This window comes from Nostoc sp. DedQUE02, from assembly GCF_034531035.1.
Classification (GTDB): domain Bacteria; phylum Cyanobacteriota; class Cyanobacteriia; order Cyanobacteriales; family Nostocaceae; genus Nostoc.
Genome location: NZ_JAVRBY020000006.1, coordinates 1 through 57,671, shown reverse-complemented (window position 1 = coordinate 57,671; position 57,671 = coordinate 1). Strand labels below are relative to the sequence as shown.

48 protein-coding genes (1 of these 48 running past the window's edge) are annotated in these 57,671 nt (G+C 41.8%); 26 read left to right on the top strand and 22 right to left on the bottom strand.

Going from position 1 to position 57,671, the window contains the following annotated elements; genetic code table 11:
* On the bottom strand, nucleotides 1–229 hold the beginning of the coding sequence (locus RMX98_RS08165; RefSeq protein WP_322679878.1) for a sigma-70 family RNA polymerase sigma factor. It extends 428 nt beyond the left edge of the window; the window shows 229 of its 657 coding nt (coding positions 1–229); its start codon is at nucleotides 227–229; its stop codon lies off the left edge, out of view.
* 365 nt (nucleotides 230–594) lie between these two features.
* Complete coding sequence (locus RMX98_RS08160; RefSeq protein ID WP_322679877.1) at nucleotides 595–747, bottom strand: hypothetical protein; 153 nt, start codon at nucleotides 745–747, stop codon at nucleotides 595–597.
* A gap of 717 nt (nucleotides 748–1,464) precedes the next feature.
* On the opposite strand from RMX98_RS08160, the gene RMX98_RS08155 reads away from it, so the two are divergent.
* Nucleotides 1,465–2,067 (top strand): L,D-transpeptidase, encoded by a 603-nt coding sequence (locus RMX98_RS08155; RefSeq protein WP_409880888.1) that lies wholly within the window; start codon nucleotides 1,465–1,467, stop codon nucleotides 2,065–2,067.
* Between the two features lie 51 nt (nucleotides 2,068–2,118).
* Here the strand turns inward: RMX98_RS08155 and RMX98_RS08150 are convergent, their stop codons facing one another.
* From RMX98_RS08150 to RMX98_RS08130, 5 genes are all read right to left on the bottom strand, one after another.
* Complete coding sequence (locus RMX98_RS08150) at nucleotides 2,119–2,658, bottom strand: late competence development ComFB family protein (RefSeq protein ID WP_251958289.1); 540 nt, start codon at nucleotides 2,656–2,658, stop codon at nucleotides 2,119–2,121.
* Nucleotides 2,659–2,779: 121 nt separating this feature from the next.
* A complete protein-coding gene (locus RMX98_RS08145) occupies nucleotides 2,780–3,715 on the bottom strand; it encodes a M23 family metallopeptidase (RefSeq protein WP_322679876.1) in 936 nt (311 codons plus the stop codon).
* 597 nt (nucleotides 3,716–4,312) lie between these two features.
* Nucleotides 4,313–5,011 (bottom strand): DevA family ABC transporter ATP-binding protein, encoded by a 699-nt coding sequence (locus RMX98_RS08140; RefSeq protein WP_322679875.1) that lies wholly within the window; start codon nucleotides 5,009–5,011, stop codon nucleotides 4,313–4,315.
* A gap of 74 nt (nucleotides 5,012–5,085) precedes the next feature.
* On the bottom strand, nucleotides 5,086–6,258 hold the full coding sequence (devC, locus tag RMX98_RS08135) for an ABC transporter permease DevC (protein ID WP_322679874.1): 1,173 nt from the start codon (nucleotides 6,256–6,258) through the stop codon (nucleotides 5,086–5,088).
* A 101-nt stretch (nucleotides 6,259–6,359) separates the two neighbouring features.
* The gene (locus tag RMX98_RS08130; protein WP_322679918.1) at nucleotides 6,360–7,556 is read right to left on the bottom strand and encodes an ABC exporter membrane fusion protein; all 1,197 of its coding nucleotides are present in this window, start codon (nucleotides 7,554–7,556) and stop codon (nucleotides 6,360–6,362) included.
* Nucleotides 7,557–8,047: 491 nt separating this feature from the next.
* On the opposite strand from RMX98_RS08130, the gene RMX98_RS08125 reads away from it, so the two are divergent.
* From RMX98_RS08125 to RMX98_RS08115, 3 genes are all read left to right on the top strand, one after another.
* The gene (locus RMX98_RS08125) at nucleotides 8,048–12,160 is read left to right on the top strand and encodes a hypothetical protein (RefSeq protein ID WP_322679873.1); all 4,113 of its coding nucleotides are present in this window, start codon (nucleotides 8,048–8,050) and stop codon (nucleotides 12,158–12,160) included.
* Between the two features lie 93 nt (nucleotides 12,161–12,253).
* Complete coding sequence (locus tag RMX98_RS08120; protein ID WP_322679872.1) at nucleotides 12,254–13,183, top strand: nuclease A inhibitor family protein; 930 nt, start codon at nucleotides 12,254–12,256, stop codon at nucleotides 13,181–13,183.
* A gap of 17 nt (nucleotides 13,184–13,200) precedes the next feature.
* Nucleotides 13,201–14,121 carry a hypothetical protein gene (locus tag RMX98_RS08115; RefSeq protein ID WP_322679871.1) on the top strand — a complete coding sequence of 307 codons (921 nt, stop codon included), beginning with the start codon at nucleotides 13,201–13,203 and terminating at the stop codon, nucleotides 14,119–14,121.
* A 102-nt stretch (nucleotides 14,122–14,223) separates the two neighbouring features.
* Here RMX98_RS08115 and RMX98_RS08110 read toward each other — a convergent pair whose 3' ends face one another.
* The 3 genes from RMX98_RS08110 to RMX98_RS08100 form a co-directional block, all read right to left on the bottom strand.
* Entirely contained in the window at nucleotides 14,224–14,928 is a 705-nt protein-coding gene (locus RMX98_RS08110) for a DevA family ABC transporter ATP-binding protein (protein ID WP_322679870.1), read from the bottom strand.
* A gap of 74 nt (nucleotides 14,929–15,002) precedes the next feature.
* Entirely contained in the window at nucleotides 15,003–16,178 is a 1,176-nt protein-coding gene (gene devC, locus RMX98_RS08105; protein ID WP_322679869.1) for an ABC transporter permease DevC, read from the bottom strand.
* A complete protein-coding gene (locus RMX98_RS08100; protein WP_322679868.1) occupies nucleotides 16,175–17,485 on the bottom strand; it encodes an HlyD family efflux transporter periplasmic adaptor subunit in 1,311 nt (436 codons plus the stop codon). Before RMX98_RS08100 ends, devC (RMX98_RS08105) begins: the two co-directional genes overlap by 4 nt.
* Nucleotides 17,486–17,849: 364 nt before the next feature.
* Between RMX98_RS08100 and RMX98_RS08095 the strand changes: the two genes are divergently transcribed.
* Both RMX98_RS08095 and RMX98_RS08090 read left to right on the top strand, forming a co-directional pair.
* Nucleotides 17,850–18,464, top strand: coding sequence for a TetR/AcrR family transcriptional regulator (locus tag RMX98_RS08095; RefSeq protein ID WP_322679867.1), 615 nt, complete (start codon nucleotides 17,850–17,852; stop codon nucleotides 18,462–18,464).
* A gap of 430 nt (nucleotides 18,465–18,894) precedes the next feature.
* Nucleotides 18,895–19,602 (top strand): Crp/Fnr family transcriptional regulator, encoded by a 708-nt coding sequence (locus RMX98_RS08090; protein ID WP_322679866.1) that lies wholly within the window; start codon nucleotides 18,895–18,897, stop codon nucleotides 19,600–19,602.
* A gap of 65 nt (nucleotides 19,603–19,667) precedes the next feature.
* Here the strand turns inward: RMX98_RS08090 and RMX98_RS08085 are convergent, their stop codons facing one another.
* Entirely contained in the window at nucleotides 19,668–20,291 is a 624-nt protein-coding gene (locus tag RMX98_RS08085) for a PAS domain-containing protein (protein ID WP_322679865.1), read from the bottom strand.
* An 877-nt stretch (nucleotides 20,292–21,168) separates the two neighbouring features.
* Between RMX98_RS08085 and RMX98_RS08080 the strand changes: the two genes are divergently transcribed.
* Complete coding sequence (locus RMX98_RS08080; protein WP_409880868.1) at nucleotides 21,169–21,318, top strand: helix-turn-helix domain-containing protein; 150 nt, start codon at nucleotides 21,169–21,171, stop codon at nucleotides 21,316–21,318.
* A gap of 429 nt (nucleotides 21,319–21,747) precedes the next feature.
* On the opposite strand, the gene infC is transcribed toward RMX98_RS08080, so the two are convergent.
* Nucleotides 21,748–22,215, bottom strand: coding sequence for a translation initiation factor IF-3 (gene infC / locus RMX98_RS08075; protein ID WP_322679917.1), 468 nt, complete (start codon nucleotides 22,213–22,215; stop codon nucleotides 21,748–21,750).
* Between the two features lie 260 nt (nucleotides 22,216–22,475).
* On the opposite strand from infC, the gene RMX98_RS08070 reads away from it, so the two are divergent.
* On the top strand, nucleotides 22,476–23,816 hold the full coding sequence (locus RMX98_RS08070; protein ID WP_322679864.1) for a DEAD/DEAH box helicase: 1,341 nt from the start codon (nucleotides 22,476–22,478) through the stop codon (nucleotides 23,814–23,816).
* 151 nt (nucleotides 23,817–23,967) lie between these two features.
* Here the strand turns inward: RMX98_RS08070 and dnaG are convergent, their stop codons facing one another.
* A complete protein-coding gene (dnaG, locus tag RMX98_RS08065; protein WP_322679863.1) occupies nucleotides 23,968–25,923 on the bottom strand; it encodes a DNA primase in 1,956 nt (651 codons plus the stop codon).
* Nucleotides 25,924–26,253: 330 nt separating this feature from the next.
* Between dnaG and RMX98_RS08060 the strand changes: the two genes are divergently transcribed.
* Complete coding sequence (locus RMX98_RS08060) at nucleotides 26,254–27,606, top strand: N-acetylmuramoyl-L-alanine amidase (RefSeq protein WP_322679862.1); 1,353 nt, start codon at nucleotides 26,254–26,256, stop codon at nucleotides 27,604–27,606.
* A gap of 26 nt (nucleotides 27,607–27,632) precedes the next feature.
* Here RMX98_RS08060 and RMX98_RS08055 read toward each other — a convergent pair whose 3' ends face one another.
* Nucleotides 27,633–27,779, bottom strand: coding sequence for a hypothetical protein (locus RMX98_RS08055; RefSeq protein ID WP_322679861.1), 147 nt, complete (start codon nucleotides 27,777–27,779; stop codon nucleotides 27,633–27,635).
* A 445-nt stretch (nucleotides 27,780–28,224) separates the two neighbouring features.
* On the opposite strand from RMX98_RS08055, the gene iolM reads away from it, so the two are divergent.
* From iolM to RMX98_RS08040, 3 genes are all read left to right on the top strand, one after another.
* Nucleotides 28,225–29,373 carry a scyllo-inosose 3-dehydrogenase gene (iolM, locus tag RMX98_RS08050; RefSeq protein WP_322679860.1) on the top strand — a complete coding sequence of 383 codons (1,149 nt, stop codon included), beginning with the start codon at nucleotides 28,225–28,227 and terminating at the stop codon, nucleotides 29,371–29,373.
* Between the two features lie 166 nt (nucleotides 29,374–29,539).
* Nucleotides 29,540–29,968, top strand: a complete 429-nt coding sequence (locus RMX98_RS08045; RefSeq protein WP_322679859.1) for a VOC family protein — start codon at nucleotides 29,540–29,542, stop codon at nucleotides 29,966–29,968.
* Nucleotides 29,969–30,159: 191 nt separating this feature from the next.
* Complete coding sequence (locus tag RMX98_RS08040) at nucleotides 30,160–30,390, top strand: hypothetical protein (protein WP_322679858.1); 231 nt, start codon at nucleotides 30,160–30,162, stop codon at nucleotides 30,388–30,390.
* A gap of 156 nt (nucleotides 30,391–30,546) precedes the next feature.
* On the opposite strand, the gene RMX98_RS08035 is transcribed toward RMX98_RS08040, so the two are convergent.
* Nucleotides 30,547–32,391, bottom strand: coding sequence for a tetratricopeptide repeat protein (locus tag RMX98_RS08035; RefSeq protein WP_322679857.1), 1,845 nt, complete (start codon nucleotides 32,389–32,391; stop codon nucleotides 30,547–30,549).
* A 195-nt stretch (nucleotides 32,392–32,586) separates the two neighbouring features.
* Between RMX98_RS08035 and RMX98_RS08030 the strand changes: the two genes are divergently transcribed.
* The 5 genes from RMX98_RS08030 (at nucleotide 32,587) to RMX98_RS08010 (ending at nucleotide 38,511) form a co-directional block, all read left to right on the top strand.
* On the top strand, nucleotides 32,587–34,995 hold the full coding sequence (locus RMX98_RS08030) for a GH116 family glycosyl hydrolase (protein ID WP_322679856.1): 2,409 nt from the start codon (nucleotides 32,587–32,589) through the stop codon (nucleotides 34,993–34,995).
* Between the two features lie 602 nt (nucleotides 34,996–35,597).
* Nucleotides 35,598–35,753: a cysteine peptidase family C39 domain-containing protein gene (locus RMX98_RS08025; protein ID WP_409880870.1), complete on the top strand. Its 156-nt coding sequence runs from the start codon at nucleotides 35,598–35,600 to the stop codon at nucleotides 35,751–35,753.
* Between the two features lie 1,415 nt (nucleotides 35,754–37,168).
* Nucleotides 37,169–37,375, top strand: a complete 207-nt coding sequence (locus tag RMX98_RS08020; RefSeq protein ID WP_409880871.1) for a hypothetical protein — start codon at nucleotides 37,169–37,171, stop codon at nucleotides 37,373–37,375.
* A gap of 151 nt (nucleotides 37,376–37,526) precedes the next feature.
* Nucleotides 37,527–37,997, top strand: a complete 471-nt coding sequence (locus tag RMX98_RS08015; protein ID WP_322679915.1) for a HetP family heterocyst commitment protein — start codon at nucleotides 37,527–37,529, stop codon at nucleotides 37,995–37,997.
* A gap of 328 nt (nucleotides 37,998–38,325) precedes the next feature.
* Nucleotides 38,326–38,511, top strand: a complete 186-nt coding sequence (locus RMX98_RS08010; RefSeq protein WP_322679854.1) for a hypothetical protein — start codon at nucleotides 38,326–38,328, stop codon at nucleotides 38,509–38,511.
* Nucleotides 38,512–38,780: 269 nt separating this feature from the next.
* Here RMX98_RS08010 and rpe read toward each other — a convergent pair whose 3' ends face one another.
* A complete protein-coding gene (rpe, locus tag RMX98_RS08005) occupies nucleotides 38,781–39,488 on the bottom strand; it encodes a ribulose-phosphate 3-epimerase (RefSeq protein WP_322679853.1) in 708 nt (235 codons plus the stop codon).
* A gap of 159 nt (nucleotides 39,489–39,647) precedes the next feature.
* Between rpe and RMX98_RS08000 the strand changes: the two genes are divergently transcribed.
* On the top strand, nucleotides 39,648–41,243 hold the full coding sequence (locus tag RMX98_RS08000; protein WP_322679852.1) for a S8 family serine peptidase: 1,596 nt from the start codon (nucleotides 39,648–39,650) through the stop codon (nucleotides 41,241–41,243).
* A 473-nt stretch (nucleotides 41,244–41,716) separates the two neighbouring features.
* Nucleotides 41,717–43,048: a serpin family protein gene (locus RMX98_RS07995; protein ID WP_322679851.1), complete on the top strand. Its 1,332-nt coding sequence runs from the start codon at nucleotides 41,717–41,719 to the stop codon at nucleotides 43,046–43,048.
* A gap of 39 nt (nucleotides 43,049–43,087) precedes the next feature.
* On the opposite strand, the gene RMX98_RS07990 is transcribed toward RMX98_RS07995, so the two are convergent.
* Nucleotides 43,088–44,263, bottom strand: coding sequence for an AI-2E family transporter (locus tag RMX98_RS07990; protein ID WP_322679850.1), 1,176 nt, complete (start codon nucleotides 44,261–44,263; stop codon nucleotides 43,088–43,090).
* Nucleotides 44,264–44,537: 274 nt separating this feature from the next.
* Here RMX98_RS07990 and RMX98_RS07985 point away from each other — a divergent pair, with 274 nt between their 5' ends.
* Entirely contained in the window at nucleotides 44,538–44,879 is a 342-nt protein-coding gene (locus RMX98_RS07985) for a hypothetical protein (protein WP_322679914.1), read from the top strand.
* 285 nt (nucleotides 44,880–45,164) lie between these two features.
* Entirely contained in the window at nucleotides 45,165–46,589 is a 1,425-nt protein-coding gene (locus tag RMX98_RS07980) for an LCP family protein (protein WP_322679849.1), read from the top strand.
* On the opposite strand, the gene RMX98_RS07975 is transcribed toward RMX98_RS07980, so the two are convergent.
* The 5 genes from RMX98_RS07975 to RMX98_RS07955 all read right to left on the bottom strand — a co-directional run bounded on the left by RMX98_RS07975 (nucleotide 46,561) and on the right by RMX98_RS07955 (nucleotide 52,317).
* Nucleotides 46,561–47,655 carry an anthranilate phosphoribosyltransferase family protein gene (locus tag RMX98_RS07975; RefSeq protein WP_322679848.1) on the bottom strand — a complete coding sequence of 365 codons (1,095 nt, stop codon included), beginning with the start codon at nucleotides 47,653–47,655 and terminating at the stop codon, nucleotides 46,561–46,563. The genes RMX98_RS07980 and RMX98_RS07975 overlap by 29 nt on opposite strands.
* A gap of 279 nt (nucleotides 47,656–47,934) precedes the next feature.
* Nucleotides 47,935–48,576, bottom strand: coding sequence for an FHA domain-containing protein (locus RMX98_RS07970; RefSeq protein ID WP_322679847.1), 642 nt, complete (start codon nucleotides 48,574–48,576; stop codon nucleotides 47,935–47,937).
* Nucleotides 48,554–50,683 carry a substrate-binding domain-containing protein gene (locus RMX98_RS07965; protein WP_322679846.1) on the bottom strand — a complete coding sequence of 710 codons (2,130 nt, stop codon included), beginning with the start codon at nucleotides 50,681–50,683 and terminating at the stop codon, nucleotides 48,554–48,556. Before RMX98_RS07965 ends, RMX98_RS07970 begins: the two co-directional genes overlap by 23 nt.
* Nucleotides 50,684–50,726: 43 nt before the next feature.
* Nucleotides 50,727–51,407, bottom strand: a complete 681-nt coding sequence (locus RMX98_RS07960) for a response regulator transcription factor (protein ID WP_322679845.1) — start codon at nucleotides 51,405–51,407, stop codon at nucleotides 50,727–50,729.
* 55 nt (nucleotides 51,408–51,462) lie between these two features.
* Nucleotides 51,463–52,317, bottom strand: a complete 855-nt coding sequence (locus RMX98_RS07955; RefSeq protein WP_322679844.1) for a sensor histidine kinase — start codon at nucleotides 52,315–52,317, stop codon at nucleotides 51,463–51,465.
* Nucleotides 52,318–53,398: 1,081 nt separating this feature from the next.
* Here RMX98_RS07955 and RMX98_RS07950 point away from each other — a divergent pair.
* The 5 genes from RMX98_RS07950 (at nucleotide 53,399) to RMX98_RS07930 (ending at nucleotide 57,442) form a co-directional block, all read left to right on the top strand.
* Nucleotides 53,399–54,238: a Pvc16 family protein gene (locus tag RMX98_RS07950; protein WP_322679843.1), complete on the top strand. Its 840-nt coding sequence runs from the start codon at nucleotides 53,399–53,401 to the stop codon at nucleotides 54,236–54,238.
* A 30-nt stretch (nucleotides 54,239–54,268) separates the two neighbouring features.
* Complete coding sequence (locus RMX98_RS07945; protein ID WP_322679842.1) at nucleotides 54,269–55,930, top strand: phage tail sheath family protein; 1,662 nt, start codon at nucleotides 54,269–54,271, stop codon at nucleotides 55,928–55,930.
* Nucleotides 55,931–56,110: 180 nt separating this feature from the next.
* Entirely contained in the window at nucleotides 56,111–56,566 is a 456-nt protein-coding gene (locus tag RMX98_RS07940; protein WP_322679841.1) for a phage tail protein, read from the top strand.
* A 22-nt stretch (nucleotides 56,567–56,588) separates the two neighbouring features.
* Nucleotides 56,589–57,083 carry a phage tail protein gene (locus RMX98_RS07935; RefSeq protein WP_322679840.1) on the top strand — a complete coding sequence of 165 codons (495 nt, stop codon included), beginning with the start codon at nucleotides 56,589–56,591 and terminating at the stop codon, nucleotides 57,081–57,083.
* 11 nt (nucleotides 57,084–57,094) lie between these two features.
* Nucleotides 57,095–57,442, top strand: a complete 348-nt coding sequence (locus RMX98_RS07930; protein WP_322679839.1) for a hypothetical protein — start codon at nucleotides 57,095–57,097, stop codon at nucleotides 57,440–57,442.
* Nucleotides 57,443–57,671 lie beyond the last annotated feature (229 nt).

Below are 57,671 nucleotides of genomic sequence, written 5' to 3'. Positions count from 1 at the left end.
CTTGAGCCAAGTCGGCTCTGTCAGCCCAATCTGGAGCCAGGTGGTATAGAACTCGATCAACTTGACTTTGATAGCGACGTAATAGTTCTGCAAAGGCAGCACGATCTGGTCGCAGTCCCGATTGACAGCGCAAAATTAAATCGTGGTTAGGGAGTTTGTCAACTTGCACTGATGCTTCTGGATACTTTGCATCAACCGTTGACCAGGATACAGTAATCGATTGACTCATAGATCGTACTGGCTCTAAATCATCCCTATCTATTAGACCTGCTAATGGGATAGAAGTTCCATGCTCAGGTGACGGATTTATGACTGGAACACGGAGGCAGACAATTTTAGATACATTTATAGCAATAAGAAGAGTCACTTTTCCTTATACTGCTTTCATAGTTGCCTTTGCACCCCTCAACCAACAAAAGCGCACACTATGCACATTTTAGTGTTTTTAGCAACCGGGTATATACGCTTGATTAAAATAATTAAATTTGGCTATAAAAATGAAGATAAAATTTTGTAATTCTAACTTCTTGATATTTTTAAAATTCGGGTAATAATTTCTGGAACTTGGATTGCTGTAGTTGCTAAGATGGTGATTTAATTTTTTGATTTTGTTACCAGAATAGTTTCTGATTGTTCTGATTGTGGCGCATAGGCAGCACTAGACTTATGTAGCTCTGGTACGCGAACTTGCAAAAAGAAATTGAGGGAAAATGTAATTGTGACTGCTAGCAATAGTTTTTCAAACATGGTTTTTCTTCCACCTACACCATTAATGATTGATTGCTACATTTCAAGAGTTTCACCAGAAAGTCTAAGTATTGGCTTACGACCCTCAGAACTTTTAAGGAATGAGGTTGCTCACTTGAAGTTTTGCTGCTGGGATAATTTGCATAGTCTTAGTTTGCCCAGAGGTGTTGGCAGATTTATAGCAGAAATGATAAGTATTGATAAATTTTTGATAATCGGATGATGAAGTCATCCAAAAGGTCGGTTGGATATGTCAGGGATAAACAATAGGCGATGGCAATGGCAAGAAACGAATCTGTAGGGCGTATGGTAATGCTGCTTTGTTTTGGCACAGCATTTTTATCCTTAGCTGTCCATTGGCGTATTACTACGGCGGAACGGCAGTATGAGAAGTCTGCATCTACTGCGATGCGGCGAGATTCTACTCGAACCAATCTTAAGGGAAGCCGGACAGAGGGAGTCTACAAGAATCTTTCCCGTGTGAGTTTAGGGGAAATTGCGCTGGGTGGATCTGTGCCACCTGATGAAGTTACCCAAGGCTCAACTGCCCAGAAGGTGTTTACACCAAAATTATCTGCGATTAAGCCTAAAACTAAGTCAAAAATAATTAAGAAGAATATAGCGAAAGCAAATACTCAAAGAGCTTCTACCCTCAAGTCCTCTGCGATTAAGTCTCAAACTAAGTCAAAAATAATTAAGAAGAATGTAGCAAAACCAATTACTCGTACAGCTTCTACACTCAAGCCTTCTACTATTAAGCCTCAAACTCTGCCCCAAACTATTAAGAATAATGTAGCTACAAGTGACCTACCAACTCAGACGCGACTGGTCGCACCAGTAGAAAGACAAAATCCAGTTGCGGATAGTTGGCCAAAAGGTTTATGGTCTCAGGCTTCAGCTCAACAAATACCATCTAATCGGCTGGCGAATGCCAAGACGCAAGTAGTGGTTGATTTAAGCGATCGCCGCACTTATGTATACGCAGGAGATGAGGTGATAGCCAGCTACCCCATTGCTGTCGGTAAGAAAGGTTGGGAAACACCGACGGGTTCTTTCCAAGTAATCCACATGCGACACTATCCAGTCTGGCGTCACCCAATTACAGGAAAAGTATTTGAAGCTGGTACAGATAGCCCCTTGGGAGACAGATGGATTGGTTTTTGGTCAGATGGACGGAATGAAATTGGCTTTCATGGTACGCCAGATATTGACCTAGTAGGAACGGCTGTATCCCACGGTTGTTTAAGAATGCGTAATTCTGATGTCCGATTGTTATATGAGCAAGTAAGTATAGGGACAACAGTAGTAGTACGTAATTAATTAAAAGTCATTGGTCATTTGTTTTAGACAAATGACCAATGACTTTTAAAATTATAATTTTTGCTCAAAGTTAGGTGCGTATGCCTGGAGTAAAGCACTAACTTGGCGTACAACTTCATTGCCAGTGTTTTTGCCCAAAGCCTGCCGTTCTGGGAAGAAATTGGGTCGATCTAAGTAACGGTTAATCGCCTCACTTACTTGCTGAGAAATTAAGTCTTGCAGTTGTGCTTGAGCATTTTGGCGCTGGAAGCTAGCACCTTCTTCTGTAGTAGCATACAGAGGTGGCAACCGATTGAGAGCGTAAGCAGCAATATCTCCGACATCTAGAGAACTTTCGCTAGTGGCTTCAATTTCTGCGACTCGTGCGATCGCCTCCGTCAGTACTAATTCTTCCATAACGTTAATAAATTGTTTGCGAGGTACCGCCACTACCTCACCAGTCAATAGCGCACCCATCAGCCGATCCAGCGCCATATACTCTTCAATCGAGAGTTCCGAGGCGTTGTCACAGATTCTACCGACTTCTGCTTCCATTGCTGGTGTCAAATAACCATCCTGGAGAGCTTGTTCTACAATTTTTTCGATACTCATAATGCTTATCATTATTTATGTTAGCCAAGCAAGGTAGCGACGGTATCAATCCAATTCATTTTGCCTAATTCTCAGCAAAAAGTACACAAATTATGCAAAGACGCGATCAATTGCGCCTTTACTAGTTAACGATCTTAGTTCGCCAAGGTGTTGGATCAACAGATTGCCCGTTGACATACAGACCCCAGTGTAAATGTGGCCCTGTAGCAGCACCCGTTGAACCTACTGCACCAATTAGTTGACCAGCTTTCACAAAATCACCTTCTTTAACGTTAATACGACTTAGGTGCATGAAAATACTGATTACTCCTTGACCGTGGTCAATGCCAACTACGTTACCGTGTATCCGAAACCCTTGGGATACCCTACCTACTAAAGCAACTCGCCCAGCAGCCGGGGCAATCACTGGTGAGCCTGCAGCACCAGCGTAGTCTAGACCACGATGATAGTAGTCCTTTGCAAATGTACCATTATAGTAGCGACGTACACCATAGTTTGTACTCATCCGCCCTCCATTTGGCTTCAGGAATACTCCATTCCAATACTTTTCTGGTGTTTGTAGCGCCTTCAAAGCTGCCACACGCTTAAGTTCATACTCTGTGGCATCCACTCCGGCTTTGCCAGGTGGCAAAGTAATGCGTTGTACTGGGAATTTGCGATTAAGTACATTCACTGCCAAGTTTTGCACTTGACCATCCCCTGCAATCCGAAGTGTTCTAGTTCCAGCTTTTTCTAATGGAGTTGTGGGAACAAAAGCCCGATACTGATTGGGTGCAATTTCAAAGGCTGGGTATGTATTTTTACCACTAGCTACTGTTGGATTTGTACCATTCTCTCGATTTCCTAGATTAATCTCCACCGAGAGTGTGTCCCCTAATTTAGGATTAGTTGGAATCACCTTTACTTGCAAAGCATCTACAGGCAATGCCAAGGCGATCGGGAGAACAGCAAATATTGCCTTGAACACATTTATTGCAGGGCGATTGGCTGTCAAACTTTTGACATCAAAACCGAGCAACTTTTTGTTTGAACTACTAGTGCTATTCTCAATAATCATAAGAATTACAAAAAATCCCTTGCTTGTGTTGGAAAATAGACTAGCTTATTATCGCTACTGTTTCCTATTTGAAGCCGATGTTGTTAACAACCATAAATATGAGGAAATTCTCCGGGTACTTATGGATTGCAAGGGTGAATCATTTTATCTGTAATTTTAATGAATTGGTCTTAACTCTAATAACCAAGGTGTATAACATTGGCAATGAGCATAAAATTTAACTAGATTGATGGCAAAAACGCTCTCATGGCTTGTTAATATGTTTCGCTTGTTAAGCAGCAAAGGAAACTCTTTGTGGTTACAGTCATTACATAATAATACTTGAATAAAATCTTAGAATCAATTGGACACTTTTTCAACTGGACACCAATATCACATTCTTCGGTTGAAATGGGTATGGGGAAATTACTTAAACTAGATAAGTAAGTCGGCAAGGATAAATTAAACTATATTAGTCTAAATATTTTATAATTTGGTCGTAATAGCCCTTTAGCAGCCAAAGACCCATAGTTTTAATCCACAAATTAAGTCTGGTCACGCCACACTTAAGATTTACTTTATAAATCAACTCTGAATGATGGAATACGCTAATCAAGTTTAGGCTGATAGTATTACTCTTGACTTGAGTTTGCCATCTTCCATATCAACGATGCGATCGGCAATGTCTAGGATGCGGTTGTCATGAGTAACCATCAAGATTGTACAGGCTTGTTCTTTTGCTAGTTTTTGCATGAGATTGACTACATCTCGTCCTGACTGACTGTCAAGGGCGGCGGTGGGTTCATCCGCGAGAATTATTTGAGGATGACTGACTAAAGCACGAGCGATCGCTACTCGTTGTTTTTGTCCTCCAGACAGTTTATCAGGGTAATAATGCAAATGATTTCCTAATCCTACTTGCTCTAACATTTGGGCTGACCTAGCTCGCATTTTTTTTAACCCAAGATGTTTGTGCAATTCTAAAGCCATTTTGACGTTTTGGAGTGCCGTTAAACTACCATGCAAATTATGTGCTTGGAAAATATAACCGTTATGGCGTCGCGCCTGTACTAGTTCTTCAGCACTAGCACTACAAAGTTCTCGTCCCAACACCTGCAAACTACCAGACTGGGCAGAACGCAATCCACCCACTAAGGTCAACAAGGTAGTCTTTCCAGAACCAGAGGGCCCGGTCATGATAATAATTTCACCAGCATTAATCTCTAAGTTGATATCACATAAAACTTGCTTGCGGAGTGAACCGTGACCAAAGTGGTGGTCGAGATTTTTAATAGAGATGACGGGTTGACTAGTCATAAATAGATCGATTACTCGTGACGAGCGTCATTTGTCATTTGTCATTTGTCCTTTGCAAATGACGAATGACAAATTTAAAACATATCAGCAGGGTCGGTGGCTTGAAGTTTGCGGGTGGCGATCGCACCAGAAATGGTACACATAATGATGGTCAGTACTAATACCTGTAATGCCCGAATCGCGGTCATGTACATGGGCAAATTTGTAGCACTACGAGTCAGTTGATAAAGCACTAAGGACACTCCCAATCCAGGAAAGAAGCCCAATGCTGCTAAAATCAACGATTCTTCAAGCACCACACCTAGCAGGTAGTAATTGCGATATCCCATTGCTTTAAAGGTGGCGTATTCTCGAACGTGGGCATTAACATCGTTAGAGAGGACTTGATAGACGATGATCGTGCCTACCACAAATCCCATTGATACACCTAGACTGAAAATAAACCCAATTGGGGAATTTGTTCTCCAAAAGTTATTCTCAAATTCAATAAATTCCGCGTGGGTTAATACTCTGACATCATCTCTGAGGTAGGCTTTGAGCATTGCTGCTACTTTTTTCGGGTCATAGCCTGGTTTCAGAAGAATCAAACCTAGACTGACACTGCTGGACTGTCGCCCAGAAAATAGCCGCAAAAAATTTTGATCGCTGGTAATCAGATTGCCATCAAAGCCAAAGGAAGCCCCGACTTGGAATAAACCACTAATAGTAATTGTGCGCCGTTCTATTTCAGTAGTCAGGGTTTTACCTTGGTCAATTTGAGCGATCGCTTTTTGATAATCTCCTCTTGCACCACGGTCAAATAACACCGTATCCGGCATTTTGATCGCTTGTAGTTGCTGGTTAACATCGGGTAAATCAAAAGCTGGTTTATCTGGGTTAAAGCCGATAACTAACACCCCTGTTTCACGGTGTGTTTGGGGATTCTTCCAAATTGTGTTGTTAAAATACATTGCTTGGGCCGACTTTACCCCTGGTATATCCATTGCTTGGTAAAGTCGCCGCCGAGAAAATGTAGACAAGCTTGCTAAGTTACGGGCTTGGGGGCTGATTAAAACAATGTCTGCTTGCAAACTGCGATGTAGTCTGGTGTTACTGTCATACAGGGCAGTCTGAAAACCTAACTGCATAAACATCAGAAGATCCGCAAAGGCAATGCCTGATAATGCTACGAAAAGACGGCTTTTTTCATGATTCAGTTGCAGCCATCCTAGAGGGGTTCGCCGTCGTAGTTGTTTGAGCAATCCCATGATAAGAAGTGGGGAGTAGGGGCAGGGGAGGCAGGGGAGCAGAGGAGCAGAGGAGAATAACTACTGACAAATGACAAATGACTAATGACTAATGACAAATTTCACAATTCAATTACTGCCTTAACTTGCATATTGGTTAAGGTGGCGGCTTTTTGGCTGGAAGTTTCATCTAGTCGGATGTAGACTTCTACTACTCTGTTATCGATATTGCTGACGGGATCTGTGTTAATGACATTCTGCCGTCGCACTTGCAAGCCTTTGCGATCTACGATTCCCTGCAATTCAATTGGGAGGTTATCACCAAAGATTCGCACTTGCTGCCCTGAATGCACTTTGCCGATATCGCTTTCGTAGACTTCGGCGATGACATACATCTGGCTGGTTTGTCCAATATCTGCAATGCCATCATTTGATACTAATTCTCCAGGATGGGTATGGATCTCAAATACCTGTCCATTTTGGGGCGATCGCACTACAGCCTGTTCGAGATTGACTTTTGCTAGATTCATGGCTGCTACGGCACGATTGACTTCTGCTTGGGTGGCTTCTACATCCACTCCCCGCACTTCAGCGATTTCATCAAGTGTTGCTGTGGCTTGTTTAACTTGTTGCTGACTAGTTGATTGGGTACGATTTAACTGTGCTTGGGCTTCTTGCAAGCTTTTTTGGGCGGTTTCCAAGTTTAAACGCTTGCTATCTCGTTGGGAAGCGGAAATTGCGCCTTGTTGATATAGTTGCTGATAGCGTTCGTCTTCTGCTTGGGCGTTACGCACTTCGGCTTGGAATCGCTCAATTGTCGCGGCTTGGGCATTAATATCACCTTGGCGTTCGGCTTCTAGACGAGCGATCGCAGCTTTTTGAGCGGCAATTTCACCGCGTTTAGCACCTGCTTGGGTGCGGTTTAGGTTTGCTTGGGCTACTTTTACCTGTTCCTGCGCCTCTTTTAATGCTGCTTGGAGGCGATCGCGGCTGTTCAAAATTGCGATCGCTTGTCCTGCTTTTACCCTATCCCCTTCCTTTACCAACAACTTTTCTACCCGACTTCCTTCCGCAGACACCGCAGCAGAGAGTTTAATTACTTTTCCCTGTGGTTCGAGTCGCCCTAAAGCTGTTACCGTTTTTAACTGTGGCAATTGCGTTGCTGGTACTTGTGCCTCTTGATTGGCATAATTTTGCCCGCATTTTACTATATAAAAACTTATTCCGCCAACCAATAAAGATATAGTTATACCTATAGCAACGGATGGACGCAGAATAGACTTAGGGGACGTTCTGTACCCTAGCTTTGAGTTTCGCACCATAGATTACCTCTTAACTAGTGGCGCAGAAAAAAGAACAGATTAGGCTTTTCTCCGTACTTGTTTGCTAATTGCTACTTCTTTAGTCAGTTATTCTTGATTTATCACTTCCAAGTCAATAAAATAATTTGGAAATTGTTGAGCTTTTACTTAGATCAAGTGATTTAGCTGGTTAGGATAACAACGAATATCTCTACCGAATTAGAGGTTTATGTTTTTAGCAAACTACTTTTGTTTGATGAAAGTACTCAGGTATAGTAAACGGTTTTAAAATTCCGGGTTGTAACAGCGCCAACAATCACAATCAAATTAAGTAAATAACAAAAAATATTTGCTGTGATTGCGATCGGTGGAAATTTATATCAAATTTTGATGATTATATAATTCTGTTTGCTATTGGGAATTATAAAGATATGGACACAAAACTTTCACAATAGTTTTGACGTATACCTTTATAGTATAAATGTACTATTAACTCTAGTTGTACAGCTATGCAACCTCTTCAACCAGTTAGTGGATCGGATTTGCAAAGATTTTTGTCAGCACCAGAGGAGTTATTACAACAGTCAGTAGCATTGCAATTAGCCGTTGCTAGTTTCCATCAGACACCGCGTAGTCTCCTAGAGATTCTAGTTAATAGCCCTGATGCACAGGTAGCAGAAGCAGCAAGCTTACACGTAAATTTGGCAGGAGAAATAACAGACGGCTGGCAGCAAGCAGTTGATGAAATCCTGCAACAGCGTCAGCTAGGGCAAAACGACCGATTAGCGGTAGAACTTCTCAAAATTGGGCCTGTACCTCCTTGCTTCCTCAGCGAATGGGTTCCAGCCGAGCGACTAATTCAAGGGTTGCGAAATCCCCAAATGCCCTTGCATTATCGGTTGCAATTATTACAACGACTTTCACAGGAACCAACTTTAGAACCACGCTTGCAGGTAGCAGAGTCGCCAGAAACGCCCTTGGCAGTGTTGGAACAGTTGGCGGGTGATTTAGAATTACCAGTGCGGTTGGCGGTGAAATTTAATCCCAGTTGTCCACCACCATTAATTGAACTTGTGGAAGGACAGTATGCCGTTGCATCTGACTGGAATACTGATAGCGAACAATTAACGACGCTGGGGCAGAGTCGCTGGGCGTGGGTGCGGTTGGCTGTGGCGCAAAATCCCTCAGCGACAGCAGAGACGCTGATGCAGTTGGCTGGAGATGCGGCGTACAAAATTCAGTTAGCGGTAGCGAAGAATCCAGAAACACCCGCAGATGTGTTGGCTGTGCTGGCAGAGCATCAGGATAAAGCAATACAAGCGGCTGTGGCAGAACATGGGAATGCAACGGAAGAAATATTGCATCAATTATTTCCAACTCAACAGCAACTTTTGGAAAGAAGGAAAAATTTACCAACTAGTATTTTAGAGCGATTTTTTAACGATGTAGCGACAGAAAAACCGCTTTGGAAAAATTATAAATGGCGGTATCTGTTTCTGGATCAGCCAAATACACCAACCTGGATTTTAGCTGAGTTAGCGAATGTTGATTTGGATGCATTGAAGAGCCAAACTAATTTTTCACTGATCTTCCAAACTTTAGAAGAAGGCATGACCGTGCAAAAATGGCTTCAAGATGAGACAGAATTTTTGAAATATATTGCTAAACATCCTCAAGCTACAGTGGAAATTTTACAACATTTGACACAATATCCTAATCCGTATGTACAACTAGCCGTTGCCTGGAATTCTCAAACACCTGAAGAACTCAAATTAAGTTTATTAGCAGAGTTAGCTGTTAATGCTGACGAGACGATTCAAGTCCAGCTCGCGGAAAATCGTCATACACCTGTGCATATTTTAGAAATGATGGCGCAAAATGAGTTTTATGAGACAAAACTATTACGAGAAATTCGACGAGTTTTAGCATCAGAATATCCAGAAAATTCTCACTCATTCAAATCTACTGTTGACTATGAAATGTCTCATTTCAAGCATGAGATTTTATACCCAGCAGGTATAAATGTTGATGTTGAAAGCTGGATGAAAATTATTGAAAGTCATAATTTACTCGAGATAATGGCAAATAATTCAACATCTTGGGACACGAGTCGCCAACTGACTCCATTAATGGTGCAATTAATGCCTCAATGGGCTGAAATGCTTCCCAATGTAGCTGAGAATATACTAGAACAAATTGTCAGCAACCTAAAAAGTATTTTGGGAAGTATTAACATTTATGTTAAAAATACTCTGCGGTCAGTCGGAGTAGCACTTGTTGGCAATCCTAACACTCCAGTGACTTTGCGAGAACAGTTAAAAAATCAACTTATCAGGCCATCAATTCCCCTTCATTATCAAGGTAGCGATTGTGATGTACTTTTAGCGCTAGCTTACAATGCAGAGATTCCAGAAGCCGAACGGATGGAATATTTACAACAGCTTATCGAGCATGTAGGCAAAAGAATTGCCAGAGATCCTCGCACACCTCTGTCGGTATTAGAACAATTACTTGAACGAGGTGAAAAAGAAGCGATCGCCAAAAATCCTGCTGCTCCTGAATATATTCTCAGACGCATTGCAGATGAACGCAAAGAGTCTTTGTGGAGAAATTTAGCAGAAAATCCAAATACTCCTACTGATTTATTAATTCGCTTTTTGCATGAAGAAGTTGAGAAGACAGTTTATAGTAATGTCACAATGTTTGACATAGTTATTGCTAATCCTAACTTACCTATCCTAGAACGTTATCGATTGATACTAGGTAAAGAAGAAGCTCAAGAAAATACCGATGCTCACCAATTAATGGCACGTCGTTCTGATAGTCCTTATGCTTTAGCGCAGGTTGTGCAAAAAGGAGATCAAAAAGCTAAATTGACCGCAGCACGTAGCAATAAAACTCCGATTCAAGTCTTGGAACAACTAGCAAAAGATCCAGATGACACTGTCCGTCAAGTTGTTTTACAAAATGCCAATTTAGCACTCCAAAGTTTGCTAGAACTGGCGCGAGATAAAAGCTTGAACGTGCGTTTATGGCTTCTACATAAATCATCTCATAATAAAACACCTACACCTGTTCAACTATTAGAAATATTGGCGCAAGATGAATTTGAGCAAGTCCGAGCCAAAGTTGCAGAACATCCCGATTCATCTGTTGAAATTTTGATGCGGTTAGCCAACGATACTAGCCGTGAAGTAAAAGCGAAACTGACTGCTAACCCTAATACTCCTGTCACAATTCTCACTCGTTTAGGCTTAGAAGAAAATCTAGTAAATCAACGCAATCCCAATACACCAGGAATTGTACTTGCTCAGGCGGTTAAAAACATGAGTAGCAAAAATCTTGCTGATTTTATTAAACATCCTGTCAAAGGTTCACAAATGCCTGCTGAAACTTTGTCACAGTTAGCAAGTCACACCGATAGTTCAGTGCGTTATCGAGTCGCATCTCACCCTAATACACCAGCCACCGTTTTAAGACAGTTAGCTAGAGACTCTTATGTAGCTACAGTTCGTGCTGTTGCCAGTAATGCTAATACATTTCCTGAAACTTTAGAAGTGCTAGCTAATCACCCAGATTTTACAACTCGTTTGGAAGTTGTTCGCAATCCCAACACACCGCCTCGCGCACTTGCTGAAATTGTTCTGAGTACCCAAAATTCAGGAAATACCCCAAATCAAACAGTGGATATGCTCAAAAGTGCATTTCCGGGGAATCATAATGATGTGCTGCAATCAATAGCTGGTAATCCTCGCACACCTATAGAAGCATTGGAGATTTTAGCAAGAAGAGAATTTATCGGTGCAACACCCGATCGCCACTCGATTCTTCCACCTACAACTGATGATAGTATAGTGCGATCGCTTGCGTACAACCCCAGCTTAACACCGCAATTGCTGGGCATTCTGATCCAAGATCCTTCTGTAGAAGTGCGTGTTTGTTTAGTTCGCCATCCGAATTTGACAGAGGCGTTGTGGTTGCGTTTAGCAGAAGATACGGAAATATCCGTGCGTGAAGCTGTTGCGGCTGCAATCAATTCACCTGTAAGCGTTTTGGAATTACTGGCGCAGGATGAACAAGTAGAGGTGCGAATCAAAGTAGCAACTAACCCCAATACACCAATTACTGTTTTACAAGTTCTCGCAGGTGATGAAAACTCCAGTGTACGCACTGCTGCGGCTAGCAATTCTAACCTACCTGAAACAATACTGACACAACTGGCAAACGATGAAAAAGTCGAAGTCCGCCGCGCAGTTGCTCAAAATCCCAACACCCCTGCACCCATCCGCGAAAGCCTCCGCGATTTGATTGTGCAACCCACCACCCGCCAAACCAGTCCCACATTGCGCGGACTCAGCCGCCTCTACAACCCCAGCACAGATGATTTAGTGAGCATACTTGCAGAATACGCAAGTTCCGAAAATGCCTTTGTGCGGTTCGTGACACTGCTTAATCCCCTAACTCCCCGTGAAGTATTGACACAAGGAGCGCAGTCTGCATACTGGCTGGAACGCTACGCCGTTGCTGATAATTCTGGAACTCCAAGCGTTTTACGCCAGCAACTTGCTGAAGATAGCAACCGAATTGTCCGCGCAGCCGCTAGAGTTAGTACTAATTCGTAATTCGTAGTTCGTAATTCGTAATTAAGAGCCGTACTAGCTTTTAGAGAATTGGTATAACTTGTAAATAATTGAGGATGTTGCAGATGGCATACAGTGATTATAGTTGAGCCTTACTTAACTGTTGATTTACCAGGTCATGAAGATGGTGGTACTATTGTTCCATTTGTTTGGGACGTATCTGAGCAAGGAGAATTTAATGTTATTAATCTCTGTCTGGCTAATGGTTGGCTACAGCTTACAGATGTAGATAAGCGAATCAAAAGTTGGCAAAAAATGGAATATGCTAAATCGTTTTATAACTTTTATTTAGGTATTGAAGAGGAAAATATAAGGAAAAATCAATTTGAATACTTATTGCAAATAATACACACAAATTTACAAGATTTAGAATCTTTTTTACAAGATTTAGGATCTTTTAGCTGGATGGCTTATTCTTGTAGCAGAGGTGTTATTTTACCCGGTTTAGTAATTGGTAGAACAGTAGATGGAACTTGGATCTGTATTTGTCCAACTGTTTATAAAGAAACAGAAATTCCGCAAGAACTAATTTATCGTTCTCCTTTATCTCAATCAAACTCTAGCCAATTATACGGACAAAACACACTAAACTTAATTTCACAAATTGAAGCAATTACCTCAGAGCTAGGCATAATTTATCTAGAAGGTGATTTGGGTGGTGGTTATTACTATAACTACGAGCATCAAATTGTTTATGGTGTTGCTGTATCTAAAGAACTAGCAGATGAACAGGCTTTCCAAAAGGCTGGACTTTTAGAACTAAAACAATTTCATAGCTTTTTTCCTGATAAAAACGACTTAGGAGACTACTATGAAGGTTATAAACTTGAACAAATGTTTGCAAAGTATGAGCAAATTAATAACTTTTTTAAGCAGACATTTTCTGAAGTAATTATGTATAGATTTAGTTTTTTCACTCAGGAACATATATACATAATACGTCAAAGTCAGCCTGGAGATTGGGTTGGACTATATCTGAAAAGTGAATTTGTTTACAATACCTAGATTTATTAATATAAGAAATGAAAATCGAAACAGAACAACTTCTTGGTACACTAGAAATACTCTGCTCAAATTCGTTTGTTTGGGAAACTCCAAACCAAGGTGAATTTAACCTCTGGAATTTAATGATTTCCGAAGGTTTTGTTCATCTAACCGACATAGAACTTGCTTTTAAACATTGGCAAAATATTGAAGAATGGGGAACTCCTACTAATCAGGAAACTTCTGATTATGAATACGCTCCTCTGCGTTCTGAACGTAAGGATAAAACTTGGAATGAAAGCATCGCTTCTGAACGTAAAAGCTACTATCAACAACTTCAGCAGCTTTTAACTAATAATCTGCAAAACATTCAAGTTTATAACTTGTCTATTCCCAAAGTAAGACATCGAAGCTTTGAATGGGATCATCCATATTTTTCTGTGTCGATTGTGGTTGGGGAAACTAGCGATCGCCACTATTTTTGCCTTGCCCCCACTGTCCCCGATCAAGTAAGCTATGATGATCGCGCTCGCAATCACCCCAAAACACAAATTGTTTCTGAAGAATTGCCAAACCAACCAACTCAAACTCTGATAACTGAAGTTCAAATTCTGCTTAATAATCTCACGCCAATTACCAACTACGGCTACTACCACGGCGGATACAACTACACTTACCAACATCAAATTGTGGGTGCATTAGCCAAAACTAAAACAACAGCAATCCAACTCGCATTACAAGCAGCAACTATGGTTTTTTTGGAGAAGCGAACAGTTGAATATGCTGATGATGGCTACAATAGCCATAAACTCAACCAGTTTATGAACCAGTGTTTAGCTCATCGCACTTGTTACAGTATCAGTTTTTGGGATGTTGACTATACCTACGAAGTCGGAGAAACCCCCGGAGGAGACTGGATAGGGGTGCGATCGCAAGGCGAATTTGAATACAATCCTTAGAAAGAGCAGCAAAAACCTAATGTCTAAAAAGTCTGATTCGCAGTTACAAAATCTCTTTACTTCACAAATTTGATTTGTAAGAATTGCTCAAAAAGAATCTGCTTAAGATGCTGCAACAACAGCACTGTCATTTACTAACTTGCCATCTTCCATATAAACGATGCGATCGGCAATATCTAGAATGCGGTTGTCATGAGTAACCAAGAGAATAGTACAATCTTGTTCCTTAGCTAGTGTTTGCATCAAGTTGACCACATCTCGTCCCGATTTACTGTCAAGGGCGGCGGTGGGTTCGTCTGCTAAGACTATTTTAGGACGACCAACCAATGCACGAGCGATCGCAACTCTTTGTTTTTGTCCCCCAGATAAATCATCAGGATAATAATTCAAGCGTTCTCCTAATCCTACCTCCTCTAACATTTGGGCTGACCGGGTTTTCATTTCTGCCGGTGAAATATTATTATGCACTTCCAAGCCCATTCTGACGTTTTGGAGTGCTGTCAGACTAGCGTGCAAGTTATGTGCTTGGAAAATATAACCGTTATTGCGTCGTGCTTGGGTAAGTTGTGCTTTGTTAGCGCCACACAGTTCTTGTTCTAATATCTGCAAACTGCCAGATTGGGCAGAACGCAAGCCGCCGACTAAAGTGAGAAGTGTAGTTTTACCAGACCCAGAAGGCCCAGTCATAATAATAATTTCGCCAGCGTTAATATCCAGGTTGATATCAAAAAGAACTTGCTTGCGGAGTTGACCATGACCAAAAAAATGGTCGAGATTTTTAACAGAGATTACAGGTTGACTACTCATAAATAGCTTGATTACTCGTGATGATTGTCATTTGTCATTTGCAAAGGACAAAGGACAAATGACAAATGACAAATTTAAAACATATCTGCGGGGTCAGCAGACTGTAATTTCCGAGTAGCGATCGCACCAGAAATTATACACATAATCATCGTCAGTGTTAATACCGTCAAGGCCCGTGCTACGGTCATGTAAACTGGCAAATTGGTGGCATTACGAGTTAAATGATAAAGTCCTAAAGGTGCGATCGCTCCAGGAATAAAGCCCAAAATCGCCAAAATTATCGCCTCTTCAAACACCACACCTAATAAGTAGAGATTGTTATATCCCATTGCTTTGAAAGTGGCGTATTCTTTGATATGGGAATTCACATCTGTAGAAAGAACTTGATAGACGATAATCACGCCCACCAGAAACCCCATTGCTACACCCAGGCTGAAGATAAACCCGATCGCTGTATTTGTTTTCCAGTAATTTATTTCAAATTCGAGAAATTCTGCTTTGGTTAAAACTTTAACATCATTATCTAAATGAGATTCTAAAGCTGCTTTGATCTGTTTTGGGTCATAGCCTGGTTGCAGTTGTATTAAACCTAGACTGACACTGCTGGCTTCTTGTCTGGGAAATAGTCGCAGAAAGTTCTGGTCGCTGGTAATCAAAGTACCATCGGCTATGAAGGAAGCCCCGACTGAAAATAAGCCGTTAATGGTAATTGTCCGCCGTTCTATTTCGGTTGTGACAGTTTTACCTTGTTCAATTTTCGCGATCGCATCATTGTAATCTCCTCTAGAGGCGCGATCGAACAGAACGGTATCTGGTAGCTTAATAGCATCTATCTGGCGATTTACATCTGCTAAGTTCAACATTTGGCGATCGGGATTGAACCCCATAACTAATATTGTCGTCTTTTGATGTGTTTGGGGATTTTTCCAATCAACAATGTTGACATACATTCCTTCTGCCGACTTTACACCTGGTACATCCATTGCTTGATACAATCGCCGCCGCGTAAAGCTAGACATATATGCTAAGTTACGTGCTTGGGGGCTGATGACAAACATATCAGCCTGCATACTCCGATGCAGCATTGTGTTACTTTCAAACAGGGCATTCTGAAACCCTAGCTGCATGAACATCAGAACATCGGCAAAGGCAATACCTGACAATGCCACCAAAAGACGACCTTTTTCATGACTCAGTTGCAGCCATCCTAAAGGTGTTCGCCGCCGCAGTTGCTGGATAAATCCAATCACAGTACAATTACCGCCTTGACTTGCAAATTAGTGAAGCTAGAAGCATTTTGGCTAGATAGTTTATTCAGTTGTACGTGGACTTCCACGACTCTGGCATCAATATTGCTTGAGGGATCGGCGTTGATCAGATTTTGCCGCTTTACCTGCATACCAATCCAATCGACTCTTCCCTCTAGTTCGTGGCGGAGGGAATCACTGCTTACCCGCACATCCTGTCCCGGACGCACTCTCTTGATATCACTTTGGTAGACTTCTACTACTGCATACATCTGGTCGGTTTGACCTAGAGCCACAATGCCTTCATTGCCTACAGTTTCTCCGGCTCGTGTATTAATCTCCAATATTCGACCGGCTTTAGGAGCCACAACGTATGCCTGTGCTAGTTCTGCTCTAATTTTATCCGCCGTGGCTTGAGCGCTGTCTATTTCTGCTTGTGCATTTGCTATATCTGTGGGACGGACTTCAGCAGTTTGATTCAGGTTAGCTTTTGCTTCCTTAATCTGCTGTTGCAAGCTGGCGAGGGTTTGATCCTGGTTGGCTTTGGCTTCGTTAAGTTGCTGTTGTAGGGTTGCGACAGTTCTTGTCTGAGTGGCTTGGCTTTCAATTAACGCTTGAGTGGAAGTTTCGGCATTTAAGCGTCTGCTATCAACTTCCTGGCTAGAAATTGCTCCTGCTTTGTATAAAGTTTCGTAGCGCTGCACGTCAGCTTGAGCATTACGTTTCTCGGCTGCGACGCGAGCCACTGTTGCTTGCAAGCTGCGTTGTTGCCCAAGGAGTTCTGCTTCTAGACGATTAATTGTGGCTTGCTGAGTTTTAATATTTCCTTGTAGTTCTACTTGCACGCGATTTACCGTAGCTTGGCGCGCTCCAATTTCTCCCTGTTTGGCTCCAGCTTTTACCTGGTTAAGGCGGGTTTTGGCAACTTGAACTTGTTTTTGTGCTTCAATCAAACTAGCTTGCAAGCGATCGCGGTTGTCCATAATCGCAACTACCTGCCCAGCTTTGACGGGATCGCCTTCTTTCACCAATAGCTGCTCTACTCGATTTCCTTCACCATTTGAAGAAGGCGCTGACAGTTTTATTACCTCTCCTTTTGGTTCTAACCGCCCTAATGCTGTTACCGTTTTTACCACGGGCTGAACTGCTACTGGTGTTTTTTGTTTCTCATTAGCTGTAGCCTGGAACTTCATCACCGCATAAACACTGATTCCACCTATTGCTAGAGATGCAATTATTGCAAGTAGAATAGGCGATCGCACAAGATTATGAGAAGACCTTAAGCCCTCTGAATTCCTGTTTTGCTCCATACTATTTTCCCTTACCACCAGTAGCAACTTGTACTAAACTGTCCAGTTCAATTCATGCTAAACTAAACGGACTAGTTTAGTCAATATGATACAACTAAACTTGTCAATCAACTTGCAAAGGCATTAGGCAGCGAGATGCTATTTTTGCCTCCTGCCATCTGCCTGGTTGTTGAGTTTCGACTACGCTCAACTGCCGCGTAGCCGAAACACTGCCCCCCGGTCACTGAGCGGTTTGCCCTGAGCGGAGCCGAAGGGAGTCGAAGTGCTACCCCCTTCAAGGAAGGGTATATTTATTTTCGCCATTTTGTGTTGGGGCATTTTGCAGCATCTATTAATATTGTTTACAAGAAAGGATGATTAATAAATGGTACGCATCAAAACTGACGAAGTTGATCGAGATAATTCCGTTGATAAAGTAGAGCAAATTCTGCAAGGGGCAATGCAAGAATTCCTCCAAAATGGCTACGCTGGTACAAGTATGGATCGGGTAGCAGTAGCAGCAGGTGTTTCTAAAGCGACAGTCTACAGCCACTTTCAAGATAAAGAAGGGCTTTTTAAAGTACTGTTAGAGCAACTGACAAGCAAAAAGAACAGCTCCATTTTTGGCACAGAACCTATTGAGGGCAAACCAGCCGCCATACTGCACCAGGTAATAACCAAAGCATTAAATCAGATGCTTAACGACAAAGAACATAGTGCATTTATGCGAGTACTAATCGGGGAATCTGGGCGTTTTCCTGAGTTAGCTCAAATTTGTGTGCAGACGATGATTAAGCCAGTAATGGAAACTCTCACTCACTACTTAGCGGCTCCTGAACTAAAAATACCTGACCCAGAGGCAACAGCGAGAATTATCATAGGAACATTGGTGCATTTTCATATTACTCAAAATGTAATGCATGGACACGACATTGTACCAATGGAAAGCGATCGCCTGATTGATGCTTTGACACACCTAATCAATAAATGCGCCGATTAGATTAGCTATTTCCCGCGCTTGTTCGGTCAGAAGGTCAAATATCACCTTGATTAAGATCGTGTTTGCCAAATTATCCATAATCATAAAAGAACCTCACCCCCAACCCCTTTACGCCTGCGCGGTGGGGTTCTCCGGGTTTAATAAGTAATCAAGCAGACATGATATAACTCAATGCTGGAATGTTTGGCCCGGATTTCTCACAAGTGAGAAATCCGGGCGTAGTATAGTATAAAAATACCTTTAATTAATACGGATTGTAAAACCTTACTTGGCGTAAAAACCTTGAAAAGGTATCAGTTAATAATTATTAAAAAACTGCTGGCTAACATTTCTTCAAAATTGGCTAAGGTTGCGTAGTTATGCTTATAGGTCTTCGGATGGCATAGCTTAAAAATATAAAAAATAGTTAATAAAAAAGTTCTAAAAAAACATGGCTACTGAAAACCTCCTGCTCGCCGCCCTGCCCCGTGAGGTGTACAAGCGGATAGAAAACAAAATGGAGGAGGTCGAGCTTTCATCCGGCAATATACTCAACCGACCCGGCGAAACCATTGAAGAAGTCTACTTCCCTCTCACCTGCCTGATCTCAGTCACCATCACGATGATGGACGGCGGCACGGTTGAAGCCGGAGTAGTTGGAAGCCGCGAGATGGTAGGAATCAACGCCTTCATGGGCGGCCACGAGACGACGCAGACCCAGTACATCATTCAGGTTCCTGGCAACGCGGTGAAAATGAAGGCACATTTGCTGCTGCATGAGTTCGACATCAATAAGTCGCTGCGGGACGTGATGCTGAAATACACACAGGCTTATATCGCGCAAATCTCGCAAAATGTTGCTTGCAACCGCACTCATACTATAGAAAAACGCATGGCCCGTTGGTTGCTTGAGTCCAGTGACCGTCTCTACTCTGATGAACTGTTACTATCCCATGAGTTCCTCTCCCATATGCTGGGCGTGCGCCGTTCTGGTATCACCGAAACCGCCCACATCTTAGAAAAGAAAGGTCTTATCAAATGCAGCCGAAAGAAAATCAAAATCGTCGAGCAGCAGGGGCTAAAAGAGGCTGCCTGTGAGTGTTATGGGGTAATCAAAGAGGAATACGATCGCCTTCTCAACTTTAAGCTAGAGAGATAACGTCTGAGAACTTCCAACAAGTCTTTCCTCTTGTCTTCCTGCCCCCTGTCTCTTATAAGCCCTTCTCACTTTAATAGCACTAATTGAGACTGTTGCCAGACGTGAGTAACGTCGCGCACCATCCAGCGCAAGCCTGTTAACTTGCCTTTAACGTCGCGGATCGGAGCTACAGTCATAGCAGCCTCAAAAGGCTCACAGTCACGAGGCTGTATGCGTAATATGTACTCTTGCATATAGTCACACTCACACTTGTACATCTGATTTAGTTGGTAACGAAACGCGTGACGTTCTTCAACTGGAATGAAACAGGCTAACGGTTTGTTCACCAAAAATCGCTGTTGAACATTGAACAGTGTGGCAGTGGCACAATTAGCTGACTGAATTTTTCCTTGTGTGTCACTCACCAAGTAAGCATTTGGGATAAACTCTAATAGGTCTTGGTAGCGCTTGTATTCCTCTCTAAGCCGTGCTTGTACATTTCCCAATTTTTGAGTTTGCTCGAACAACTTCTCTGTAACTATCTCTAGTGTTTTTGAAGCAGTATCAAGTTCCTTCAGAGTTGCCACCAGCATATCGGCTTTTGCCTGTACTGGGGTGTTTGTATCCTGGCGTAAGTTAGCTAAACGCCCTTGCACTGATTGTAACTGCTGGGTAAACATATTTAAGTTCATTATTAATTCAGGTGACATCTAAGTTTCAATCCCTGAATAGGAAGAAAGAGACTGTTAAGAAATTATTAATGGGTTTTATCCTACAAATTGTTAGTTCTTGGCTAAAATCCAGTAACGAGAAGTTAAGGGATATTGCCATCTATGAATTTGCTCCCAAATTTCTTAGACGTTCGGGATTGTCTATATTTAAGTATTGTTTAAAGTTTAAAGAACTCAGCCGCTCCCAGTCAGTACGATTTCGTACAAAGTTATGAAATTTCGCTCTCTATAGGATTCATATTTGATTTTTGAAAAAAACTCGGTATACCTTAATCTTCTGAAATCCTCTTGCCTATTGCAAGAGTGCCTATTGCCTATTAAGCCAAGTGATTTCAGTAATCAAACCGGATTCCTATATACCCCAACTACAACGTTGATACAAGAGCCGCCACGAGTTCTTAACGCCTGGCCTTGATAAAACTACAATCAAGCAACAGGGTTGAGAGTTTGCTGCTTCCTATAACCCTTATAAATAAGGAAAGGATGTCTATTCCTGACTCAATTTTATTAAAAGCACGCCTAACCATAGATAAAGTACTCATCTGTGTGGAGATAGGCATTAAAATTATTTCAACAACTATTGTAACCCTGATACTTTTGCTTTGTATCCCTTATTGCTAGAGAACTTAACATTAAACCATACTTTATCTGCCTTCACTTGTTCACTAGGTAGAAAAATAAATTTGGCAAAAAGAGTAACTTTTTTTAGAAAATCTCTAATCACGGTCGGTTCTCTAGTTTATTTACAAAAGCTCTTGCAAAAGTCCCTAACACCCTAAGCTTGTTTTACAATAATTGTTTCATCTAAAATAATACGAATTTTTACCCAACCCTATACAAAAGGTCAAAAAATTAGATGGATGATTTAAAACAATTAAACAAGTATGCCTTTCAAGTCTTAACGATGAGCAGAGAGGGGTATTCTAGTCGCCAGATCGCCCAGCAGTTTCATCTAAGTTATAAGACAGTAAAGGATATTGTGGAACGGTTTTCTCACTGGCGATAAAATGAAGATAATTTTCAATCCCTAGTAGCTCTGTTATGGGTAAAACTCTCTTGCTTTCAACTTAAAAGCTTATTAATCCATCTTGGAGTATACGACAAAAAAATAAAACCAAAAGCCGCACTTATAAGTTCAGTGCGGCTTCGAGTCCTATAGAAATGGGGTTGGCTTTATCAATATTCGTAGACAGGATCTGGGATGTTTCGATGTCCCAGTACTTGGGGTTATGGCACCTCCACTGGTTTAAGGTTCCATCCTCATTTCCACCATAGCTGTGTGCAAACGTGATTCGATGCACAGCGAAAAAATCCCCTTGCTGTCTTCAATGGGGAGAATGTCAATGTTTTTTCCATAGAAGCTACAGTGTTGCCTCCGGGTTTTTCGTTCTTTACAAGCTGCCACAAATATATCCTCCAGCGATCGCCAGATTAGCTAGGCAGGAATAACTTGAATAATTAGTGCGCGTTTATCTAGCGACTGGATTTTACCTACTTGACTGAGATCGTTTGCAATTCGGTCTAGCAGTTCTCCTGCTTGATCGCGATATTGATGTTCTCGGCCTCGTAAACGGATGGCAAACTTGACTGAATCGCCTTTACTCAACCACTGAACTGCTCTTTGAATACGCAAGTTATAATCAGCCACACCCACGTTTAGACCGAACCGAACTTCCTTTACTGTGGGTCTGGCACTTTGGCTCTGACGTTTTTTCTTTTGATACTGAAGCTTCCCATAATTGAGAATCTTCGCGATCGGAGCGTCTTTACCTTGGGAAACTACAACTAGGTCAAGCTCTAAACTTTCGGCTAGTTGTAGCGCTTCATTGGTATCGATCAGACCACGATTGTTATTCTCATGGTCAATCAAGAAGACGCTAGGTGACTTGATTTGTGAATTAATCAGTTGCTTTTGGATTGCGATAATGAATTTCTCCTATTTGTTCAATACTTTGCTTTACAAGCAGGTAATGCCAATTTAACACAACACTGAATCAGAGCAACTTTAACAACACAATGGACGACAATCTGTTACAATTAAATATTGCGGCATTCGCTCTCAGTCTTTGCGCTACTGCCTATCCAGCCTTTTAATGATTTTTATCCGTCCGCCTAAGACTGACGCCGTGATTGGCGACAGGCCGATGTTATTTTGGGAGTTTTATGTCTTTTTCTAATCTCGGCTTGTCCAATGAAATTATCCGTGCCGTTACCGAGCGAGGATATACCGAACCTACGCCAATTCAGATGCAGGCGATTCCTGCCGTCTTGTCGGGTAGCGATTTGCTAGCTGGGGCACAAACTGGCACTGGAAAGACCGCTAGTTTTACCCTGCCGCTCTTGCATCGATTATCATCTGAAAAGAGCAAAGGTACGTCTAATGGGTATCCACCAATCCGGGCACTGATTCTCACCCCAACTCGTGAACTAGCTGCACAGGTGGAAGAAAGCGTGCGCGAGTATGGCAAGTACTTGAAGCTAAACTCAATGGTGATGTTTGGCGGAGTCGGTATTCATCTGCAAAAACAGCGTTTGAGGAATCGAGTGGATATTCTGGTCTCTACTCCAGGGCGACTGCTAGACCATGTACAGCAGGGTACGCTGAACCTATCGCATATTGAGGTTTTGGTGCTGGATGAAGCAGACCGAATGCTCGACATGGGCTTTATTAATGATATTCGCCGCATCCTCTCACTTTTGCCCAAACAGCGACAGAATTTGCTATTCTTCGCAACTTTTTCAGACAAAATTAAGGCACTCGCTGCCGGATTGCTTAATAACCCGACGATGATTGAGGTAGCACGCCGCAACGTTACCGCCGAGACGATCGCCCAGAAAATTTACCAAGTAGACCGTGACAAGAAACGCCAATTACTTGCTCACCTGATCCGGCGAGATAATTGGTATCAAGTGCTAGTGTTTACTCGCACTAAGTATGGCGCTGACCGTTTGGTTAAGCAGTTGGGCGAAGACCGCATTCAAGCACTGGCAATCCACGGTAATAAGAGCCAGCCTGTGCGGACTAATGCTTTGGCAAAATTCAAAAATGGCAGCTTACAGGTATTAGTGGCGACAGATATTGCTGCTAGAGGTCTTGATATCAGCGAACTCCCTCATGTAGTCAACTTCGATTTGCCCAATGTACCGGAAGATTATGTTCATCGCATTGGGCGCACCGGTCGCGCTGGCGCTTCCGGTGAAGCTGTATCGCTGGTGTCCGTTGATGAATACCCTCTATTGAAAGATATTGAAAAACTGATTGAACAGCGCTTGCCAAGGGAAGTAGTGGCTGGTTTTGTCCCCAACCCGGATATCAATGCCGAACCAATCCCAAATGGACGACAACACAGAGCCAAACCCGAAGGTGATCAGCGTCCGGCTCGTACTCCTAAACCTTTACCGCAGAGATCGGCTAAACGTAAGGCAGCGCCACCTGCTACGAATGCCGATAAGCCTGGTGCTCGTTCGTCCGCATCGCGCCGTTCTGCTAAACGTGATCGCTAATCTTCTTTAGCTCAATACGCTTGGGTTAAGGCTAAAATTCTTTGTCAAAGTCAATTTTTTAACGCAGACGCATTAGCGAAGCGGCTTGCCGCAGGGTAGGATGCAAAGGATGCAAAGAGAAGAAAGAAATGCTTAACTGAACTGTATTGGGCTATAACAACTCTGTGATGGAAAATAACCGTTGTCGGTCTATTTGTTGCAACTTGATTTTTTCAGCGTAGAACGCCTGATAATAAGATTGATAACGCTCTGGTTCAGCTTCTGGATCGGTTTGTTGCCATAGTTCCAAAAAGTGGCGATAGCGTTTTTCAAGCATCACCAAATCCATGCAAGCGATCGCAGCTTGAACTACTTGCGGAGTCCGAAGTATTTCTTTCTGATTTTTTTCATCCACATGAAACAAATGGGAAATTAATCCGATCTCGCTGTCAAATTCTAAGAATCGGTCTTGCAAGCGGGAAATTAAATTTGGTAGAGACGCAAAATTTTTCGTCTCTCCATCACCCGATGAAATTTCTAAAATCTGTTGCCATAAAAATCGGTGGTGGGAAAGGCTAAATTGCAAATCTCGCTCCTCTAGTTCGTCAACAATCAATTGACGCTGTTCGGGACAATGCAAGTAAATTCGCAATAATAACGCCTCTGCGTGTTCTAAAAGGCTGCGTTCTGTAGGGATTGGGGAGTTGGGACTTGGAACTAGAGATTTGCTAGCTCCCCATGCTTTTCGGGCTGACACAGGCTTAGAGTATGTAGCCGCAGCCGGAGCAATTTGAGTTAACAGATTTTCGACTCTTAGGGGTATAAGTCTGGTATCTCCTAAGCTGAGTATTTCTGCACAATAAGAAACATAATAATTTCGTGTATCGCTGTTAGCTATATTTTTAAGTAATTTGACTATTTGCTGAGTTACTTGCTGAAAATCAGTAGCCTGTTTTAAGTCTCGGTCTTGAATAATTTGCTGAATCTGCCAGTCTAGCCAAAGTGGCGCATTTTTTAGCAGTTCTCGATAATCTTCTGGAGTGTGGCTATGCAAATATTCATCAGCATCTTTACCATCGGGTAAATTGAGAATTTTTAGCTGAACTTCGCCCTTGTATGCCAGTTCGGCAATTTCACCGATCGCACGTTCAGCAGCATTGGTTCCGGCTTTATCAGCATCAAAGTTGAGTACTAATTGTTTTGATTCGGTGTAACGTAATATTAACCGGACTTGTTCTAAGCTTAAGGCTGTACCAAGTGAAGCGATGGCGTTATTAATACCAGCAGCATGGAGAGCGATCGCATCAAAATATCCCTCTACCACCACCGCTTGATCTAGTTGAGAAATCCCACCTTTAGCTTGATCGAGGGCAAATAATGTTTTACCTTTACTAAAAAGTTCGGTTTCGGGTGAATTCAGATATTTAGGTTGTTCATCAGTCAGGGTTCTACCACCAAAGGCAATAACACGCCCTTGCACATCACGGATGGGAATCATCAAGCGATCGCGGAATACATCATAATAACTGCCTCCTTCCTTGCGTGGCTTAATCAACCCCGCTTTTTCCAGTATTTGCGCTGGGTAATGTTTATCTTTTACTAAATAACGATAGAGCGTTTCCCAGCCTGCGGGGGCATAACCTAAACCAAATTGCTGTATAGTTTCTTCTTTGAGTTGGCGGTTAGATTGCAAATATTGAAGTGCTTTTTGCCCTTGGGATTGTCTGAGGGCGTGTTGATAAAACTGTGCTGAGGAAGCCAGAACTTCATATAACTGCTCGCGCAAAGATAGCTGACGCTGTAATTCTTGGCGTTGTTCGGGTTCGAGAGTTTGTACAGGTACTTGGTAACGCCGCGCTAAATCCAGCACAACTTCAGTATAAGAACGCTTTCCCAACTCCATGACAAACTTAATGGCATTTCCTCCAGCTTGACAGCCGAAGCAATAGTACATTTGCTTGGTCTGACTTACGGTGAAACTGGGAGATTTTTCATCGTGGAAGGGACACAAACCGACAAAATCCTTTCCACGTTTGCGTAAAACTACGTATTCTGAAACGACATCTACAATGTCAGCCCGTAGTTTAACTTCCTCAATTGTATCTGGGTGCAAGCGGGGGATTTGCATGGAATTAGGGATTGGGAATTGGAGATTGGGGATTGGAGAAGGTGGGGCCCCCTCTGGGGATAAGGGGTAATGGGGATTGGGGAAGGTGGGGCCCCCTCTGGGGATAAGGGGTAATGGGGATTGAAATACCCATTACTTATTACCTAGTATCTAGTCCCCAGCGATGCACTGAGCGCAGTCGTTGTGTCCCCAGTCCCTCGCCATTAACTTTGGAGAAATAACAAAGGATAAATGACTTTAGACTTCTGATGGCTATTATATTCTTGTTGCTAGACCAAGAATGATCTATACAATTGCTTACATTTAATTTTATCAGAGGAAATACTTAAAATGGGGCGTATTTTTATTTCAGCAGCTCACGGAGGGAAAGAAGCGGGAGGAATAGATCCAGGTGCGATCGCAGGTGGTACAAGTGAAGCAAAAGAAATGATTCTGCTGCGGGATTTGATTGTCACGGAACTGAGGGCGCGGAATTTGGAAATTTTGGCGGTTCCTGATGACTTGAGTGCTGCCCAAACTATCACCTGGATCAATTCTCGTGGCCGCCGGGGTGATGTCGCCCTAGAAATTGAATCTAATGCGGCGAACAGCCCTTCTGTACGCGGGGCTAGCGTATTCTACATTGTTAATAATAGCGATCGCAGAAGCAATGCTGAACAGTTGCTAGTGGGGTTATTGCGCCGCGTACCTCAATTGCCGAATCGGGGAGTCAAGCCAGATACAGATAGTGGATTGGGTAGTTTAGCATTTTGTCGCCAGACAACACTGCCAGCTTTGGTGATGCAAGTAGGGTTTCTCAGCAATCCAGAGGATCGGGCTTTGCTGCAAACTCGTCGCCGCGATTTTGCTTTGGGAATTGTCGATGGATTGGTAACTTGGAGTCGTGTAATTGATCCTACTCCTGGAACTCCGACGGAAGCAAATTATCCGCCAATTAATATTAATATTAATGGACAAAATTACTCAGAGCAAGGAGTTTTAGTTAATGGTAATGCTTACATTCCCATTGATTTAGTAGACGTTCTGCGGATTGACCTCTCAAAAGTGGCTAATGTCAATCGGATTACCTATCACAAAGTAGTTTACGTCAAAGCGATCGAACTGCGAGATTTTAATGTTGCAGTCAGTTGGGCTGCTGCAACGCGTACTGTCAGCTTGCGATCGAATTTAGTAGTTTGCCCTGGTCAATTTTCGCGGGTGATGTCAAACGGTAATACTTCCGAAGTACAGTTACAATTATTCCTGAGAAACAATAATGAAAATGCTTTAGCCAAGTTTCCTGATATCTCCAAACTTTATCGCGAAGAAGCAGGTATAGAGGGAGTGAACTATGATATTGCCTTCTGCCAAATGTGTATAGAAACTGGATTTTTACGATTTGGTGGCGATATTAAACCTGAGCAAAATAACTTTGCAGGCTTAGGTGCGATCGGTGGCGGTTCGGAGGCTGCGTCTTTCCCAAGTGCGAGAATTGGAGTTAGGGCGCACGTTCAACATTTGAAAGCTTACGCTAGTTTAGAACCTTTGGTACAGGAAGTAGTAGATCCCAGGTTTCGTTTTGTCACACGCGGGATTGCGCCATTAATCGATCAGCTATCAGGACGCTGGTCAGCAGATTTAGATTATGGCACCAAGATTTCAGCAATGCTTAAACGATTATATGAATCAGCAGGACTTCTTTGAGTCAGGAAAGGAAATATTACTCAGTTTTACACAGTGCGATCGCCTATGGTGGTCGGAACGCAATCACAAATACGATCTGCTTCAGCCGGAATGTGGGTTTTAAGTATCTTAAGATTGCGATTTTTTTTGCTATTCTGCCCACTCATAGGCGATCGTACTTTCACAACACTCATACATCCCGTTAGGGAAATTATAAAATTTTTATTAAATTCCTTAATTGTCTTAACTGTCCTTGCTTTTCGTTGAATTAATTTTTAATATTTTTTCATTGAGCAAAAGAAGGACATAAATATATCGATATAAAAACGAACTGTCAATGACGTGACTATTTTGGATGTAAAAGGCAGTATAAACATTGTAAAAGGTTCTGTAGCTCTTCGTAAGGCAGTTATAAACGAAACGCCCTTGAAGGTGGGGCTAAAAATGATATTCAAATCATACTTCAATAATTTCTCATAGCACTTGTCACAATCAACACATATATTTCTGTACGTTCGCAAACTACTGTCATAGTATTCTGCTCCAGTGTTTTAACAAGACAATCCGCTTGCAGACATCGCAGGGGGTGAGAGATCCCTTTGTGAAAATCATTTATTACAAGTAATTGGAAATTATTTAATGAAAGCATTACTGGCTGAAGCTACATGGACACCCAAGAAGCAAAACCTGAACAAAAATTTAGGTGTTGTCGGGAGCCTTGCTTGGAAAGATCCACAATTTAAGATTGTTGATAAAAGCTTTCCTGTTCTTAGGCATGATGAAGTTTTAGTAAGGGTTAAATATTGCGGTGTCTGTGGGTCAGATATTCACGTTTATGAGACAGATAAACAAGGGTATATTCTATTTTCTGGCCCTACCAAGTTACCCGTTGTTTTAGGACATGAGCTTTCAGGTGAAATCGTCGAAGTTGGTAATGAAGTTAAAGGATTTTGCCAGGGTGATATTATAACTACAGAAAGCATTTTATGGTGTGGGCACTGTACACCTTGCCGCATAGGAATGCCGAATCAGTGTGAAAATGTAGAACTGTTGGGATTAACAGTAGATGGTGGCTTTGCCGAATATATAACTCTCAAAGCCAAATATTGTTGGAAACTGAATCACTTACAAGAAAGATATTCCTTTGAAGAGGTTTGTAAAATAGGTACTTTAATAGAACCTATCGGTTGTGCTTATAACGGTATTTTTATATCGGGAAATGGTTTCTTACCTGGTGCATTTGCCATAGTCTATGGTGTAGGAGCAATTGGACTAGGTGCTGTGATGTTACTTAAAGCAGCTGGTGCAGCAATAGTAATAGCAGTTGATTCTATTGAAGAAAGACTCAATCTTGCTAAATCAATGGGAGCTGATTACGCTTACAATATAGGCTCCACAAATGATTTTTCGGAAATGGTTCAAGAAATTACAGGAGGTTGGGGAGCCGATATCCAAGTTGAAGCCGCAGGAGCAGCTAAATATACTATCCCAATGATGGAAAGAAATATTGCTAAAAGAGGAAAAATTATTTATTTAGGTAGGGCAGAGTCAGAAGCATTTATAGATTTGAATAGTCTTGTAAGTGGGGCACATACAATAGTAGGTTCTCGCGGACATTCTGGGTATGGCATATTTAATAACGTGATTACCATGATTCACAAAGGAAAACTTTGTGGAGTTGAAAAACTTGTAACTTCATCTTTACCTTTTAAAGACATTTTAAATGCTTTCGAGTCTTCGCGTTCCAGAAAAGATGGAAAAATACTAATTAATATGCACTCTGTATAAGATAATCAAAAAATAGTTCATTTTCTAGCTGAATTATTAGCCTGTGGGATTAATATCAGTGGTACATTTCAACCTCTAATATTGTTGGCTACTCCAATATAATATTAGGAGTTTAAAACAAGCGATTAATTACCTTACCTTGAATTTTTGAAAGTAGTCTTTAGCAATGAACAAAACTTTATTTCATCTTACCTTTCCTGTGACAGACCTTGCTCTGGCAAAAACATACTATGTTGATGGTTTGGGTTGTATTCCTGGTCGAGAAAACCGTCAACTTTTAATTCTTAATCTCCACGGACATCAATTTGTTGCTTTCTTGACAAAAGAAACTCTTGTACCTCAACCTATATACCCCAGGCATTGCGGAATTGTCTTTAGCTTAAAAAGTGATTGGGAAGAAGTACTTTCAAGGGCAGAGCAACAAAAGCTCTATTTTAGACAAAAACCTGAACTCCGTTTTGCTGATTCTTTTATAGAGCATGACACCTTTTTTTTAGAAGATCCCTTCTATAACTTGATAGAGTTTAAACATTATCGTCATCAAGAAGCAATCTTTGGGTATTATGATTATACGCAAATAGAAGAACGGGTTTGACAGGGTTTAAAATAATTCGTAATTTGTAATCAAGTTCCTACGTCCCAAACGTAATTCGTGATGAAAGTAGTAGGAAATTTATTTACAACTAATTCAAAATCACCAATTTTACAATTTGGTGTGGTGTTTCGCCGAAAATAACAAATTACGAATTAGCTAAATATCCAATCGCATCAGCTAACTAATTGCAAATGTTAGGAAATAATGACTTGCAAGACCGATGGATTCCTCGCTATTTCAGATTAGCGATCGCAAATATCCTCTCCAATTTAATGGTGCCGTTGTCTGGAATGGTTAGTGTTTCTTTTTTAGGACACTTGCAAGACATTCGTCATGATTTCTACAACCTTGAAACTAGCGACAGAAGATATTGTTCCTGCTCAAAAGACTCAAGCTTCATGAAATCTTACGAAAGCAGCTAAGGCAAATTCATCGTGCTACCACAAAAGTAAGAGTAAATATTAATGTTCAGCTTAAATCTTGTTTTTGGCGGCAAAATCTAACAGACGTTGTTACCCTAACGCCTGGGGTCGTTGCGATTTGTTAAGCTGTGGAGCGATCGCACAGTTTTTCACTTCTTACATATCTTGCTTGTATTCTTCTAACAATTGTGGAATGTGATCGTATCCATCGACACCGATAACTGCAATAATTTTCGGGCGATGTTGCTGTAAGAAGTTTTGGAAAGCTTCTGTCCCTATTTGTCCTTGTAAAATTGTCAGTAATCCTGCTGGTTGATGCCATTCACTAGAAGCAATTTGCTCTAAAAGATACATTCCCAAGCAGCCTGTGTAAACAGTTTTTTCCGAATTTTGCAGATGATAATAAGCTTCTGCCAAATAAGCTAAGTTCCGTCCTTGGAGATACAAATCACCGGAAACTTGCGCTGTTTTAAAACCATCTTCGAGATATTTAATTGCCGTTTGATGTTGTCCAATTACTAGATAGGCAATTCCTAAACTGCTGACACATAAGGCTTTACTTTGAAGATCGCCTAATTTTTCTGATAACTTTAAACCTTGTTCCAAATAATTAATTGCGGCTTCATAAGTTTCGGGTTCTAGGTTTTCCAATTCCTGAGCTTGCATGACTTCGCTGTAACCTAAATTTACCAGCGCGTTGGCTTCTCCTGTGCGATCGCCTGCTTGCCGACTCAGTATTAATGCTCGTTGACTATAGTTAATTGCCTCAGCATAATTTTGCTGTTGTACGTAGGTGCGGCTGAGGTGGTTGAGATTGGCAATTTCACAGGTGCGATCGCTTGCATTTCTGGCTATCTCTAACGCCTGCTGATGAAAATCAATAGAGCGTTGGTATTGTCCTAAAGCACGTTGAGAATAGCCTAAAAGAGTCAAAATTCGCGCCTTTTCTTGGGTTCCTTCGCCTCGTCGTAGCGGTTCATCTAAATAATCTAAGGCATCTCGTAAATAAGTACCAGTAAAAGAGGCAAAAATCCCGCCATAAAAGGGAAAATACGGACGCTGGGCAAAGGTTCGTAAAATCTGGAGCATGATTTGAGAACAGGCATCGCTGTATACTGTCCCAACGCTCCTAAAACCACTTGCTAACTGACTCCAAATCACTGCAAAGGTCAAAAAGGTGGAAATGGACAACTTTGGCCCCGCTTTCACATCGTAAGCTTGTTGGTCAAACCAGTTAATTAGTCCCCGTTGCAAGTACTGTAAAATCAATGCCATTTCCACCCAATCTCTGAGGGTAATACCCTGTTGTCGCTCTGCAAACTCTATTGCGGATTCTTCCCTAGCTAAGGTACGAAGTAGTGTTTTGGGTAATTCACTATTGAGTTGTTTAGCCCAACTTGCCCAAGGGCCACGTTCTCCCGGTACGCCGCCAAATCCCAAAGATTCTTTTTGCTCGTATATCCAACTGAGCAAGTTGTCTTGTAATCGCTGCCAAGAAGCTAAACCACGGGTAATTCCTTCGGAAAATTGTTGTAAATCAGAATCTGCCTGAGCAAATTGCAGTAATGCTTTTGACAATTGCTGTAGCTGTTGTAAATTTAGCGGATACTTCTGATTTGGGTCAGTAACCCGGATAAATGCCGCTAGACGCTCATCAGACGGGGCTGTGGTAATTTCTATTACTGCGGAGGCGATCGCTTCTGTAGCTTTGTTTTGCTCTTGCCAACGTTGCCATTGACTTTGAATCGTCTTAATGGCTCTCAAAGAGCGAGTAGCTTTAGCTTTCTTGAGTTCGTCTTTTTCGCTATCTACTTGGCTTTGGAGAGCATTCAGGCGATCGCTCAAAGCTAGCTCAAAGACTTCCCCTGTCCCGGAAGTAATTCCTTTAAGCAGCATTTGATACACCTGTTCTACAGAGCTAATTTTGCCCTTGAGGGTGGTTTCGACAATTTCATCGATTAAAGCAAGATAGCGATCGCTTAATGGCAGAGAGTCTGGCACTTTGGCTACTAGAAGAATGTCACGTCAATTCTAATTCTAGTCTTGACAGCAAAAGTGAGAGAAACAATTAGCGAGAATTGGGGACTGAGATTCTTGCTAATCCCAAAGTTAAAATTTGAAAAGCTAGAAAACTTGAGAAAAATCACACATCGCGCTAGTCTTCATGGACGTAACCGCACGCTGTAACATCAGGTGATGACAAATCAATTCTCCCCGAAAATTCCCTCTTGCACTTGGAGCCGTCCTATCGGTTTAGGCTGGGACAAACCTTATACCGTTCGCTATGCAAGTAATATCGATGATGGCCCTTGGCATGGTATGCCTTTAGGTGGCTTTGGCGCAGGTTGTATCGGTCGTTCTTCACGGGGAGACTTTAACCTGTGGCACATTGACGGCGGTGAGCATACTTTCAAAAACGTTCCCGCTTGTCAATTCAGTGTGTTTGAGTCCAACGGTACATCTTCCCAAGCCTATGCTTTATCTACCCAAGTCCCCGATGATGGCACTCTCAAAGCTTGGCAGTGGTATCCGGCACTTCCCGGCGCTAAAGGGACGGGCAATTATCATGCGCTATACCCGCGTAGTTGGTTTGTGTATGAAAATGTATTTCAAGCACAGTTAACCTGTGAGCAGTTTTCCCCAATCTGGGCAGGCAATTATCAAGAAACTAGCTACCCTGTGGCGATATTCCTCTGGAATGCTCATAACCCCACAGATGCACCGATTACTCTCAGCATTATGCTCACTTGGCAAAATATGGTGGGCTGGTTTACAAATGCTCTGAAATCCCCCGAAGTGCGGGTACGCGATGATGGTAGTCCGGTTTACGAATACCAACCACGTTGGGGCGAAAGCGAAGGTAACTATAACCAAATAGTTGAAAATACACAACAGTTTGGCTGTGTTTTCGGTCGGGTTGGTAGCGATCAACCATTGCAAGAAGGGGACGGAACCTGGTGTATTGCGACGCTGAAGCATCCCCAAATAGAAGTATTTCACCACAGCCGATGGAATCCTCAAGGAAGGGGTGAAGAAGTGTGGCAAAGTTTTGCTGAAGACGGTTCTTTACCCAATCATCTTGATGCCACTCCCGCAGCAAATAATACACAGTTAGGGGCTGCGATGGCACTCCGTTTTACTCTCCAGCCAGGTGAAACTCTCGACATTCCCTTTGTCCTCACTTGGGATTTACCGATTACAGAGTTTGCGGCTGGAGTTAGCTATTACCGCAGATATACAGACTTTTTTGATCAAAGTGGAAATAATGCTTGGGCGATCGCATCGACTGCGCTACAAGAATACCAAAACTGGCGATCGCAAATTCAAAGTTGGCAAAAACCGATTCTCGACCGGGAAGATTTACCCGACTGGTTTAAAATGGCTCTATTTAATGAGCTTTATGACCTCACCAGTGGCGGTACTCTTTGGAGTGCAGCATCAGAACTTGACCCTATCGGTCAGTTTGCGGTGCTAGAGTGCTTAGATTATCGTTGGTATGAAAGTCTAGATGTGCGATTGTATGGCTCTTTTGCCTTGCTGATGCTGTTTCCAGAATTAGAAAAGTCAGTGATTCGGGCATTTGCACGCGCGATTCCTCAAGGTGATGATACACCCCGAATCATTGGCTATTATATGACAATTAAGGCAGAAAGCCCGATCGCAGTTCGCAAAGTCGTAGGTGCAACACCCCACGATTTAGGCGCACCGAATGAACACGTTTGGCAGAAAACCAACTACACCAGCTATCAAGACTGCAATTTGTGGAAAGATTTGGGTAGTGATTTTGTCTTGCAAGTATACCGTGATTTTCTGCTCATGGGTGCTGACGATGTAGAATTTTTGGTAGATTGCTGGCCTGCGATCGTTCAAACCTTAGACTACCTGAAAACTTTTGACCTTGATGGCGATGGAATTCCCGAAAATTCTGGTGCGCCTGACCAAACCTTTGATGATTGGCGGTTACAAGGAGTCAGCGCTTATTGTGGCGGGTTGTGGTTGGCGGCATTGGAGGCTGCGATCGCAATCAGCGATATTTTATTAACTTACCAGACAGGTAACACAGCAGAGTTAGCGGCGCAAAAATCCATCTATGAAGCTTGGTTAAAACAATCTCGCCCGATCTACGACGAAAAACTTTGGAATGGAAAATATTATAAACTTGATAGTGAAAGTGGTTCCGATGTGGTAATGGCAGATCAATTGTGCGGACAGTTTTATGCTCGTCTGCTGGACTTACCTGATATTGTAGCGAGCGATCGCGCCCTTTCTGCCCTAAAAACTGTTTATGATGCGTGCTTTTTGAAATTCTGCAACGGTGAGTTTGGTGCTGCTAACGGTGTTCGTCCTGATGGTTCACCAGAAAATCCCAAAGCTACTCATCCTCTAGAAGTCTGGACGGGGATAAACTTTGGATTAGCAGCTTTTCTCGTGCAAATGGGAATGAAAGATGAAGCGTTGAGGTTGACGCAAGCTGTGGTGCAGCAAATTTATGACAATGGTCTGCAATTTCGCACACCTGAGGCTATCACCGCAACTGGTACTTTTCGCGCTAGCACTTACCTACGGGCAATGGCGATTTGGGGAATTTACTTGGTTATTAATTGATTGGTATCAAAGGTGAAAACCCTATAATCACCTGATATTAAGTCCAAGTCCACTCACTTACCATCACTATCCACGTCATCCCACCCCAGTTTTGTCTAAAGCCAAAACTTCCCCTCCCCAAAGCATTGAGGAGGGGATTGATATCATGTCCGCCTAATTAGTTATAATTCCCGCATCTGTGCAAAAAGCGCAAAAGCCCCTTTCCCCCTGCTCCCAGCAAGAACTGCGGCCTAAATGATAAGTCTTTAACCGGACACGATATGACGGGCGGGGTAAATGCCTGTGGGATAAGCGTTTGAGCTTAGTTGATACCAATGCACAACTGAAAACCCCTACGAACGCTCATATCCCACGTCGAGAAAACTAGAGTCTAGATTCAGACATTTGGTAAAGATAACGCATATTTAATTTCTGGAGATATCTATTTGTGATTTTATTTTCCGAGTATTTCCGGAAGCGAAGGAAAATTTCAGTAATGGTAAGAGTTGAAGGATTAATAATTCAAAGTGACTGTTTCAAAAAATGCAAATATTACTAGCTTTTGCTATAAATATTACTAATATTTCGCACACTACATTCACAATCAAAAGCTACGTTGTGACGTGCCTATTGCTCTATTCAACAGCAAATATCATTTAGATATTGGCGCTGCGTGTTTGGCAATGATTAACCGATACTGGGGCATACGCTTAAACCTCCACAATTTGCGTAACTTAAATACGGGTGCATATTTCCAGGGTTTAGCAAAAGCAGCCTAAACTTTGGGATTATGAAGCGCTATCAATGAGGGCGATTCTTACTAAGCCGGACTCATATTATAACCCGTAGATAGCTAATTGGCAAGTAATTCATTTTTTAATTGTCCAGAAGATTTCTAATTCAGCTATATGCAAGGCGTGGCTTTCGAGTCGAGAGTTTGAATATCGCTGCTTATTTTGTTTTGTCTGAATGTCTTGGGCATTTAGGTCATAGCCTTCACAGCATAGTCTTATAGACCGAGGTATTCTTGTTGAGTAAGGCACTTATCACCAACTCCTAGAAATTGTGAGTTCTTACTACTATTTAGCCCAACTTCACTACATTTTTAATCTCAATTTTATAAATCTGTTAAATATTAATACCCACAAAAAATACTGCTGAATTAATTTAGCAGTATTCTGGGTTAAATAGCTTTATCTCTATTACTCAATTATCTAATTATATACAGACATAGACTGCTACATATTTTGAGTAAAAGCATTTACTTACAAGTATTTTAATTTACTAACTTTGCACTAATTACAATTATCTATATATTTTACCGATAACCAGTAATGTTATTTCATCAATAGCCTATCTTTGATTACTGGCTGATATTCATAATTAGTTTACAGTAATTTAATTTTAGATAGCCTGAAGCTGTAGCTCTTGTAAATCAATAAATACAAGGCTAATAAGTATCATCTTCTAATTGAAATCATTAAAAAAATATATTCAACCCTTTAGCTAGAAAGCTTTTCGGCTTTTATTTTGTATTATTCTTCTCAGTTGTTTTACATCATAGTTAGTGGTAATATTTTCTAGTGACTCGACAATAATAAAGGGTTTAAATTGATATTGGGTGAGGGGTCTTACCCCTCAAGAATTAGCAAAGTGGGACAAAATCAAAAGTTGCACAATACACAAGTAAGCATCGGAATATATTCAGTAAATTTAACCTATAAATCTGCTAACTTAGTAGATGACGTTAACGAAAAAAAATAGTATAAATACGAATGGCACTGTTAGCGCTCAAAGATAAATAAATTTTCTCAAATAGCCTAAAAAAATAAAAATTTTCCCGGAAAATGCCTAATTCAACAGTAGTAAGAAATACAAGCGCGTGAGCAGAGAAAATTTATTGAATTAGGAGTTGAGAAAGTTTAAGAGGACAAAATTGCATCTACCAAGAGCCACGCCGAGACTTTTGTCTTACCAGTCATCTGACAAGACAAAAGATAAATTTTTACCTTTCACTTACTAACAAGCTATAAGCAAAGTTTCCTCCATTCATCGGAGTGAATCTGGATAATTAAGACTGAGCAGCCAACAAACTTGATTAAAAACTTGATTGTTTTTAATCAAAGGTCAGTTCATGGAAAGAATCATCAGGTCAAATGCAGTCGAAACCTCAAGCCAAGGGGACATTTTAGGAATGAATCTATATAATTTGTATCCCTATTACGAGCTAGCTCTTGCCAAAACTAGTTTATTAGGGGAGTTATCAGCCAAAATCACTAAAACTCTGCTCAACAGCGCCAAGGTAAAGATAAAACAGCAGAGAAGTTTCAACCTGGTTATTTACCGCTCAAAGCTGTGGGAACCTATCAGAGTTTGGGAAAATTATGTACGCGCCTGTTGATAGATGGATTCTTATCCTTCGGAAATATCCAACACCGCTCTATTGCTGATAATTTCCCAGAAGCGATTTAACGTCTGTACGCCTCAATTGAAACACCAACAATCGCAGAAACTGAACTAGTTTACTTCATCCAAGATAACTAAACACTATGATGAACCAAGACATTGCTGGTATTAGTAGCAACTTAGATAACACAGTGAAAGCTCAACAATTTGACAAAGTAGTTGAAGCAATTCTAGCTGGAAAGTATTCCTGGGCATGTGTTTTAATGCTGCGATTTGGTGGTTATAATCCTCTCCATTACATTCCATATCGCACCTACAATCGATTGCTCAAAGAAAACTCTCAAGCCAACAGGACAAAACAACAGCATAGTGAAAATCTAAAAATGCTGAAACAAGCTAATGATTCCAGGTCTGATAGTAATATGTCATCAAGCTGCTTAAGCAAAATTAAAGACCTAGCTTATCTGGAAGTAGTTGGAAAGAAAAAAGCAGAAATCCGTGGTGATCGTTTAGACGATAAATTGACACAGCAAATTAACGAACATCAATCAAGTAAATCGCCATTAAAACCAGAAAAGGCTCAAGACGTTTCCTTGAAATCTTGTGGATTTAATTAAAAGGTATTTGGAATCAATAGATTCTGATTTGGAGTTGATTGAGTGTCTGAGAGCCTGCTATGCTAATTTAAAATTTATAGCATAGCAGGTTTTCTATAAGCGTCATTAGCTGGATAATTTTTTACAAAAATCTGCCAATATGGCAAATATATACTGAGGATATTGGTAAACTAATAACAACTACAACTTCAAGCAAAATAGAGGTGATTGGCAAACAAGTTAATTTTAAAGAATAAAATCAATGATTAGTTCTGACTATGAAATAAATCAAACTGATTACAAAAGTAGTCAGTATTTCCTGGAGTAAATAACTCCTACAGCAAGACTAATGATCAAACCGTTGCTACTGGTGGTTCTATTTTTGAGGAAGTCTGAGCAAAGAGAATTTGGAGAGGTGGATTCCCCCAATCCAAATTTTACACAGCTTTCACTGACTGCAGACGGTGCGAGTAATGCTTATAAAACTTCTTATTCTGTGGTTGGTGTTGCTTTATTTAATAAGGCAAACGCTTAACATCAATGCCAGGAACAGAAATAGAAAAGTTACGGTAAAATCGTTATTGTGGCTGGTAGAACTAATAGCTCATACGCTTCTCTTTCGACTATTGTAATCCTAGTCCTCCCAACCTGGATTATCTCTGGTTTTTAAACTTTCAATTTATATTAACAACTACTGGAAGTTCAAAACTTGAATAACTTCCAGTTTTTTTATGTATAAATAAAAATAAGGTAGGCAAATTGCCCACCTTATTTTTTGTGGAGAATGGTTAATCCAAAAATGAATTAAACCTTGGCTAATTCTGGGGTAGGACGCTTGCTGTTGCGAATTGCTGTAATCGCCTCAGCATAATCATTAGCGTTAAATACAGCTGAACCAGCAACAACTGCATTAGCTCCCGCTTCCAAAACTTGCCAGGTATTATTTGCCTTCAGTCCCCCATCTACTTCAATCCAAGGGTCAAGACCGCGTTCATCACACATTTGACGCAACTTGCGGATTTTGGGTAACACACCAGGGATAAAGCTTTGACCACCAAAACCAGGGTTGACGCTCATAATTAGTACTAAATCGCACAAATCTAGAACATATTCAATTAGCTCTAGAGGGCTACCAGGATTAAGTACAACTCCAGCTTTCTTACCAAGCTCTTTAATTTGCCCTAAGGTGCGGTGCAGGTGTGGAGAAGCATTATGTTCGCAGTGTACGGAGATAATATCAGCACCCGCTTTAGCAAATCCTTCTACATACTTTTCTGGCTCCACAATCATCAAGTGGACATCCAGTGGCTTGGTTGTAACCGGACGAATCGCCTCCACAATCAGAGGGCCTATCGTAATATTAGGTACAAAACGACCGTCCATGACATCAACATGAATCCAATCCGCTCCGGCTGCGTCGACGGCGCGAATTTCGTCACCCAGACGACTAAAATCGGCTGATAGGATAGATGGAGAAATTACAATGGGCTTTTGAGATAGGTTTTGGGTCATGGCTAGTGGGTTTTTAAGCGTCCTCGTCTGTACGCATTGTAACAAAACATTGAACAAGACTCATAATTTTGGATTTGGGATTTTAGATTTTTCCTTCAATCCCAAATCCCTAATTCAAAATCTTAAATTGAATGGCTAATGACTAATAACTAATGACTAATGACTAAAAAACTAACCTGGATAATTTGGGGATTAAGCGCTTCTTGTTTGAGTGTGCCGGTAATTGCTTCAGCTTTAGAATCTGGACTGGGAACCAACGGCATTGATGCTCTAAAGCTACACCAAGCTCCTTATAATTTAATCGGTCGTAAGATTGCTATTGGTCAAGTGGAAATTGGCCGGCCGGGAATGTTTGGGTGGGATAAGGCGGTGTCTAAAAACCGTGCTATATCTTTAGCGGCGGTATTTTTACGCAATGGCCCAGCTAAGTCTAATAGTGGTGTAGACCCCCATGCATACAATGTGGCTGGCGTGATGGTGAGTCAAGACAAGGCTTTGCCAGGAGTTGCTCCGGGAGCGCGATTGTATTCATCGGCGGTGGGTTCGACTAAAAACATGGGTCAGCCTGAAGAGTGCTTATCGGCACAGCACATAGCGCTACAAAATGGTGGCGATGTGCGTGCTATTAACTTTAGCTTTGGTGAGCCTTTGAGCCGCGATCCTCGACCAGAGGCTACTTTAGACGGCAATGCTTTACTAACTTTATGCGTTGACTGGTCTAGTCGCGTTCATGATGTTTTGTATGCGATCGCAGGCAACCAGGGTAAGGGCGGTATTCCTATTCCTACAGATAATTTTAACGGAGTTAACGTGGCTTTTTCATCCCGCCGAGGGGGAGTTTTTAACAAAGTAGACGTGGCTAATTTGGCGGGTCTTAACCAAGGCGTGAGTGGAAGACTAGCTGGAAGGGAATTTGATCTTGATGGGCGTCGTGCTATCAGTTTAGTTGCTCCTGGAAATAATATTCCTTTGCTCAATCCAGATGGCAAATTGAACAAGGTTACAGGTACAAGTTTTGCAGCGCCTCAAGTTACGGCTACTGTTGCTCTATTGCAAGAATTTGCTGACCGACAGATACGAACAAAACAATCCCACTGGAGTATCGATGCTCGCCATCATCAAGTTATGAAAGCTGTATTACTGAATTCAGCAGATAAAATCCTAGATAGCGGCGATGGCTTACATTTGGGAATGACCCGCACGTTAATCGACAAACAAAATCAAAACTGGCTAGATTCTGATGCTTACAAAGATCCAAAGATTCCCTTAGATGCCCAAATGGGAGCGGGTCATTTGAACGCATTTCGCGCTTATCAGCAATTTAGTGCTAGTCAATGGCAACCATCAGCTGTGGTACCGCCTATCGGTTGGGATTATCGTACAGTCGATGTTGGAGCATCTGTTGACTATATATTAGCAAAACCGTTAAAGCAGGGAAGTTTTGTTGCTGTTACCTTGAGTTGGGATAGGTTCGTGGAACTCAACGATAAAAATAAAAACCAGCAATATGATGTCGGCGAAAATTTTCGCGATCGCGGCTTAAATAATCTCGACCTATACTTAGTAAAAGCTGATGCTCAAAGTTCAGATGCTGGTGCTGTTTGCTCTTCAATCAGTCAAATTGATAGTACAGAACATATTTTCTGCCCTGTTGCTGCTACTGGCAATTACAAAATCCGTGTGCAGTTTCGTCAAAAGCTTAATGAAGCGACTCAGCCTTATAGTTTAGCTTGGTGGAGTGTACCGATTAATTGAAATAGGTTAGCACAGCTGTGCATCCCTACAAAAGTTCTATATTTCGTGCATCTGAGAAATGTTATCGCACTTCTCGGTTGAGGCCAATACAGACCTAACAACAACAGTCCCCTCTTTAGGAAAGAGGTCAGAGTCTATTGCATACAAACGAGCACAGGCGTAGCCCGTTGTAGACAATCAAAAACCAAAAAAAGTGGTTATTTTGTGATTACGTAGCTTACAATACGTTTATTGATAAATAGGAAAATTCCTAAAAATCAAAATTTTTCATAACTCGTCTGCATAACCGCTTCAATTAGGAATTAGCTACTCTCACAAGTCGGGTTTAATTTCTCTAAGCAAATAACTGGCTGTTACAGAAACTGTAACAGTCACATTTTTTTATTGGAGCAAATGCAATAGTTAATCATTGACACAGTTTCTGCGTCAACCATGAGCACAGATCGGGAATCTTTGGCAAGTGAGGTAGCAGAATGAATCGGCAAAAATTTAGTGATGCGAAAGAAAATTTTCTGCAAAGACGTTACGGTGTGAGTCTGGGCAGACGTTATGCTCTGGCAGCTGCAAGTGTTGTTCTATTCAGTGTATTAGGGTGTTCTCCAGTCGATAGTAATAAAAGTGCCCTTGCCCAATCTAGTTTACCTCAACCAGAAAATCCATTGCAAAAAAAAACAGTCAACACTGATACGAAAATTGTTGAGTCTAGTAATAAGTTTGGCTTCAAACTGTTTTCAGAAGTTCTAAAAAATGATCGAGGTGAGAAGAATGTTTTTATCTCACCTTCGAGTGTTGCGATCGCCCTTGCTATGACCTACAACGGCGCTAGCGGCTCGACTCAACAAGCAATGGCAAAAACTCTAGAATTACAGGGGATGAATCTACCAGAAATTAACTCTTCTTACGCGGCGGCATTAAAGCAGCTTTTAGACAATTCTGATCCGAAAGTGCAACTAAAAATTGCTAACTCACTTTGGGCAAATCAAGATGTTAGTTTTGTACCAGACTTCCTCAAGAGAACTCAGGATTTCTATCAAGCCAAGGTGAGCAATTTAAACTTTAAAGATGCCGCCGCATCTAGTATTATCAATAACTGGGTAAAAGAAAATACTAATAGCAAAATTAATAAAATAGTTGAGAAGATTGAACCAAACCAAGTGTTATTTCTGATCAATGCCATATATTTTAAAGGTAATTGGACTAACGAATTTAACAAAAAACAAACTGCTCAATACCCTTTTTACATCACATCTGGCAGACGAAAACAACACCCAATGATGTCACAGGAAGGTGACTACAGATACTATGAAAGCGAAGAATTTCAGGCAGTTAGTTTACCTTACGGTAAAGATGGTAAACTCAGTTTTTATATCTTTCTGCCCAAACAAAACTCTAACCTCAAAGGCTTCTATAAAAACTTGAATGCTGAGAACTGGGAAAAATGGATGACTCAGTTCAACAAACAAAAAGGGTTTATTCGCCTACCCCGCTTCAAAACAGATTACGAAGTTACACTCAATGATGCCTTGAAAACTTTAGGTATGGGAGAGGCTTTCAGCAACAAAGCCAATTTTTCTGGCATGGGTAAAAATTTTGCCATTAGCCAAGTTAAACATAAAACTTTTGTGGAAGTAAACGAAGAAGGAACCGAAGCGGCTGCGGCTACTTCAGTGGGGATAGTAGCAACATCTTTCAGAGATGAACCAGAACCATTCCGAATGATTGTCGATCGTCCCTTCTTCTGTGCTATTAGGGATAATCAGACGGGAAGTCTTTTATTTATGGGTTCAATCATTGAGCCACAGTAAAAAATCCAAATTTCTTCATTTTGAATTTTGAATTGAATTCTAGGGTAATGTCGCTTCAGAAATGTTCAAAGTCTTGTTAGCGTCAGCTTTCGGGGACTCGTTTGCTGCAACAGATGCAGTTATTTCCCCAATGGTGCTGTCGTCTCCTTCACTCGTTAGTGCTCCAGGACGCAGGGCGCTTAAAGCAGTCTTAATTACAACAGCTGTGGGTACTGCCACAATTACACCCAATAGCCCACCAATTCTTGCTCCTGTCAAGACTGAAATTAAAATCCAAACTGGATTTAAACCAGTAAAGCTGCCTAAAATTCGGGGGGCAATTAAGTTTTCGAGTATTTGCTGTACAATCACTGCTGCTATCAACACTCTCACACCCATTGAGAAATCTTGCAATGCTACCAATAATGTAGTCATGGCGATGCCTACAGAACCGCCAAAGGGTACGAGAGCCATCAGTCCAATAGTTAAGCCGAATAGTAGCCCAAATGGCACTTTCAGCCACAAAAAGGTAGGAATGAGGGCTGATGCCATACAGGTAGATAAAATCAACTGGGTGATGAAGAAATTTTGAAAGCTAAGGCGGACTGTTTTGGAGAAAGGATCGCGGAATTTATTAGGTAGCCATTCGACTAAACTTTCCCAGAGTTCACCTCCATGCTGCAAAAGATAGAAAGTCAAAACCATCGTCAAGAGAATATCTAGCAAGCTAGTGACTGTAAGTACAGCCAGATTTAAAACTTGTCCAGCGATCGCTTGCAATTGTCCCTTGACGCGATCGTTGATTTGCACTACCAGAGCATCGAGGTTAATCGGTAAACCATAAGTCTCAGCTTTTTCATTTAAGATCATTAATTGAGAGCGTCCAGAGTCAATCAACTCCGGTAAACGAGCCACCAATTGTTGAGCTTGGGTAAGGGCCAGGGGGAAAAGTGTCACACCCAGCGCCAATAAAATCGATAAAGCCAAGAGAAATACTAAAATAGCGACTTGCTCTCGCCTAGCGCCATGATGCTCCATCCAGCTCACGGGGTAGTTGAGCAGAAATGCTAGCACTGAGGCTCCGACTAAAATCACTATGAGAGAATGGAAATAATTAAAAAATACCGAAATTGCCCAACCATTGAGAACTAGTAGCGGAACGAATAACGCGATCGCCACGATTCGCGCTATTGGAGTGAATGTTTGCCACCAGTCGAGTAGCTTGCGTGTCTGCATTTTGAGCTGATTGCGGAATAGAACTAAGTTAAATCTTTCTTTACAGTTTATTATCTCTAACTATATGAGTCTTATTCATCCTTCTAGTTTAGGAGTTAGACTAACCCCAATGAATAATTTTGAATCCAAAGAGAGTCGGGAGCAGGGGAGCAGGGGAGCAGAGGGGCAGGGGGGCAGAGGGGCAGAGGGACAAGGGAGACAAGGGGGACAAGTCTCTCCCAAGTCTCTCCCCTCTTCCTTGTCTACCTTGTCTCTTCTTGATGCCCAATCCCCAATGCCCAAAACACAGTTACTTTTACATTTAGTTCCGATTATCGGCTTTTTTCCGTCCTTGTGGACTCTCTATCGAGGCCAGGGTAGTCGGGAACAACTTGCTATTAGCCGTCTGTCTATTACTTTGGCACTTACTTGGCTGTTGGGTTATTTATTATTAACTACCGGAACAGCAACTTCAGATTTTTTTCCGCTACGTATATTTATCCTGAATAGCTTTCTCACATCGGGTTACTTTTTAGTAAGTGTTTGGTTGATTTTGCGGCTGATGCAAGGCAAATCTAGTCGTTTGCCAGGGTTTAGTACCTTAGCAGAACGAGTGATTGGCAAGTATTTATCTTAATTTTTTCGGGTGACAAATTATCAGTGTTTTTACTGGTTTCCTAAAAATTTACAGTTAATTTATCCATATATCTAGTCAATCCAGTTTATTATTGCCATACTTCAGTAAAACATCTCTAGGTTGGCCCAAAAGAAGGAAAAATGCTGCTATAAGTGTTGTGGTTGACACTACATGAAAAAAGTTAGCACTGATAATTAAGAGTTAGCTATTATGGGTTGATTTGTTTGGATGTTTTTAGTCTGCAAATTTACCGAATTTGATTATTGAGTAAGTGTGAGGAAGTCTGTGACCATTCAAAGAAGTTCGGCGGAAGAAAACCAGTCGGGAAAAGCCTCAAAGTCCAATAGAAAAATTTCTCAGAACTCAAAATCAGGACGTTGGTTATGGTTTTGGGTAGGGATGAGTGGTATTGCAATGGTGTCAGCAACTGCGGGGGCACTTTTGGCAGTATCTTTGACTAGCACGCCTTTGCAACAAGCCCAGTTAAGTCCAAAAGATGAGGCAGTCTTTGATAGCGATCGCATTTCTGGAGGTGTACTGCGATTTTCAGAATTAACTCGCCCAGTGAATCTTTTGGTGATGGGGATGAGCGTACTTCCCCCAGATATCCAAAACCCTCCCCCAGAAACCAAAAATCTCAAATACCTGCCCCAAGTAAACTCCTTTGATGGTCTTTCCGATGTCATGCTCTTGGTCAAATTTGATCCAGAGACGAAAAAAATAAATATGCTCTCCATTCCCAGAGATACCCGCACAGAAATAGAAGGGCATGGAGTGAAAAAAATTAATGCTGCCAATGTTGACGGTGGGCCAGCTTTGACTGCCAAAACCGTCAGTAATCTCTTAGGTGGGGCGGGAATTGATCGCTATGTCCGAATTAACGTTTTGGGAGTTGCCAAGCTGATTGATGCTTTGGGTGGCGTGACAGTATATGTCCCCAAAGATATGAAATATCAAGATGATTCTCAGCATTTGTACATCAATTTGAAGGCGGGTAAGCAGCATCTCAACGGCGATCAAGCACTACAATTGCTGCGTTTTCGCCATGACGAACTCGGTGATATTGGTCGGATTCAACGGCAGCAAATGGTCATCCGTGCTTTGATGGATCAAACACTCAACCCAGCTACTGTTGCTCAATTACCGAAAGTTCTGGATGTAGTCAAAGACCACATTGATACTAACTTGACTGTTGAAGAATTAGTGGCGCTGATGGGTTTTGGGGTGCGGACAAATCGCTCTAATATGCAAATGTTAATGCTGCCTGGTCGCTTTAGCGAGAAAGGCGAGTTTGATGCTAGCTATTGGTTGCCCAACAAAAATGGTATTGCCAAACTGATGGCTCAACACTTTGGTTTGGAGTCAGAACAGGAACAACTGGCAACTACAACTGATCCAAGCTCTTTACGTGTAGCAATTCAAGATAGTACAGGTGGCGATCGCTCTAACATCCGACCCTTAATTAGAGCTTTGGAAAAAGCTGGATATCGGAACATCTATGTGGCCAAGGCATGGGGTGAACCTCTAGACGTAACTCACATTGTCGCCCAACAAGGAGATGGTAACAGTGCCGAATCAATTCGCAACACTTTGGGATTTGGCGAAGTGCGCGTGGAAAGTACTGGCAACCTTGGATCGGATATCAGTATCCAAGTCGGTCAGGATTGGGTGCAACAAAAATCTATTTTGGAGAAGTCGTTGACACCCTAAAGGCTACATCTGCTGACACTAAATCTACTACCTGGCTCAGTTCTTGGAGTTTAGCAGCTACTACACCATTGGTTAATAATTCTTCTGCTTTAACTAAACCCTCTGCCATATCTGAACAAATACCACTTTGCCATAAATAAAATCCGCCATTCCACAAAGCTGTTTGCATCAATTCACCTGGTTTACCTGCCAAAACCTCTTGAATCTCTGCCACCAGTTCTTCAGTAGTTCCAAGGGGTACGTTCTTGGTAGTAAAGCCGTAATCACGCGGTACGAGGTGCAATCGTTCTACCTCTTGGGATGCTACGGATGAAGATAAGCTGATAATTGCAGTGCGATCGCGCGGTAAGTCACAACTACCTTCTAATCCTTTGACTAATGTAAATTTTGTTACTCCCCGCAACCCTAGAGCGATTTTAAACATTCCTTCTGTGGGCGGATGAACAAACCCAGCAATTACGTGAGCATCACCAGCATAAGGACACCAAATTAGCTCCATTGTCGCCAAGGGTGGACGTTTACCAAGCTGATCGCGGTACTCCCAAATACTTGTAGTCAAGGGAAAATGCTGAGGTAGATAAATAAAACCGATTCCCGTTTGCTCAAATACTTGTTGGGTTTTTGCTAGTGGTAGAGTAGTCCAATCGACTCCTAAGCCCTGCCAAATATCTATCAGGGGTAAGCCGTATTTAGTTGGGAGGCGATCACCACCGTGCATGATTACTGGTTGTCCTACTGCGGCGAGTAGTAAAGCTGTTACCGGACTAATTGGTGCTGTGCGTGTTCTGCCATCATAAGGGATGCCAAGAGCGATCGCCCGTCGCCCAGAGACGATTGGTTGCAGTTTTGGCCCTAGTTCCTCATAGGCATCTAACATTCCCGCTAATTCTTCTCCCGTGGGGCGCTTGATTCGATGAGCAATCAAAAACGCTCCGATTTGGGCTGGTGTCGCTTCACCCAGCAACATCATTTTAGTTGCGGTGGCTGCTTGGGTACGAGTTAAATTCTCACCTGTGTGGTTTCCACTGCCTACTTTTTGCAGCAATTCCCGAAATACATTGCTCATTTGTCCTTTGTGAATAACTAAGATTTTAAGATTTAAACGCAAAGGGGAGGCAGGGCGTTGCGGTGAGTCCAGCGCTGTAGGCGGGTTTCCCGCCGTAGGCGACTGGCGTTAGCGTAGCGGTAGCGACGTTAGGAGCGTCACCCGGAGGGGGGTTCCCACGCCACTTGCTTTATGCTGGGGAACCCGTCTACCGCAGTGGCTCCCCGTTGTAGCGACTGCCGTCGCGCAGAGGTAAGCGCAAAGGTACGCACAGAACCCTCACGTTAAGCTAGTTTTTTACTACACAATATATACCGTGAAGTTTACTAGGTTATCTTGACCAAATTTCACTGAATCGCCATTAAGGAGGCGATATTGCATACCAGGAGTTAGAGGATTGTTGTTTAAATAAATACCATTTGTACTCATATCAACAATCATGTATGCATTTTGCGACCAGTCCCAATCGACTCGCGCATGACGACGAGAGACTATTCCCTCACTGGGAATGCCGGTTAAGTCAATTTCTGGCGGCGCTATTCCTGGACTCTGACTGCGACGACCAATATAACCTCCTTCCCCTATGAGGTTAAATTCTCTTCCTGTGCTATGAACCAGCTTTAAGACTGGCGCTCTTTGAGGCGGGGGAGTATAAACAGGTGGTGTTGGTGGATAAGAAACTCGTGGCTGATAAACTGTTGAATAATCAATGGGAGCTTGTTGGGGAACTTGGTAGTTAGGTTGCTCTGTTGCTGGTCGTTGATACTGAACAGGCGGTTGTTGACTAGGTTGTTGATTGGGAGGTGGTTGACTAGACGGTTGTGGTGTAGAAGAAACTACATTACCCACAGGAGTGGAACACCAGGGACAAACCTTAGCATTGTTAGGCAGGGCGCGGTTAAAATATTCGCAACTGGGATTAGGGCACCGATTTGCAGGCATAGGAATTTATATCATCAGGCATAGGTTGTAAAGCTACAAGACCTACTTTAGTAAGTAAACACTGACCCTGACGAGTGGTTAGCATCTGGGCAAATGTAGAACCACCAGGCAGGCGGCTGCTGTCTTTAGGGTACACTACAAAAATAGGGTATCCCAAGGGGTAGCTTTGGAAAGTTGTGACATCAACATAATAATCATCATGCTGACATAAGTCATCTGAGGGGTTAATTGAACGGCGATCGCGCTTTTGAAATAGAGGTTGAATTGCTGATCTTTTACCATCTGCGATCGCTAGAGGATAGCCTGTACACTGACTCGAAGTTTTACTAATAATCCCAAAACTAATAATACCAGTGGTTCGCCCTTCTAAAGTTTCACTGCGTATTAGGTTTTGGGTTTTTGTTGTATCAAGTTTAGTAACATTTGCTGTAAATAATGCTTCGTCTTGAGGGGCGTTTTTCAAAACTATTTCTCGAAATTTGCTAATTGCTTCTGGTTCCGTTGGCGCAAAAGCTTTCACAGATAGATTTGGAAGTTTGGAATCAATCTGCTGCCAATTAGTAATTTTGCCTGTGTAAATTTGACGCAATTGCTCAAGATTGATTTGCCCTCCAAGAGCATTAGCAAGATTTGAGTCTCTTTTATTAAATGCTACAAAAACAAGTAAACCATCATAAGCAACTGGTTTTTTAGCATATTTATCTGTGATGTTGTCTACTAAACTAGTAATTGCAAAATCCTTTTTGTTTATTTGAACTTCTTCAATACTTTTAATCGGGTTATTTACATTTGATGACAAAATAGATTCATAGTTAAATGTTGCTGTTGCATCTGGCTTTGGTCTAGTCAACAAATCTCCTAAACGACTGTTGTCTACTGATTGCGTCAAAATAAAACTCCATGTACTATCTTTTTCTCCTGTGTAAGTAAATTGTCCCGAAGGAACGTTAGGAACTTCTGAGAAATTCCGCACAAGTCTAGACCATTGTATATATTGATTAGGACTATCTGTTTTCTTGCCCCAAAGCCAATACCAAATTCCCGCGCCAAGTAGTAATACCAGAATACCTAGAAGGATAAAGGGTACTGGCAAAGGCTTTTTTATTTCTTGAGAACCTGGCGATCGCGTTATATTCTTAGCACGATCTTCTTTGGGAAGTTGCAGCAGTGCTTGCCGAGCTGCTTCTGCACTCTCAAAAGGAGTTTCTAACCCAATTAAACGATAAATAAACTGCTTTAAATGGCTATCGGTATCTGCCCATTGTTGATTATCTCTAGGATCAAGAGGCAGGTTGGATAAAAAATTAGTTGTTCGCCCTACCCATAAATAAAAGGCTAGCAATCCTAATGATTCTAAATCTTGCTCAGGTTTGGCAGGCGCGGGTTGAGCAATATTCGGTGGAATAAATAAGTTTTCCCAGATAGCTAAATCACAAAAGTATATAGAAAACTTTTGATTATTTTCTAATTTAATTAAAGTACTATCTAAGCTGATATTGCCGTGAGTAATACCTATTTGTACTTGATTTGAGGGAAAACGTAGCTTTTGAGTGTGGAGAAATTGAAGAGTTTGTAGACCTTGATTTAGTACCTCACGCACGTCAGGAGATGTCATTGCTCCCTTTTCTATGAGATACTTAGCTAAAGTTTGGGATGATTCTATTCCTTGAGTAATTAAATAGCAGCGTTCTCCTTTTTCATCTGCGATCGCTTCTTTAGTTTCCACAAGACGGAAGTTTTGAATTCGACTATCGGCTAAACTTATTCCACCTACCCGTTTAAAAGTATCTTTCCGCTTTTGAGTCTCGCTTTCATTAAAAGAACGATTGGGGAGCAGATATTCTTTGATGATTACAGGTTGTTTGTCTTTAAGCTGGACACCTGAATATAAGCGGCCTAAACCCCGCACACCGATAAAACTAGCTATTTGATAAGTTCCCTGATTTCCTTTAATCTCAGCCTCCTGTGGTAAAGTTGCTGGAAAACCACACTCCAAGCAAAACTTAGCGCCCTTGATTTGCTGTGCCGTTTGAAAAGGGCGATCGCAACTTAAGGGAGAATTGTACGAGCAGGGGTATTCTTGATAAAAAGATTCAAATGAAGGCATATACAAAAAGTTTCGTAAATTGCGCCGATTAATTCTGTCGCGCTCAAGCGTGAACTAATCCTAACTTGAGGGCAGCCACAATCGCTTGAGTCCGGCTAGTAACCTTTAATTTTTCAAAAATACTGGTGAGATGCGCCTTAACAGTAGCAACTGTTACATATAAATGTTTAGCGATTTCTTCATTAGAAGCACCTTGAGTTAACCAGTATAAAACCTCTTGCTCTCTTTCCGTTAAATGCACTTCATGACATGCTTTTATACAAGAATCTGAATAAGCCTGAAAAAACCGGAAAAATCGACTAGCAACTTCTGAAGGTAGATAAATTTCTGACCTAGTTACAGTGTCAATAGCTTCACAAAGTTGTGTTGCTAAACGATTTTTAAACACATAACCTGCGGCTCCCGCTTGCATTGCTCTAAAAATCCAGTCATCTTCTTGATGAGCCGACAATACTAAAACTTTGCCAGTGTAAGCAGTTTCCTTAAGACGTGCTAAAACTGTAATTCCATCACATCCTTTCAATTGCATATCCAGCAAAATTAAATCTGGACACTTCTGGGTTGTAAACTTTAAAACCTGATCAACAGAATCTGCATCACCCATCACTTCTACAGGTAACGCAGAATTAATACTATAAAAATTCAGAAGAGTACGTAATCCTTGACGAAATCGTTCTTCGTCATCTACAAGCAAAACCGAAAGTTTCTTATGCTCATTAGTCATCTTTTTAGCTATGGTATCGAGTCGACAAACGTCATTACTAATTACAAATTACCGATCAATTTTTTAGTCGAGGTAAAATAATCGAAAATTGTGCCCCGCTCTCTGATAAAACTTGCGCCCAGATACTTCCTTGATGATCCAAAATAATTTTTTTAGCAATAGTTAAGCCCAGCCCTGTACCTCCTTTACGCCGAGAATAAAATGGGGTAAATACTTTTTGCAAATCCTCTTGAGACAATCCTGGGCCTTGGTCGGAGATTTTAATTAGAACTTCATCTTGAAAAATTTGCCAACTACAGGTAATAGTCCCTGAAATCGGGCTGAAATGAACAGCATTACTGAAGATATTGTCAAAAACTTGTTTCATTTGCAATCTGTCTATCTTCAGTAATGTTGATATCTCAGGAATCAAAATTTTCAGGTTTTTTTGCTTTATTATAGGTTGTAAGTTTGTGATACTTTCAACTACCAAACTTCTTAAATCTTGAACTTTTACTCTTAGTTTTGAGCTTTGACCACAATCAATCAATTCATTTAAATTAGTATCTAAATCTTGTATGCTTTCACCGATAATTGTTGCTTGCTGTTGCCAAGCGCTATTCTCTAAACCCAAGCATAAATTATGTGCATACAATCCGATAAGTCCTAGAGAGTTACGCAATTGATGTCCTACGCGATGCAAGATATCCTCTAAGAGTTGAATTTCAGTTTTTTGCCTTCCATAGTCCAAGTAAATATCTACATATTTACTTAGGAGCATAGCAGAACGTTTTACATATAATTGCAAACTCAATGAGAGAGGTTCATGAGTAATGATTTGAATGTATTCAGGTTTTTGATTTCTATAAGATATGGGGCAAATGTAAGAAATGCATGAAAAATCTTTAAGTCTAAATTCATGTAAACTCAAAGCAGGCGGAAAATCTGTCAGCCATACTTCTGAGCGCAAGTAAGCTAAAGTTTTTGAAGAAAAAGGAGCTTGGCCTTGACCATAATTTATAACCTCCTGATTAGCTCTCAGTAATGAATCGTGATAGACAATCCGAGCGAAAAAAATTGGAGATTGACTAGTTAGCTGCTCAGACTTTAGCTGACAAAAGCTCTGAATATCTGAGGAATTCAAATAGTTAGAACTATTGTCTAGTTTTTGTACAGAAAAGCCTAGTGTCATAGCTTCACTCGCTTTTTGCAATCAAATATTACTCTTCTGCTGACTAGTATAAAATTATGCAGTCTCAGAAATGTTTATTTTTTTGTTAAGTTCTCTTTTTAACTTATTAATACAAAGAATTATTAAGTTTACATTCAAAACTGCATTTCATTTTTATACGTATACAAGTATACAAAAATTGTTATTTACAACACTTGGATAAATCGGTTTGTAATGAGTGCTGAAGCGCTCAAAGCAAGGACTAAAGTCCTTACTACGAACTTATTTATCTATGAAAGTTACACTGGCACTCTAGAGCAAGCTTTTCGAGCTAGCCCACAAGAAAAAATGTAGTGCGTCCAATTAAAAACTACTCAAGATTAATCTACAAATTGAAGTTGCTACTTTTCGGATTATTGAAAAACTAATATTCTCCAGTCTTCTGAATCTTCATTCTAAGGAGATAAGGAGTAGAGAGTAGGGGAAGCAGGCGAAGAAGAACTATTGATTATTAATGCCCAATACTTCAACTACGCGGTAGTTGAATCTCGACTCACAACGACTGCGCGGTAGTTGAATCTCGACTTCGCTCGATTACCACGTAGTCGAAACTCAGTGCAAGTCGCTCGATTACTGCGTAGCGATGCACTGAGCGGCTTGCCCTGAGCGGAGCCGTTGGCGCAGCCTCTCGTAGAGAAGGGAGTCGTTGTGTCGAAACTCAGTATAAGTGCCCCATGCCCCAATTCCCAATCCAAAAATATCGACAAAGGTCTAATTAACTTTATAAGGCTCAGACATATACTCTAGATGCATCTGGATTAGCTACCAGCAGAACACCTTCATGCTTATCTTTGTTCTTCAAACTTTAGCCGAAATTTTAGCTGGAGGAACCTCACTTACCAGTACAGAGCAAATTGACTTTAGCCATCCTGGTAATCGAAGGGAAGAGGGAGCAGGCCCGACTCTCAATTTATATATTTTTGATATACGTGAGAGTAAGCAGGTACAACATTCTGGCAGGCAAGTAGAACGCAAGCTAACACGCGCTCTACAACCTGCCACTGTAAATTGGGCACCAGCTTGGTTTGATGTTTCACTGCTATTAACAGCCTGGGATAGAACAGCTTTAGGTGAGCATCACTTTATTAGTGAGGCGTTGACTGTGCTGTTGCGCCATCGCACCTTGGAAGAGGAGTTTTTGGTTCCTGAGTTACGCGGCTATGGTAATTTAAACATGACAGTTGCCCTAGAGCCGCCAATTGAGATTGGCTCTTTGTGGAGCGCTCTCAGTGTGCCATTGCGTTCAGCTTTATATTTGACAGTTACAATTCCCTTCGAGCCACAACCGACTCCAGTACCTTTGGTTTGGGAGCGAATTTTCAATTTACGAAATCAGTTGTCTGCTGATAGTAACACTCTAGTATCAACTAGACGAGTTGCGATCGCAGGTATTGTCAAAAGTGCGGTGACAAATCTGCCGTTGGTAGCGACAGAAGTAGCTGTGAGGGGAACTGAAAAGTCCATATTAACCACTAAAGAAGGGTTGTTCTTCTTTGAAGACCTGCATTTAGGTAATTATGTTTTGACTCTGAATCATCCTGGCTATTTACCCCAAAACGTCAATGCATTGGTAGATAACCAAGGTAATACTTTCAAAGAAATATTTCTAACTCCTGAATAATTAGATTTTTACTGATTTGGAGAGACTTTCATGGCTAGACTTGATTACTTTGCTCCTGGTGTCTATATCGAAGAAATTGACCGGGGTAGCCGACCGATTGAAGGTGTTAGCACAGCAGTTGCCGGATTTGTAGGCTTTACTGAAGATGTTCGCGGTGGGGCTGAGTTATACAAGCCCATGCTAGTAACCACTTGGACGCAATACTTAAACTACTTTGCCCGTCTCAACTCTGACGGCTTCACCGACTTCAACGCCTATTTACCCTTTTCAGTCTACGGCTACTTTATGAATGGTGGCGGTCGTTGCTGGGTAACAAGCATTGGCACTCAGTTACCAGGCGCACCCAGACCTGCAACTCCAGAACCAGCTACCTTAAGAATCAACTCTAGAGGTAATCGTCCAGCCCTCCGCTTTACTTTGCGTCCTGAGCAAGCAGCAGGTGGATTAGTAAATATTGTAATTATTGATGGTTCGCCCCGCGCCCTACCCGAAGGTACTGAAGGAGAAGCGCCTCCCAATACAGGCGAGTATTTCACCATCGAAATTCGGCGGGGAGATGAACTTTTAGAGCAATACGAGAACTTGAGCATGAACCGCGACCCTAATGCTCAAATAGCAACTTATGCAGTGACAGCATTGAGAAATTCGATGTATGTCACCGTAGAAGATATTACTCAAAGCGGACAACCTTTAGCTCGTCGTCCGGTGAATGGTCAATATGAACTAGCGCCGCCTATTGTCGCCGCCACACCCGATAGATTTTCCCAAAATTTAGAAGGGGTTCGAGACGATCGCACCGGGGTACGCGGTATCTTTGAAGTTGATGAAATCACAATGCTGGCTTGTCCTGATGTGATGCGGGCTTATCAAGAACAGGTATTGAATTTAGATCAAGTCCACGGCATCATCGAACTGATGATTAGTATGTGCGAGGGTTCTGCCAGTGGCGATATTCCCAATCCGCCCAACCGTATGGTTGTACTTGATTCGCCACCGGAAGCCGTCAAACCGCAACAAGTAGTGGAGTGGTTGAATAGATTTAACCGTCGTTCCATGTTTGCGGCCCTTTATTATCCTTGGATTAAAGTACCTAATCCACGCGATCGCGGTAATCCAATTTTAGTACCTCCTTGTGGTCATGTGATGGGTGTTTGGGCCCGCACCGACGAAACCAGAGGAGTTTACAAAGCCCCAGCCAATGAAGTTCCCAGAGGCGTAATTGGTTTGGGTTATGACACCAACTTCCGCGAACAAGAACTATTAAACCCCTTGGGGATAAATTGTATTCGCAGCTTCCCCAATCGAGGAATCCGCATTTGGGGCGCACGCACTTTAGTTGAGCCAGATAAAACAGAGTGGCGTTACATCAGCGTGCGTAGATTAATTAGCTATATCGAAAAATCCCTAGAATTGGGAACTCAGTGGGTAGTTTTTGAACCGAACGACCAAGATTTATGGGCGCGTGTCACCCGCACCGTCAGTAACTTTTTAGAGCGCATCTGGCGTGAAGGTGCTTTATTTGGGGCATCTCCAGCCCAAGCATTTTATGTCAAGTGCGACGAAGAATTGAACCCACCAGAAACCAGAATTTTAGGACGTTTATATATTGAAGTCGGTGTTTGTCCCGTCAGACCGGCTGAATTTGTTGTTTTCCGCATCAGCCAATGGAATGGCATTGAAGATAGCGAGTAGGGCATTGGGCATTAATTGCTAATTGCTAATTGCTAATTGCTAATTGGCTATGAGTTATTCTGATTGTCTCCCCATTAGCCATTAGCCATTAGCCATTAGCCATTAGCCATTAGCCATTAGCCATTAGCCATTTGCCATTCCCCATTTCAAAATTAATTACACACAAAGGAGTCTAAAACTATGGCAGGCGAATTTTTAACCTCTTGTAAGTTTTACTTTGAAGCTGATGGAATTACTGATAAATTTATCAAAGAAATTAGCGGATTAGGCGTTGAGAATACCCCAGCACAAGAAGTTCATGGTTCATCAAAAGGCGCTAAACTTATGCGTCAAGCTACACCAACTGTTGTTAAATTTACCAACATCACAGTAAAAGTCATCGCCACTGATGATATAGACCTGTATAAATGGTACCAAGATTGTAACGAAGACATGGGAGACCCTCGGAAGTGGGCACAGAATCGTAAGACTGGTTCGGTGGTTGCTTACGACCAACAAGGCTCTGAAAAAGCACGGTGGAATATTGTCAATTGTTATCCCTGTAAATACACTGGGCCTACCTTAACTGCCTCTAGTGGTGATATGGCGAATGAAACTGTTGAATTGGTTCACGAAGGAATTAAACGAATCAAATAATTAGCATTTGCAGTAATTAACAGTGGTACAATCCGCAAGCCGAATTCCAGAAGTTCTTACAGCCCATCGGTTCTATTTAGAACTGACATTAGAAGGTCAAAACGATGCCAATTGTTTCTTTTTGGAGTGTCAAGGCTTCAAAAGAACACAAGAGGTAATCGAAATTGCTGAAGTTACTTCTCAAACCTGGGGTACAAAAGGGCAATCCAAAGGTCAAGTAGTAAGAACTAAGCTTCCTAGCAATTCCAAGAGTGGTAATCTCACTTTGCGTAGAGGTACTACCAAATCTATGGATTTTTGGAAGTGGTTTGAAAAAGTCGAAAAGGGTAATTGGTCACAGCAACGTAGACTTGTTGCTTTGTCTATTTATAATCAAGCAAATGAAGAAGTAGCTAGATTTGAATTAGCCGGTGCTTGGCCTGCAAGTTACAAGATTGCCGATGTCAACGCCCGCAGTCATGACATTGAAATTGAAGAGGTCGAGGTTGCTTTTGAGGAATTTAAACGCGTGAAGTAATTAGGAGGAATATGTTTCCCACAGAGTTTGAATTTACACTGCCAAAGGGGTATTTAGACTCAGAAGGCAACCTCCACCGCAAGGGTGTAATGCGGTTATCAACGGCGATAGACGAGATTGCACCCTTGCGTGACCCACGCGTTAAAGCTAATCCTGTTTATGCCACAATTATTATCTTGGCGCGAGTGATTACCCACTTGGGTGCTTTATCAGAAGTTACTCCTGCAATCGTGGAAAACTTTTTTTCCCAAGATTTAAATTATCTCCAAGATTTTTACCGTCGAATCAATGGCTTGGAAGGCGAAACTTCCACACCAGAAGATACAATAAATTCCCCCGAAGCACTTCTTCATAATTGAATTGGGCATTGAGAATAGGGCATGGGGCATCCCTCCTCTGCGAGACGCTACGCGTTAGCGGAGCTTTCGCTTTAGCGATACGCTCAGGGCAAGTAGGCATGGGGGATTGGGCATTGGGGAGAGGGGGCAGGAGAGCAAAGACTCATTAACGGAGTTCAAAGACTCATTAACGAGTATCAAAGACTCATTAATGAAGTTCAAAGACTCATTAACGAGTATCAAAGACTCA

Bases quoted from the DNA above. Each gene is read 5' to 3' on its own strand.
- RMX98_RS08160 (WP_322679877.1), bottom strand. From the start codon at position 747: ATGTTTGAAAAACTATTGCTAGCAGTCACAATTACATTTTCCCTCAAT.
- RMX98_RS08150 (WP_251958289.1), bottom strand. From the start codon at position 2,658: ATGAGTATCGAAAAAATTGTAGAACAAGCTCTCCAGGATGGTTATTTG.
- RMX98_RS08145 (WP_322679876.1), bottom strand. From the start codon at position 3,715: ATGATTATTGAGAATAGCACTAGTAGTTCAAACAAAAAGTTGCTCGGT.
- RMX98_RS08140 (WP_322679875.1), bottom strand. From the start codon at position 5,011: ATGACTAGTCAACCCGTCATCTCTATTAAAAATCTCGACCACCACTTT.
- devC (WP_322679874.1), bottom strand. From the start codon at position 6,258: ATGGGATTGCTCAAACAACTACGACGGCGAACCCCTCTAGGATGGCTG.
- RMX98_RS08125 (WP_322679873.1), top strand. From the start codon at position 8,048: ATGCAACCTCTTCAACCAGTTAGTGGATCGGATTTGCAAAGATTTTTG.
- RMX98_RS08115 (WP_322679871.1), top strand. From the start codon at position 13,201: ATGAAAATCGAAACAGAACAACTTCTTGGTACACTAGAAATACTCTGC.
- RMX98_RS08110 (WP_322679870.1), bottom strand. From the start codon at position 14,928: ATGAGTAGTCAACCTGTAATCTCTGTTAAAAATCTCGACCATTTTTTT.
- RMX98_RS08100 (WP_322679868.1), bottom strand. From the start codon at position 17,485: ATGGAGCAAAACAGGAATTCAGAGGGCTTAAGGTCTTCTCATAATCTT.
- RMX98_RS08095 (WP_322679867.1), top strand. From the start codon at position 17,850: ATGGTACGCATCAAAACTGACGAAGTTGATCGAGATAATTCCGTTGAT.
- RMX98_RS08090 (WP_322679866.1), top strand. From the start codon at position 18,895: ATGGCTACTGAAAACCTCCTGCTCGCCGCCCTGCCCCGTGAGGTGTAC.
- RMX98_RS08085 (WP_322679865.1), bottom strand. From the start codon at position 20,291: ATGTCACCTGAATTAATAATGAACTTAAATATGTTTACCCAGCAGTTA.
- RMX98_RS08080 (WP_409880868.1), top strand. From the start codon at position 21,169: ATGGATGATTTAAAACAATTAAACAAGTATGCCTTTCAAGTCTTAACG.
- RMX98_RS08070 (WP_322679864.1), top strand. From the start codon at position 22,476: ATGTCTTTTTCTAATCTCGGCTTGTCCAATGAAATTATCCGTGCCGTT.
- dnaG (WP_322679863.1), bottom strand. From the start codon at position 25,923: ATGCAAATCCCCCGCTTGCACCCAGATACAATTGAGGAAGTTAAACTA.
- RMX98_RS08060 (WP_322679862.1), top strand. From the start codon at position 26,254: ATGGGGCGTATTTTTATTTCAGCAGCTCACGGAGGGAAAGAAGCGGGA.
- RMX98_RS08055 (WP_322679861.1), bottom strand. From the start codon at position 27,779: ATGAGTGTTGTGAAAGTACGATCGCCTATGAGTGGGCAGAATAGCAAA.
- iolM (WP_322679860.1), top strand. From the start codon at position 28,225: ATGAAAGCATTACTGGCTGAAGCTACATGGACACCCAAGAAGCAAAAC.
- RMX98_RS08045 (WP_322679859.1), top strand. From the start codon at position 29,540: ATGAACAAAACTTTATTTCATCTTACCTTTCCTGTGACAGACCTTGCT.
- RMX98_RS08040 (WP_322679858.1), top strand. From the start codon at position 30,160: ATGTTAGGAAATAATGACTTGCAAGACCGATGGATTCCTCGCTATTTC.
- RMX98_RS08030 (WP_322679856.1), top strand. From the start codon at position 32,587: ATGACAAATCAATTCTCCCCGAAAATTCCCTCTTGCACTTGGAGCCGT.
- RMX98_RS08020 (WP_409880871.1), top strand. From the start codon at position 37,169: ATGAATCTATATAATTTGTATCCCTATTACGAGCTAGCTCTTGCCAAA.
- RMX98_RS08015 (WP_322679915.1), top strand. From the start codon at position 37,527: ATGAACCAAGACATTGCTGGTATTAGTAGCAACTTAGATAACACAGTG.
- RMX98_RS08010 (WP_322679854.1), top strand. From the start codon at position 38,326: ATGATCAAACCGTTGCTACTGGTGGTTCTATTTTTGAGGAAGTCTGAG.
- rpe (WP_322679853.1), bottom strand. From the start codon at position 39,488: ATGACCCAAAACCTATCTCAAAAGCCCATTGTAATTTCTCCATCTATC.
- RMX98_RS08000 (WP_322679852.1), top strand. From the start codon at position 39,648: ATGACTAAAAAACTAACCTGGATAATTTGGGGATTAAGCGCTTCTTGT.
- RMX98_RS07995 (WP_322679851.1), top strand. From the start codon at position 41,717: ATGAATCGGCAAAAATTTAGTGATGCGAAAGAAAATTTTCTGCAAAGA.
- RMX98_RS07990 (WP_322679850.1), bottom strand. From the start codon at position 44,263: ATGCAGACACGCAAGCTACTCGACTGGTGGCAAACATTCACTCCAATA.
- RMX98_RS07985 (WP_322679914.1), top strand. From the start codon at position 44,538: ATGCCCAAAACACAGTTACTTTTACATTTAGTTCCGATTATCGGCTTT.
- RMX98_RS07975 (WP_322679848.1), bottom strand. From the start codon at position 47,655: ATGAGCAATGTATTTCGGGAATTGCTGCAAAAAGTAGGCAGTGGAAAC.
- RMX98_RS07970 (WP_322679847.1), bottom strand. From the start codon at position 48,576: ATGCCTGCAAATCGGTGCCCTAATCCCAGTTGCGAATATTTTAACCGC.
- RMX98_RS07965 (WP_322679846.1), bottom strand. From the start codon at position 50,683: ATGCCTTCATTTGAATCTTTTTATCAAGAATACCCCTGCTCGTACAAT.
- RMX98_RS07960 (WP_322679845.1), bottom strand. From the start codon at position 51,407: ATGACTAATGAGCATAAGAAACTTTCGGTTTTGCTTGTAGATGACGAA.
- RMX98_RS07950 (WP_322679843.1), top strand. From the start codon at position 53,399: ATGCTTATCTTTGTTCTTCAAACTTTAGCCGAAATTTTAGCTGGAGGA.
- RMX98_RS07945 (WP_322679842.1), top strand. From the start codon at position 54,269: ATGGCTAGACTTGATTACTTTGCTCCTGGTGTCTATATCGAAGAAATT.
- RMX98_RS07940 (WP_322679841.1), top strand. From the start codon at position 56,111: ATGGCAGGCGAATTTTTAACCTCTTGTAAGTTTTACTTTGAAGCTGAT.
- RMX98_RS07930 (WP_322679839.1), top strand. From the start codon at position 57,095: ATGTTTCCCACAGAGTTTGAATTTACACTGCCAAAGGGGTATTTAGAC.